The sequence below is a fragment of the Streptomyces crystallinus genome (assembly GCF_039521265.1).
GTDB lineage: Bacteria > Actinomycetota > Actinomycetes > Streptomycetales > Streptomycetaceae > Streptomyces > Streptomyces crystallinus.
Map to the genome: position 1 here is coordinate 1,034,599 of NZ_BAAACA010000014.1, position 43,578 is coordinate 1,078,176.

General features: G+C 72.7%; 37 protein-coding genes, 1 tRNA gene, 2 pseudogenes and 1 riboswitch (1 of these 41 only partly in view). Of the genes and pseudogenes, 19 read left to right on the top strand and 21 right to left on the bottom strand.

Annotated elements, in window-relative coordinates; all coding sequences use genetic code 11:
• Together ABD236_RS15215 and ABD236_RS15220 are read left to right on the top strand one after the other, a co-directional pair.
• Positions 1-402, top strand: partial view of an AraC family transcriptional regulator gene (locus ABD236_RS15215; protein WP_344074173.1) — the end only. It extends 402 nt beyond the left edge of the window; the window shows 402 of its 804 coding nt (coding positions 403-804); its start codon lies beyond the left edge, outside the window; the stop codon is at positions 400-402.
• A gap of 424 nt (positions 403-826) precedes the next feature.
• Positions 827-1,933 (top strand): nitric oxide synthase oxygenase, encoded by a 1,107-nt coding sequence (locus ABD236_RS15220; RefSeq protein WP_425543871.1) that lies wholly within the window; start codon positions 827-829, stop codon positions 1,931-1,933.
• Positions 1,934-2,310: 377 nt separating this feature from the next.
• On the opposite strand, the gene ABD236_RS15225 is transcribed toward ABD236_RS15220, so the two are convergent.
• On the bottom strand, positions 2,311-2,781 hold the full coding sequence (locus ABD236_RS15225; protein WP_344074174.1) for a MarR family winged helix-turn-helix transcriptional regulator: 471 nt from the start codon (positions 2,779-2,781) through the stop codon (positions 2,311-2,313).
• Between the two features lie 173 nt (positions 2,782-2,954).
• Here ABD236_RS15225 and ABD236_RS15230 point away from each other — a divergent pair, with 173 nt between their 5' ends.
• The 11 genes from ABD236_RS15230 to ABD236_RS15280 all read left to right on the top strand — a co-directional run bounded on the left by ABD236_RS15230 (position 2,955) and on the right by ABD236_RS15280 (position 14,071).
• Positions 2,955-4,199, top strand: coding sequence for a Glu/Leu/Phe/Val dehydrogenase dimerization domain-containing protein (locus tag ABD236_RS15230; protein WP_344074175.1), 1,245 nt, complete (start codon positions 2,955-2,957; stop codon positions 4,197-4,199).
• Positions 4,196-5,650, top strand: coding sequence for a class-II fumarase/aspartase family protein (locus ABD236_RS15235; RefSeq protein WP_344074176.1), 1,455 nt, complete (start codon positions 4,196-4,198; stop codon positions 5,648-5,650). The genes ABD236_RS15230 and ABD236_RS15235 overlap by 4 nt, the downstream gene beginning before the upstream one ends.
• On the top strand, positions 5,647-6,264 hold the full coding sequence (locus ABD236_RS15240) for an MPN domain-containing protein (protein WP_344074177.1): 618 nt from the start codon (positions 5,647-5,649) through the stop codon (positions 6,262-6,264). Before ABD236_RS15235 ends, ABD236_RS15240 begins: the two co-directional genes overlap by 4 nt.
• A 67-nt stretch (positions 6,265-6,331) precedes the next feature.
• The gene (locus ABD236_RS15245; protein WP_344074178.1) at positions 6,332-7,018 is read left to right on the top strand and encodes an FmdE family protein; all 687 of its coding nucleotides are present in this window, start codon (positions 6,332-6,334) and stop codon (positions 7,016-7,018) included.
• A gap of 44 nt (positions 7,019-7,062) precedes the next feature.
• On the top strand, positions 7,063-7,920 hold the full coding sequence (locus ABD236_RS15250) for an NAD(P)H-binding protein (protein ID WP_344074179.1): 858 nt from the start codon (positions 7,063-7,065) through the stop codon (positions 7,918-7,920).
• 4 nt (positions 7,921-7,924) lie between these two features.
• On the top strand, positions 7,925-8,800 hold the full coding sequence (locus ABD236_RS15255; protein WP_344074180.1) for an inositol monophosphatase family protein: 876 nt from the start codon (positions 7,925-7,927) through the stop codon (positions 8,798-8,800).
• Positions 8,801-9,017: 217 nt separating this feature from the next.
• Complete coding sequence (locus ABD236_RS15260) at positions 9,018-10,115, top strand: phenazine biosynthesis protein (protein ID WP_344074181.1); 1,098 nt, start codon at positions 9,018-9,020, stop codon at positions 10,113-10,115.
• Positions 10,115-11,491, top strand: a complete 1,377-nt coding sequence (locus ABD236_RS15265; protein ID WP_344074182.1) for an aldehyde dehydrogenase family protein — start codon at positions 10,115-10,117, stop codon at positions 11,489-11,491. Before ABD236_RS15260 ends, ABD236_RS15265 begins: the two co-directional genes overlap by 1 nt.
• 67 nt (positions 11,492-11,558) lie before the next feature.
• The gene (locus ABD236_RS15270; protein WP_344074183.1) at positions 11,559-12,284 is read left to right on the top strand and encodes an SDR family NAD(P)-dependent oxidoreductase; all 726 of its coding nucleotides are present in this window, start codon (positions 11,559-11,561) and stop codon (positions 12,282-12,284) included.
• Between the two features lie 61 nt (positions 12,285-12,345).
• Positions 12,346-12,708 carry an ArsR/SmtB family transcription factor gene (locus ABD236_RS15275; RefSeq protein WP_344074184.1) on the top strand — a complete coding sequence of 121 codons (363 nt, stop codon included), beginning with the start codon at positions 12,346-12,348 and terminating at the stop codon, positions 12,706-12,708.
• A gap of 112 nt (positions 12,709-12,820) precedes the next feature.
• Entirely contained in the window at positions 12,821-14,071 is a 1,251-nt protein-coding gene (locus ABD236_RS15280) for an MFS transporter (protein WP_344074185.1), read from the top strand.
• A 2-nt stretch (positions 14,072-14,073) separates the two neighbouring features.
• On the opposite strand, the gene ABD236_RS15285 is transcribed toward ABD236_RS15280, so the two are convergent.
• From ABD236_RS15285 to ABD236_RS15305, 5 genes are all read right to left on the bottom strand, one after another.
• Entirely contained in the window at positions 14,074-14,334 is a 261-nt protein-coding gene (locus tag ABD236_RS15285) for an acyl carrier protein (protein WP_344074249.1), read from the bottom strand.
• A 2,941-nt stretch (positions 14,335-17,275) separates the two neighbouring features.
• Complete coding sequence (locus ABD236_RS15290; protein WP_344074186.1) at positions 17,276-18,319, bottom strand: trypsin-like peptidase domain-containing protein; 1,044 nt, start codon at positions 18,317-18,319, stop codon at positions 17,276-17,278.
• 177 nt (positions 18,320-18,496) lie between these two features.
• The gene (locus ABD236_RS15295) at positions 18,497-20,719 is read right to left on the bottom strand and encodes an NADP-dependent isocitrate dehydrogenase (RefSeq protein ID WP_344074187.1); all 2,223 of its coding nucleotides are present in this window, start codon (positions 20,717-20,719) and stop codon (positions 18,497-18,499) included.
• Positions 20,720-20,868: 149 nt separating this feature from the next.
• Positions 20,869-20,945 (bottom strand) — tRNA-Pro (locus tag ABD236_RS15300).
• A 109-nt stretch (positions 20,946-21,054) separates the two neighbouring features.
• On the bottom strand, positions 21,055-22,239 hold the full coding sequence (locus ABD236_RS15305) for a Gfo/Idh/MocA family protein (protein ID WP_344074188.1): 1,185 nt from the start codon (positions 22,237-22,239) through the stop codon (positions 21,055-21,057).
• Positions 22,240-22,850: 611 nt separating this feature from the next.
• Between ABD236_RS15305 and ABD236_RS15310 the strand changes: the two genes are divergently transcribed.
• Positions 22,851-24,056, top strand: a complete 1,206-nt coding sequence (locus ABD236_RS15310; RefSeq protein WP_344074189.1) for an acyl-CoA dehydrogenase family protein — start codon at positions 22,851-22,853, stop codon at positions 24,054-24,056.
• Positions 24,057-24,106: 50 nt separating this feature from the next.
• On the opposite strand, the gene ABD236_RS15315 is transcribed toward ABD236_RS15310, so the two are convergent.
• From ABD236_RS15315 to ABD236_RS15345, 7 genes are all read right to left on the bottom strand, one after another.
• The gene (locus ABD236_RS15315; protein WP_344074190.1) at positions 24,107-24,676 is read right to left on the bottom strand and encodes a GAF domain-containing protein; all 570 of its coding nucleotides are present in this window, start codon (positions 24,674-24,676) and stop codon (positions 24,107-24,109) included.
• Positions 24,673-25,287 (bottom strand): GTP-binding protein, encoded by a 615-nt coding sequence (locus ABD236_RS15320; RefSeq protein WP_344074191.1) that lies wholly within the window; start codon positions 25,285-25,287, stop codon positions 24,673-24,675. The genes ABD236_RS15315 and ABD236_RS15320 overlap by 4 nt, the downstream gene beginning before the upstream one ends.
• On the bottom strand, positions 25,265-25,636 hold the full coding sequence (locus ABD236_RS15325) for a DUF742 domain-containing protein (RefSeq protein WP_067166125.1): 372 nt from the start codon (positions 25,634-25,636) through the stop codon (positions 25,265-25,267). Before ABD236_RS15325 ends, ABD236_RS15320 begins: the two co-directional genes overlap by 23 nt.
• A gap of 2 nt (positions 25,637-25,638) precedes the next feature.
• Positions 25,639-26,073, bottom strand: coding sequence for a roadblock/LC7 domain-containing protein (locus ABD236_RS15330; RefSeq protein ID WP_101391062.1), 435 nt, complete (start codon positions 26,071-26,073; stop codon positions 25,639-25,641).
• A gap of 7 nt (positions 26,074-26,080) precedes the next feature.
• Positions 26,081-27,967, bottom strand: coding sequence for a sensor histidine kinase (locus ABD236_RS15335; protein ID WP_344074192.1), 1,887 nt, complete (start codon positions 27,965-27,967; stop codon positions 26,081-26,083).
• A gap of 209 nt (positions 27,968-28,176) precedes the next feature.
• Positions 28,177-29,370 carry an MBL fold metallo-hydrolase gene (locus ABD236_RS15340; RefSeq protein ID WP_344074193.1) on the bottom strand — a complete coding sequence of 398 codons (1,194 nt, stop codon included), beginning with the start codon at positions 29,368-29,370 and terminating at the stop codon, positions 28,177-28,179.
• Between the two features lie 118 nt (positions 29,371-29,488).
• Positions 29,489-29,929 carry a PPOX class F420-dependent oxidoreductase gene (locus ABD236_RS15345; RefSeq protein ID WP_344074194.1) on the bottom strand — a complete coding sequence of 147 codons (441 nt, stop codon included), beginning with the start codon at positions 29,927-29,929 and terminating at the stop codon, positions 29,489-29,491.
• A gap of 148 nt (positions 29,930-30,077) precedes the next feature.
• Here ABD236_RS15345 and ABD236_RS15350 point away from each other — a divergent pair, with 148 nt between their 5' ends.
• The 4 genes and pseudogenes from ABD236_RS15350 (at position 30,078) to ABD236_RS15365 (ending at position 33,599) form a co-directional block, all read left to right on the top strand.
• Positions 30,078-30,257, top strand: coding sequence for a hypothetical protein (locus tag ABD236_RS15350; RefSeq protein ID WP_344074195.1), 180 nt, complete (start codon positions 30,078-30,080; stop codon positions 30,255-30,257).
• A 203-nt stretch (positions 30,258-30,460) separates the two neighbouring features.
• Positions 30,461-31,309 (top strand): annotated as a pseudogene (locus ABD236_RS15355) (pentapeptide repeat-containing protein); the annotation flags it as partial.
• A gap of 383 nt (positions 31,310-31,692) precedes the next feature.
• A complete protein-coding gene (locus tag ABD236_RS15360) occupies positions 31,693-32,490 on the top strand; it encodes a polysaccharide deacetylase family protein (RefSeq protein WP_425543872.1) in 798 nt (265 codons plus the stop codon).
• A gap of 116 nt (positions 32,491-32,606) precedes the next feature.
• A complete protein-coding gene (locus ABD236_RS15365; RefSeq protein WP_344074197.1) occupies positions 32,607-33,599 on the top strand; it encodes an NAD-dependent epimerase/dehydratase family protein in 993 nt (330 codons plus the stop codon).
• A gap of 73 nt (positions 33,600-33,672) precedes the next feature.
• Here the strand turns inward: ABD236_RS15365 and ABD236_RS15370 are convergent, their stop codons facing one another.
• The 3 genes from ABD236_RS15370 to ABD236_RS15380 form a co-directional block, all read right to left on the bottom strand.
• Positions 33,673-34,464: an SGNH/GDSL hydrolase family protein gene (locus ABD236_RS15370; RefSeq protein ID WP_344074198.1), complete on the bottom strand. Its 792-nt coding sequence runs from the start codon at positions 34,462-34,464 to the stop codon at positions 33,673-33,675.
• A 140-nt stretch (positions 34,465-34,604) separates the two neighbouring features.
• Positions 34,605-35,549, bottom strand: coding sequence for a M23 family metallopeptidase (locus tag ABD236_RS15375; RefSeq protein ID WP_344074199.1), 945 nt, complete (start codon positions 35,547-35,549; stop codon positions 34,605-34,607).
• Between the two features lie 4 nt (positions 35,550-35,553).
• Positions 35,554-35,735, bottom strand: a riboswitch (cyclic di-AMP (ydaO/yuaA leader).
• Positions 35,736-36,110: 375 nt separating this feature from the next.
• Positions 36,111-38,225, bottom strand: a complete 2,115-nt coding sequence (locus ABD236_RS15380) for an alpha-galactosidase (RefSeq protein ID WP_344074200.1) — start codon at positions 38,223-38,225, stop codon at positions 36,111-36,113.
• 196 nt (positions 38,226-38,421) lie between these two features.
• On the opposite strand from ABD236_RS15380, the gene ABD236_RS15385 reads away from it, so the two are divergent.
• Complete coding sequence (locus tag ABD236_RS15385; protein WP_344074201.1) at positions 38,422-39,237, top strand: tyrosine-protein phosphatase; 816 nt, start codon at positions 38,422-38,424, stop codon at positions 39,235-39,237.
• Positions 39,238-39,251: 14 nt separating this feature from the next.
• Here the strand turns inward: ABD236_RS15385 and ABD236_RS15390 are convergent, their stop codons facing one another.
• From ABD236_RS15390 to ABD236_RS15410, 5 genes and pseudogenes are all read right to left on the bottom strand, one after another.
• Positions 39,252-39,395, bottom strand: coding sequence for a DUF6126 family protein (locus ABD236_RS15390; protein WP_344074202.1), 144 nt, complete (start codon positions 39,393-39,395; stop codon positions 39,252-39,254).
• A gap of 10 nt (positions 39,396-39,405) precedes the next feature.
• Positions 39,406-40,014 (bottom strand): helix-turn-helix domain-containing protein, encoded by a 609-nt coding sequence (locus ABD236_RS15395; RefSeq protein ID WP_344074203.1) that lies wholly within the window; start codon positions 40,012-40,014, stop codon positions 39,406-39,408.
• A gap of 73 nt (positions 40,015-40,087) precedes the next feature.
• Positions 40,088-41,485 (bottom strand): aspartate aminotransferase family protein, encoded by a 1,398-nt coding sequence (locus ABD236_RS15400; protein WP_344074204.1) that lies wholly within the window; start codon positions 41,483-41,485, stop codon positions 40,088-40,090.
• Positions 41,482-43,389: a 1-deoxy-D-xylulose-5-phosphate synthase gene (dxs, locus tag ABD236_RS15405; RefSeq protein WP_344074205.1), complete on the bottom strand. Its 1,908-nt coding sequence runs from the start codon at positions 43,387-43,389 to the stop codon at positions 41,482-41,484. Before dxs ends, ABD236_RS15400 begins: the two co-directional genes overlap by 4 nt.
• A 44-nt stretch (positions 43,390-43,433) precedes the next feature.
• Positions 43,434-43,578 (bottom strand): annotated as a pseudogene (locus ABD236_RS15410) (flavodoxin-dependent (E)-4-hydroxy-3-methylbut-2-enyl-diphosphate synthase); the annotation flags it as partial.

Consider the following 43,578-nt stretch of genomic DNA (forward strand, 5'->3'; position numbering starts at 1 on the left):
GCTCCCGAGCAGCCACTGCACCTGCCCACCGCCCGCGACCCCCGGCTGGCGGCGCTCTGCGCGATCCTGGACGAGAACCCGGCCGACCCCCGCTCGCTGGCGGCGCTCGGCACGGCGGTGGGGGCGAGCGCGCGCACTCTGGCGCGGCTGTTCCGGGCCGAGATGGGGATGACGTTCCCGCAGTGGCGTACGCAACTGCGGCTGCACCACGCGCTGGTGCTGCTCGCGGGGGACGCGACGGTGACGTCGGTGGCCCGGCAGTGCGGGTGGTCGTCGACGAGCGCGTTCATCGACGTGTTCCGCCGGGCGTTCGGACATACGCCGGGGGCGGGCCGGGCGCTGCATTCGGGCGCGGCCCCGTTGTGGCTGAGCGCGCAGTTCCCCACGCCCCTGAGCAGTTAGGGGCGCGGGGAACGGCGCGAGAAGCGGCCACCGGCGCACGGACGGACATACGACGTTGTCGACTACCGGCCCGACGTGGCTGGTCGCGCAGTTCCCCGCGCCCCTGAAAGCCCGTGGCTGAGCAGAGCTCTCCGGCTGGGCCCAACCCCCTGAGGGGCGCGGGGAACTGCGCGAGCAACCCGCCACCCAGCCGCAGACAAAGACCGGGCACAAGAACCCCCACCCAACCAAAAACAGTCATCGCACGATCCGAACGCGCCAGTTGCCCCTCACTGCCCGGCAACGGCCGTCCGTCACCCGTGGATCGCGGGCATCATCGGCCCACCGATCGTCGTTGGGCCCGGAGGTGCGCGTGATACGGAAATTCCTCGCCAGGCCGAGGCGGTCGGCAAGCGGCGGGCCGACCCCGGCCGAGGGGACGCTGTTGCGCGAGGCCGCGGAGTTCGTCCGGCTGCACCGCGCGGAGGAGCCCGCGCTCGGCGGCCCGGAGCGCCGCCTCGCGGAGATACGGGACGAGATCCGGGCGACGGGAACGTACCGGCACACCGCGCAGGAGCTGGAGTTCGGGGCGCGGGTGGCCTGGCGCAACAGCAACCGGTGCATCGGACGGCTCTACTGGCGTTCGCTGCGCGTGCGCGATCTGCGCCACCTCACCGACGCCGAGCCGATCGCCGAGGCGTGTGCCGAGCATCTGCGCGAGGCCACCAACGGCGGCCGCGTCCGGCCGCTGATCACCGTGTTCGCCCCGGACGCGCCGGGCCGCCCCGCGCCCCGCATCTGGAACGAGCAGCTGATCCGGTACGCGGGCTACCGCCTCCCCGACGGCCGTGTGCTGGGCGATCCGCGCAACGCCGGGCTCACCGAGCTCGCGCTGCGGCTCGGCTGGCCGGGCGGGCCGCGTACCGCCTTCGACGTGCTCCCGCTGGTCGTCGAGGGCCTGCACGACAAGCCGCGCGTCTTCGAGCTGCCCGGCGACGCGGTCCTCGAAGTGCCGCTGGACCACCCCGAGGACGACTGGGGCCGCGCGTGGGGGCTGCGCTGGCACGCCGTGCCCGCGATCTCCGGGATGTGTCTGGAGATCGGCGGCATCCACTACCCGGCCGCCCCCTTCAACGGCTGGTACATGGGCACCGAGATCGGCGCCCGCAACCTCGCCGACACCGACCGGTACGACCTCCTGCCCCGCGTCGCCGAACGCCTCGGCCTGGACACCACCGACGACCGCTCCCTGTGGAAGGACCGCGCCCTGGTCGAGCTCAACCGGGCCGTGCTGCACTCCTTCGACCGCGCGGGCGTCACCATGGCCGACCACCACACCGAGTCGCGCCGCTTCGTACGCCACTTGGAGCGCGAGGAGCACAAGGGCCGCACGGTCCCCGCCGACTGGTCCTGGATCGTGCCCCCGATGTCCGGCGCCACCACCGAGGTCTTCCACCGCACCTATGACACGGCGGAGCTGCGGCCGGGGTTCGCGCACCACCCCGAGGCGGCCGCCCGGGCGCGTGGCGAATCGATTCGGCGCACGTCGTGACGGGCGTACGGGCCACTGAGGAACCGGCCCCCGGGGAAGGGGCGGACGTAGGCGGGTGCGGGGACGTGGGCGTACCGCCGTGTCCCCCGGGAGGCTGAGATTCGCTGGTACTTCTGTCCGCCGGGGCCCTCCAGCCATGGGCCCGAACCCCTTGGTGCGGCCGACCGCCGCGACCCACGACAGGGGGCGGTGCCGCTGCGGGCGCCGTACACGACGAGAACGCCCGGGCCTCCGTAGGGCGGAGGGCATGCCGACAGACCCACTGCCAGACTGGCGTAATTGCACATGATGCGCAAGAGTGACGCACCGCAATGGGTTGATGGGTCGTCAAATCATCTGTAGCAGAAGGGCCTTGGGCGAGCCCGGCACCCGGGCCGCTAGAGGCTCTGCGAGTCGTCCGCGACCGCCAGCCGTTGCAGCAGCTCACGCAGCACATCGCGCTCCGCCACCGACAGGGGCTGCAAAAAGGATTCATGGATCTTGACCATCAGATCCCCGGCATCCCGCAAGCACACGGTGCCGCGGTCGGTCAGATAGAGCGCGAAGGTTCTGCGGTCGGCGCCGCGGCGGCGCTCCAGGAGGTTCTTCCGCTCCAGGTCGTCGACGAGTCCGACGATGGTCGTCCGGTCGATACGGAGGGTCTGTCCGACCATCCGCTGGTTGATCCCGGGCTCGGAGTCCACCACGTTCAGCACCCCGAACTGACGCAGCGTGATGTCCAGATGCGCCAGCGCCTGCTCGGCCTGCTCGGTGAAACGCTGGCCGGCCTTGCGGAGAAGGAAGCCGTGCCAGCCTTGCAACCCCTGGAACAACGGCTGTGTCCCACTGTTCGGTTCCCGCTTCGCCATCACTTTTCCGGTTCACCCTCCAGTGGTGACGGCCCATCATGAGGGCTGCGCAGCAGGCCCCTTGACTGCCAAGTCACCGGTCGGCCATGCTCCCGAATCGACAGAGCACCTGATTGTCACTGTAGCAGACGATCTCTCTTGCTCCTTTTGCGCGCCGTCACTGCGCGATCTTCATGACCGACGGGGGAACCATGGTCAGCGTCATCGAGTATTCAGATCCGGTCGAGCACTGTCCCGGCTACCTTGTGTACGACGCCACGGACTGCCGCCTCGCGGCGGGCGGGTGCCGTATGCAGGCCGGGCTCACCGCCGACACCCTCCAGACCCTGGCGAGCCGCATGACGCTCAAGCAGCGCGTGCTGGGGGTCAACGTGGACGGCGCCAAGTGCGGCATCGCCTACGACCCGAACGGGCCGCACCGCGCGGAGGTGCTGCGCCGCTTCGTCGCCTTCCTGTCCGACGAGCTCTCCACCCGCTTCAGCATGGGCTGCGACATGGGCACCCGGTTCGAGGAGCTCGACAAGATGGCCGCCGCGCTCGGCGTCGGCTCCGCCAAGGCCGCCGTCCGGCGCGCCCAGCGGATCACCGAGCGGGAGTTCCGTGCCCGGATGGACCTGCTCGACACCCGCGTCGGCCTGCTCACGCTCGGCCAGCGCCGGGCCGGCCAGGCCCTCGCCCACTCCGCGCTCGCCGCCACCGCCCACACCGGCCGTCGCGACAGCCAGGTCAGCGTCGCCCTCCAGGGCTTCGGCAACCTGGGCCGGGCCGCGGCCCTCGCCCTGCTCGAAGCGGGCGTACGCATCACGGTCGTCTCCGACGAGTACGGCTGCGCGGTCGACCCGCGCGGCCTCGACATCGCCCGCATGCTCACCCTCGACCAGCGCCGCCCGGTCCAGAGCCTGCTGGCCGAACCGATGCGGCTGCCCCGCGAGGCCCTGTTCGAGCTGCCCGCGGACGTCCTGGTCCTGGCGGGCGGGGAGGACGCCGTCACGGCCGAGCGGGCGGCGGTGCTGCCGGTGCCGATCGTCGCCGTGGGCGCCAACTGCGGGCTCAGCCCCACCGCCGAGCGGCTGCTGCTCGACCGCGGGGTCGTGGTGGTCCCCGACTTCATCGGCGGGATCGGCGGCTCGGCGTCCATGGAGGCGCTGTTCGGACCGCACGCCACCCCGACGGCGCCCGAGGTGCTCGACACCATCGGCGCGATGATGCGCGAGCTCGTCGGGGACATCCTCTGCGGGGCCCGCGACCGGCGGGTCAGCCCCCGCCAGGTGGCCGAGGGCATCGCCGCCTCCGCGATCGTCTCGCCCCGCGAGAAGCCGTATGGCGCCAGTCCCTACCGCCCGGCCCGCCCCACACCCCGGGGCAGCCGGGGGCGTTCCGTCCGTACCCCGCTGAAGTCCGAGAGGCGACCGTCATGACCACCGCACCCTCGCCCGAGACCCCGGCCACCGCCCCGCAGACCACCGAGTGCGCCCACTTACGCGGCCACATCACCGACTCGCGCTTCTACGGGCACCGGTACAGCACCCAGGCCAGCCACCGCATCTTCTGCGACCGATGTCGCTATCAACGGTGGCTCGACGTCGAGGCGGCGCTCGCCCTGACCCAGGGCGAGCTGGGCATCATCCCGGAGGCGGCCGCGCGGATGATCGCGGAGGCCGCCGACGTGGACCGGCTCGACCTGCCCGCGATCCAGGCGGAGATCCGCCGCACCAGCCATTCGCTCGTCGGCTTCCTGCGCGTCTTCCAGGCCTCCTGCGAGGGCGGCGCCGGGGAGTACGTGCATTACGGCGCCACCACCCAGGACATCCAGGACACCGCGCAGGTGCTGGAGATGCGGGACGTCCTGGACGAGATGGAGCGGCTGCTGCGGGGCCTCGCCGGGCAGCTCGCGGAGCTCGCCGAGGCCAACGGGGCCACCGTGGCGCTGGGCCGCACCCACGCCCAGCCCGCCCTGCCGATGGGCTTCGGCGTCAAGGTCGCCAGCTGGCTGGACGAGATCGTCCGGCACCTGGAGCGCATCGAGCAGCTGCGGCCCCGGGTCCTCGCGGCGCAGCTCTTCGGCGGCGTCGGCACCATGGCCGGCTTCGGCGAGCAGGCGCTGCCGCTGCTCGACGCGTTCGCCGCCCGGCTGGGGCTGGCGGCGCCGGCGGTCGGCTGGCACGTGTCGCGGGACCGGGTGGTGGAGTTCGTGTCGTGCCTGGCCATGGTGGCGGGGACGATGGGGCGGATCGGGGACGAGGTGCGCGTCCTGTCCCGCCCCGAGTTCGGCGAGCTGGAGATCGGCTGGCGGCACGGCCAGGTCGGCAGCAGCACGATGCCGCACAAGCGCAACCCGGAGGCGTGCGAGCAGGCCGTCGTCATGGCCCGGCTCACCGCGGCCCAGATGGCCAACGCGCTGGCGTGCTTGGGCGGCGACCACGAGCGCGACTCGCGGTCCCTGCGCATCGAGTGGGCCTGTGTGCCCGACGCCTCGCACTACGCGCTCTCGGCGTGCGAGATCGTCACGCACCTGATCGGCGGCCTCGCGGTCCGGCCGGAGCGGCTGCGCACCAACGTCTCGGCGGTCGCCGAGCAGATCGCCACCGAGAAGCTGATGCTGGCGCTCGGCAAGCACATCGGGAAGCAGACCGCCCACGAGTACGTGTACGAGCTCGTCCAGGCGGCGCGCGAGAACGGCTCCTCGATGCGGGAGGTGACCGGCCGCGACGGGCTCGCGGGCGCACCGCTGGACGCCGCCGCGCTCGACGAGATCTTCGACCCGGCGACCTACCTCGGCCAGTCCGTGGCCCTGACCGGCCGGGCGGTCGCCGGGGCCCGCGAGGCCCTGGCACGGGCCGCGCGAGCGGAAGGCGGCGACGCGCGATGAGCGCCGCGATCGCGACCGCCGAACCCGCCACCGGGGAGATATCCGGGGCCCGCGAGATCGTCTTCCCGCGCCCGCTCTACGCCAGCCTGGTGGCCCACGCCGTACGGAAGTTCACCGGCCACTACCTGGCGGGCGAGACCGAGGAGCGCAAGGCGTTCGGAATGCTCGCGGGCCGCCCCGTCCCCGGCGGCATCCAGGTCGGCTCCGTCTTCCCGCTCATCGTCAACCTGCGCCACGACAGCGGGCACCGCGCCCGGATGGACGAGGTCGTCGAGGAGCACGCCATCCCGTCCGAGACGCCGATGGACCAGCGCGGCTGGATCGCCGACCCGCGCGAGCTGATGGCGATCGACGACGCGTGCGACGACGCCGGCTGGGTGCTGTTCGGCAACTACCACACCCACCGGGTGCCCTGGCCGCACGATCCGCTCCGGGACACCTGCACCCGTCTGGACCGGGTGCTGGCCGCCGAGTCGGGCCAGTGGACGTTCATCCTGTCCGTCGTCGATCTGCACCGCCCGGTCCTGAGGGCGTTCTTCGAGGGCGACAACGACCGCGAGGCGACCGTCCGTATCGTCCCGCCGCTGCCCGGGATGCGCGCGGCCGGGGCCTGAACCGCCCGGGCCGAGCCGCACCCGTAACCGAGCACCTTTCTCTTCCACTCCCATAAAAGGGGCCGTCATGGACCGCACCCAGGCATACAACGACGTCATCCGCTTCCACGGCCACGAATGCCCCGGCGCCGCCTTCGGCGTCCGGGTCGCCGAGGCCGCGCTCACCGCCCTCGACCTCAAGGACCCGGCCACGCCGCTGGTCCTGGTCTCCGAGACCGACGCGTGCGCGGTCGACGCGCTCCAGGTGCTCACGGGCTGTACGTACGGCAAGCGCAATCTGATCCACCAGGACGCGGGCCGCAATGTGTTCACGCTCTGGGAGCGCGACGGCTCCCACGCCGTCCGGATAAAGGCGAAGGCGGGCAGCATCGTCTTCCGCACCGAGGAGATCTGGGCGCTGGCCGGCCGGATCGACGACGGCACCGCGACCCTGGAGGACGAGCAGGCCTTCGCCCGGCTCCAGGGCGAGCGGATCACCGCGCTCCTGGACGCGGCGGACGAGGAGATCCTCTCGGTCGAGAAGGTCGAGGCCCCGGCGCCGGGCGTCAAGCACCTGGCCCGCACCGACCTCTGCGTGGACTGCGGCGAGCCGACCAGCGTGGAGACGCTGCACGACCACCGCGGCCGGATGGTCTGCCCGGCCTGCCATCTGGCCGCGCACGGCGGTGTGCTGCCCGAGGGCCACGGCGACCACGGGCACCACCCGCAGAGCCACAAGCACCACCACGGGCACCAGCACGAGCACAAGCACTGACCGATGCCGACCGAGCGCGTACCTGCGGAAGGGGCCCTGCGGCCGTGACAGTCTTCGTGATCGGCGCGGCCGGCGGGCTCGGGCAGCTGGTGGTCCGGGCGCTGCGGGAGCGCGAGGTGGAGGTGGCCGTCCTGGCCCGGGACCCCGAGCGGGTCCCGGCCGGGCCGGGTGTGCGGGTGGTGGCCGGGGACCTGTCGGACCCGGTGCCGGTCAGGGCGGCCGCCGAGGGCTGCGCGAGTCTGTTCCTGTCGGCCGCCTGCGACGTGGAGTGCCAGAGCGCGGCGGTGGACGTCGCCGCCGACGTCGGCGCGCGGCTGGTGAAGATGTCGCCGTGGCAGGCGGCGGTACGGGAGGACAGCCCGGCGGCCGGGGCCCGGCACCACTGGATCACCGAGCGGTATCTGGCCAAGCGGGACCTGCCGTACACCATCCTCTCCCCCAACTACCCGATGCAGGAGCTGATCCGGCACTACGCGCCCGAGGTGCGCCGGCGCGGGGTGCTGGTCGACCCCGCGGGCGGGCGGGGCGTGAGTGTGGTCGACGAGCACGACGTGGCCGAGGTGGCCGCGCGGGTGCTCACCGAGCCGGGCCACGAGGGCCGCACCTACGCCCTCACCGGCCCGGCGGCGCCCACCTTCGCCGAGCTCGCGGAGGTGCTGACGGGGCTGACGTCGGTGCCGGTCGCGGCGCGCGAGCTCGCCGGGCCGGAGCTGGCGGCCTGGCTGGCCCGGGAGCACCGGCCGTGGGAGGCCGAACTCGACGCGCTGTTCGGGCAGTTCCGTGAGGGCGCGGGCGAGCGGGTGACCGCGGATGTGCGCCGGGTCACCGGGCGCGACCCGCACCCGGTCGCGGACTTCCTCAAGGAGCACCTCCAGCACTTCCTGCCTCGGACGGGGGACTGAGCCGATGCCCGTGAGCCCGCGCGCCGCCGAACGGACCGTGGTCGCCGACGACTTCCTCGCCGCGGGCTTCGCGGCCCGCGCCGCGGTGGCGGCCGGGCGGCTGCTCCTCGATCTGCGGATGCAGCACGAGGACGGCCTGGCCCCCGGCGGTGTCAAGATGGCGCAGCTCGGCCGCACCTGGTCGGGGCTGCTGCTGCGCAACCGGATCCGCGCCCGCTATCCGCGCGACGGGGTGCTCACCGGCCCGGCCGACCGGCCGCCGCACGCCCTGCGCAGACGCCGGGTGTGGCTGGTCGAGCCGCTGGACTCGGCCGAGGAGTACCGCGCCGACGGGGATCCGCACTGGTCGGTGCAGCTCGCCCTGTGGGAGCGGGAGCGTGGTGTGGTGGCCGCGGCCGTCGCGGTCCCCGCGCTGTGCGAAGTGGTGTGCACGGCGGACCGGGACGCGGGGTGGCGGCGGCCTTCGCCGGTGCCCCGGCAGCGGCCGCGGGTGGTGGTCGACACCCGCGCCCCGGCCGCGTTCGCCCGTACGGTGGTGCGCCAGACCGGGGCCGAGCTGGTCCCGATGGGCTCGCCCGGCGCCAAGACCCTGGCGGTGGTCCAGGGCGACGCCGACGCCTACATCCACACCATGGGTGCCTGGGAGTGGGGCGACGAGGCGCTGTTCCGGGTGGCCGGGGCGGCCGGGTTGCGGGTGACCCGGCTCGACGCCCCGCCGCAGGGGCGCGGCCCGGCGGATCCTGCCCGGCCCGCGCCCGTGGCGGTGATCTGCCGCCCGGCGCTCACCAGGACCCTGCTGACCGCCTTCGCCCGGCACGGCGTCCGGCCGGCCGTGGCGGTTCCGGCGGCCAGGGCCCATCCGGCACCACCCGCGAGGTGAGGCCGGGGGGCCGGGCCCGGCCCCCCGGCCGAACAGGGCGCCGCCTCGCGCGCGCCCGGCTCCCCACCGGTGCGCGGGCAGTCTTGACGCCCCTTCCCGCGCTCAACATACTGCCAACAATCAGTACCTCTGACAATCAGTCACCTGTTCTACGCCCGCCGCGTGTTCAGACGCCGGGTCGCCGATAGCCACCCAGAACGGACAGGACCGCACCGAGATGGCCGACGACTTCACTTCCGTGTTCGAGCCCCCACTTGACCAGCTGCCCGATATCGACGACCTCGTCCGCGCGACCATGGAGTGGCACTTCTCGCCGCTGACCGGCAGCCCGTACTGGGTCGAGCGCGCCAAGGGCTTCTCCTTCGACCCGCGCACCGACGTCCAGTGCCTGGCGGATCTGCGCCTGTTCGCCGGCGTGCCGGTGGACTGGAGCCGCATTCCCGCCGACCAGCTCGTGCCGCGCGGCAGCGAGCCGGGTACGCGGTACGGGATCTACGAGTCGGGCGGCGCCACCGGCGCGCCCAAGCGGATCGTGGACGCCACCTCGCGGCGCCGCAACGTCCAGTGGCAGAGCCTCATGCTCGACGAGCAGGGCTTCCCCTCCGGCGAGGGCAACTGGCTGCACATCGGCCCCACCGGCCCGCATGTGATGGCCAAGAACATCAGCGCCCTGTCCGAACTGCGCGACATGCTCTGCTACTTCGTGGACCTCGACCCGCGCTGGGTGCGCCGCTGTGTCAGCGAGGGGCGCCAGGACGAGTTCCGCCGCTATGTCGACCACATCCTCGACCAGGTCAGGGACGTCCTGCGGACCCAGGACATCCGCGGCATCTCCACCACCCCGCGCATCCTGGAGTCCATCGGCGCCCGCGAGGACGTCTACGCGCTGCTGCGCGAGAGCGCGCGCGGCATCATCTGGGGCGGCACCAGCATGGACGGCGAGACCCTGCGCCTGCTGGACGAGGAGATGTTCCCGCAGGCCCGGCTGGCCGGCGCGTACGGCAACACGATGATGGGCGTGGCGCCCCAGCGCACCCCGCGCCCCGGCGACGCCGCGCCGTGCGTCTTCCGGCCCTTCTATCCGTACACCGTGGTCGAACTCGTCGACCCCGAGCGGCCGGAGCGGATCGTCGCCGACGACGAGGACGGCCGGGTCGTCATCACCGTGCTCACCCGGGACTACTTCACCCCGCCGACCCCGGAGCGGGACCTGGCCACCCGCCGGGCCTCGGCCGGGGGCTTTCCCGGCATCGAGCTGTCCGGGGTGCGCCCCTACGAGTCGGCGGGCACCTCCGTGGTCGAAGGGGTGTACTGATGGACGGGCCCAAGGACCTCCACGAGATCCCGCTGATCCGGGCGGGCCTGCCCCGGCAGTCGGCCGAGCGCGCCGAACTGGCGGGCGTCGACGGCACCCCGCTGGCGCTCGTCCACCTGGCCCCGCCGCTGCTGGCGCGGCTCACCGTCGCGGACGCGCGGGCCGGGGACGAGCGCACGCCCGAGCCCGAGCGCATCGCGGCGGCGGGCGAGCTCTTCGCGACCGCCACCCTGGGCGGGCTGACCCCGCACGCCTACTGCGAGCTCCAGTCCCGGGTGGCCGGGGTGCCCATCGCGGTGGCCCGGCACTCGCTGCACGACGTCGCCGAGACGTTCGCGAACGTGGGGGCGAAGTTCGTCGCCGAGCGGCCGGTCGGCGCCTCGGCCGCGCCCGTGCCCGGGGAGATCTCCACGGTGTGGACGCGGCGCGGGGACGTGCTCGCGGTGATCGCGCCCAGCAACAACCCCGGCACGCACACCCAGTGGCTCACCGCGCTGGCCTGCGGGTACCGCCTGGTGGTGCGGCCGGGGGCACGGGATCCGTTCACCCCGGCCCGGATGATCGCCGCACTGCTCGACGCGGGCGTCGCCCCGCACTACCTCTCCCTGCTGCCCGGCAGCCACGCCACCGGGGACGCCCTGGTGGAGGCGGCCGATCTGAGCCTGGTCTTCGGCGGGGACGCGGCGGCCCGGCGCTACGGCGCGGACCGCCGGGTCATCCTGCGCGGCCCGGGCCGCTCCAAGCTGCTGCACACCGGGGCGATCACCGAGCAGACCGTCGACGTGATCTGCCGCTCGGTCGGTTACGACGCGGGGATGCGCTGCACCAACGCGACGGCGGTGTTCACCGACGCCGACCCGGCGGCCCTGGCGGCGGCCGTGGCCGAGCGGCTCGCCCGGCTCACCCCGGCGCCGCCCCAGTCGCCCGACGCCCAGGTGCCGGTGCTTCCGCTGGCCGAGGCACGGGCGCTGCGGGAGCATCTGGCGGGACGCCTGGAGGGGGCGGTCGACGTGGCAGCGCCGCTGTATCCCGAGGGGCCGGTGGCGGACCTCGGGGACGGGTCGGCGGCGCTGCGGCCCGCCGTACTGCTCTGCGACCGCCCGGACCACCCCGGCGCCCGGATCGAGCTCTCGTTCCCGTGCGTGTGGATCCTGCCGTGGCGGCGCGAGGAGGGCTTCGGCCCGCTGCGGGACACGCTCGCGCTCACCATCCTCGGCGGCGACGAGCCGCTGGCGCGCGAGGCCCTGCGGGAGCGGTCCATCCGCAAGGTCCTGCTCGGCCCCATCCCCACCTACCAGGCGGGCCGGACCAGTCCGCACGACGGCTATCTGAGCCACGACCTGATGGAGGCCCGGGCCTTCGGCACCTCGGCCTGACCCGGACCTCCGAGCCCGTCCCGCGACCGGCCCGACCCCGCTGCAACGACCCCTGGAGTGTGTGGAGATGACTCGAACCGTCCTGGTGACCGGCGGCGGCACCGGCATCGGCAAGGCGATAGCGGCGGCCTTCCTCGCCGACGGCGACCACGTCGTCATCAGCGGCCGCCGCGAGGACGTGCTGCGGCAGGCCGCCGAGGAGCTCGACGGCCAGGTGACGGCGCTGCCCTGCGACGTCACCGACCCCGAGCAGCTGGAGGCGTTCCGCGAGCGGCTGCCCGACGTACTGCACGTGCTCGTCAACAACGCGGGCGGCAACCGCGAGTTCGACGCCCCGCCGCCGGGCGATCTGCGCACCCTCGCGGAGCGCTGGCGGGCCAACCTGGAGGCCAATCTGATCGGCGCGGTGCTGACCACGGCCGCCGTCGACAAGCAGCTCGCCTCCGGCGGCGCGGTGGTCAACATCAGCTCCTTCGCGGCCGACCGGGGCGCGGGCTCGTACGGCGCGGCCAAGGCGGCCATGAACAGCTGGAACATCTCCGTCGCCCGCCAGTTCGGGCCGCGCGGGGTGACCTGCAACGTGGTCGCGCCGGGCTACGTCGACAAGACGGAGTTCTTCCGCGACCGCCGCTCGGAGCAGTTCCACGAGGCCCGGGTCGCGGAGACCATGCTGGGCCGGGCCGGACAGCCGCAGGACATGGCGGCGGTCGTCCGGTTCCTGGCGTCGCCCGCCGCCCGGCACATCACCGGACAGGTCCTGCGCGTCGACGGCGGCGTGATCCCCACCCGATGAACGGCGAACCGGTACGGGCGGGCCGCCCGGCGGGCCCGTACCGGCCCTCTACGATGAGGACATGAGCGCGAGCAAACACCTGTCAGATGCGCACTCCCCGCACCCGCACACCACGGGCGAGGACGAGCGCCTGGACGTGGCGGTCGCCGTGCTCACCCTGCTCGCGGACCGTACCCGGCTCGCCCTGCTCAAGCAGCTCGGCGCGGGCGACGCCGACGTCACCACGCTGACCGAGGCCTGCGGCGCGGCCCGCCCCTCGGTCAGCCAGCACCTGGCCAAGCTGCGTCTGGCCGGTCTGGTGGCGACCCGCAAGGACGGCCGCCGGGTGGTCTACTCGCTGCGCCACGGCCATCTGCGCCGACTGGTCGACGAGGCCCTGAACGTCGCCGACCACCAGCTCGGTGCCCTCCCGCCGCACGACTGACCCGCCCCGCACCCGTGCACCACGGGCACCGTGGACCCAACATGTGCATAGGTACGCACTCATTGGCTACGATGGAGGTCCCAGCACCTTCTCGCGCCCCGGGACGGGTCCCATGCTGTCCGTACTGCGCAACCGCACCTACCGCCACCTGTTCACCGCCCAGGTCGTGGCGCTCCTCGGCACCGGTCTCGCCACGGTCGCGCTCGGCCTGCTGGCCTACGACATGGCGGGCGGGCGCGCCTCGGCCGTGCTGGGCACCGCGCTGGCGATCAAGATGGTGGCGTACGTGGCGATCGCCCCGCTCGTGGGAGCCTGCGCCCACCGGATCCCGCGCCGGGCCCTGCTGGTGACCAGTGACCTGACCCGCGCGGGCGTGGCGCTCACCCTGCCGTTCGTCTCGCAGGTCTGGCAGGTGTACGCCCTGATCTTCCTGCTCCAGGCCGCCTCGGCCGCCTTCACCCCGGTCTTCCAGGCGACCGTGCCCGAAGTCCTGCCCGCCGAGCGCGACTACACCCACGCGCTGTCCCTGTCCCGGCTCGCCTACGACCTGGAGAGCCTGCTGAGCCCCGCGCTCGCGGCCCTGCTGCTGACCGCGGTCTCCTACCACTGGCTCTTCGCGGGCACGACCCTGGGCTTCCTGGCCTCCGCGGCCCTGGTGGTCTCGGCCGTGCTGCCCCGGCCGGCGCCGGTGGTACGCACCGGGGGCGGGTACGCCAAGGCGGCCTCCGGGGCCCGGCTGTTCTGGGCCGAGCCGGGGCTGCGGGCGCTGCTCGCGCTCGACCTCGCGGTCGCGGCGGCGGGCGCGATGGTGTTCGTCAACACGGTCGTGGTGGTCCGGGGCCACTTCCACGAGAGCGCCGGCGCGGTCTCCCTCGCCCTCGGCGCGTACGGTGCCGGTTCCATCGCCGCCGCCCTGTGGCTCCCCCGCCTGCTGGCCCGGGCGAGCGACCGCGCGGTGATGCTCCCGGCGGCCTACGCGCTGCCCGGTGTGCTGGTCGCGGTGGCCGCCACCACCCTCGCCCCGGCCGGGAGTTGGAGCTGGGCGGGGCTGCTGGCGACCTGGGCGGCGATCGGCGCGGCGAGCTCGGCGGTGCTGACCCCGGGCGGCCGGCTGATCCGCCGCCGCGTCCCCCCGGCCGGCCTCCCGGCCGCGTTCGCCGCCCAGTTCTCCCTCTCGCACGGCTGCTGGCTGCTGACGTATCCGCTGGCGGGATGGCTGGCGGCGGGGGCGGGGGTGCCGGTGACGGCGGGGGTGCTGGGGGTGATCTCGCTGGGGGCGGCGGGAGCGGCGACGGTGGTGTGGCGGGGGGAGCGCATGCCGGAGCGCGCGCCCGCGCGTCGCACGGCGGCCGCGGTGCGCTGACCTCACCCTCCGGTGGCCGCCATGTGCTTGACGAGGTAGTTCACGGCATCCCGTACGCTCAGGACATCGACCACGTCCGCGTCGGGGATCTGGAGGCGGAAACGCTCCTCGGCCGCGACGATCACCTCGACCAGCGAGAGCGAGTCCAGGTCGAGGTCGTCGGTGAACAGCGCGCTCATCCGGACGTCTTCGACGGGGACGCCCGCGATCTCGTTGATGATCTCGGCAAGGCCGTCCAGCACCTCCCGCCGCCGCCCGGACACGCTGTCGCCGGAGCGCTCGGCCCGCTCCCCCGCCCGCGCGGCCACATCGATCAGCCGCTGGTCGGGGTGGTTGAGCAGGGACTGCACGAGGAACCAGAACCCGTCGGGATCCATCCACTGCAACTCGTCGAGTGCCGCGTCGAGCAGGGGGCTGTCCCGGCTCTCGTGCCACACCACCAGCGGCGCCAGCACCCGCGCGGGCTGGGCGGGGCTGCCGCGCAGCACCTTGCCGAGGGCTTCGAGGAGGTCGGCGAGCGAGATTCCGGGCAGCTGCTCCTGGTGCTGGTAGGCCTCGAACTCCCGGGTCAGGTCGGCCGGCGAAAGGCGACTCAACCGCTCGGTCAGGACGCCGATGCCACTGCGTCTGTTCCGCTTCTCGTAGTCCGTCTCCCAGAACCAGAGCGCCAGTTGCTCGGGCGAGCCGATGGCGCGGGCCTCGTGGTCGGCCATGGCCACACCGGCGGCGCGGCAGCAGGACTCGGCCAAGCCGAGCAGGCCCCTCGAGGCGTCGCCCGGGCCCTGCGGGGCGAAGACCCGACGCCATACAAGCCCCAGGTCGCCCCTCGCCACGGTATGGACCCCGAACCAGCTTTGCGTCCGCAGCGCCGGAAGCTGGAAGCCGCCCGGCGGCACCACCGGGGCTTGCCGGGGGTCTGCCCCCAGGACGTCCCGCTCGTACACCTGCCGCATCAGCCGCACATCGTGCTGGAGCTCCCGCGCCCGCCGCAGCCGCAGCGCCCGTACGCCCTCGCGGTAGTGGTCGGCGAGCCGTCCGGTCACCCCCGCGAACGCCTCCTCGCACCGCTCCAGCCACGGCAGTTCGGTGTACGCGGGCCCCCGGGCCGTCTCCAGGGCCGCGAGGACGGCACGGGCCAGCCGGGGATCCGGGGCGGGCTCGGCCGTCAGCCACGCCGCGTGCTCGGCGAGCGCCGGTACGCCCCCGCCGGGCGTCCCGACCAGGACGCGGGCCGCCAGCTCCAAGGTCTCGTGGCCGGGACGGGCCAGCAGCAGTCGCGCCTCCTCGGCGGCCACCGCCGGGGGCAGCCGCAGCAGGGTGCGGCGCGCCGACGCCCGTACCGTGGCGTTGCCGTCCCACACCAGCCGGTTGAGGGCCCGCAGCACCTGCGGGCCACCGGTGGTCGCGAGGCGGTCCACCTGCTCGGCGACCACACGGCGGACGAAGTCGGACTGCCGTGAGGACAGCTCGTCCACGAAGTCCCAGAACCGGACGCCGTGCGGGTCGAGCTGGAACACCAGCTGGGTGCCGATCCCCCGCCACTTCCAGTCGCGCTCCAGCATCGCCCGGATCACCGCGAGATGCGCCTCGTCGGCGGCCCGGCGGTCCTCCAGGCGCAGCACCAGGAACTCCAGGGCGCCGCGCAGCGTGGCGAACCCGGGCTCCTGCGCCATCAGGGCGAGCGCGTCCTCGGCGATCGCGGCCGGACCCTTGGCCTCCCAGCCCTGGTCGAGGTAGAGGCTCAGGGCCAGGACGTACTCGGCGAACCGGTCGTAGATGAAGACCACATTGCGGACGCCGATCTCCTCGTCGATGCTCTCCTCAAGGATGATCTCCTCGTCGATGACCCGGCTGTAGAGCGAGTCGCTGCTGTCGAGCTCGGCGGCGGTGGCGCGCAGGGTGGCCGCGACGGCGCTGCGCGGCACCGAGGTGGAGCGGCTGCCGCGCATCAACCGGGCGACCTCCAGGACGAGTTCGGCCACCGCGCCCTTCCCCTTGAGCGAGGTGGCGTAGGCGACCTGCTCGACCTTGCGCTCCCAGAACAGCTTGAAGAGGCGGAACAGCCGGAAGTCCTCGACCACGCCGATGTCGCGGTCGCGGTACGCCTCGCACAGGATGCGCAGCACCAGCGCGTGCCGGCAGCGTTCGGCCGCCTCGCCGCTCAGCCGTCCCCGGATGCCGAAGGCGGCGAAGTAGGCGGCGGCGATCTCGGGGAAGGAGTCGAGGGGGAAGAGCGGCACGTCCTCGACGCGGGTCGCGGGGGTGGCCCTCGGGCCGCTCCGCGCGGGCTCGCGCTGCCAGACGTAACTGGCCCAGAACGGGGCCCGGTAGAACTGCCAGAAGTCCGTGCGGCAGGTGACGACCACCTTCACCCCGGCGCTCTCGGCCTGCCGCAGCAGCTCGTGCAGCGCGGCCTTCATCGCTTCCGGCTTGGCCGGGGACTCGTTGATCGCGTCAAGCAGCAGCAGCGGCGGGCGGCCGGGGGCGGCGGTGCGGGCGAGGTCGGCGAAGCAGCCGGGCCAGTCGGCGCCGTAGCCCAGGCGCGCGGCGACCAGGCCGAGCAGCCCGTGCGGTTCGGAGACGGGCACGCGCGCCGACATCAGCAGGACCAGCGAGTCGTCGAGGCGGCGCTCGGCGAGCGAGCAGAGCAGATTGGTCTTGCCCCGGCCGGGCTTGGAGACCACCAGCAGACAGGTGCTGTCGTGGGCGAGGAACTCCTCGACGCGCTCGTCGAGTTCGCGATGGCGGAAGTAGAGCTCGCGCAGGTACTTGGAGCCGACCTCGGAGATCTCCCGCAGGGTGGCGTGCCGGGCCCGTTCGCGCAGTGTGGCGAACGGGGTGCCGGTGGCGGTGAGTGCGTCGAGGTCGGCGGGGTCGAGGGCGGCGACCTCGTCGGCGAGCCGGGCCAACGCCTCCTGGCGGTCCATGCCGACGAGCGCGACCGCCGCGAGCGCCCGCACGAGGTCCGCGAGCGCGCGCGGGCCGTCCCGGGCGACCAGGGTGACGACCGAGGTGAAGAAGGAGACGGTGGTGCCGGGGGCGACGTGCCGCAGCAGCTCCCCGTATCCGGCGCTCTCCAGGAGGAAGGCCCGCTGCCCGGGCTCGTTCATCCCGGGCAGCGTGGCGAAGCTCTGGATGAGTCTGCCGCGCAGCCCGGCGCGGTCGGAATCTGGCATGGCCCTCTCTCCGGGGTGCGCCGAACGGTCAGCCGAGGCGGGAGCGGACACCGGACGGGAGCTCGGCCAGGACGCGGCTCAGCAGGATGCCCTCGTTGCGGTAGTAGTAGCTGCCGGTGGCGGGCTCCTGGAGGGTGCCGCCGGCGTGGTGGACCGCGCAGACCCGCCAGTCGTCGGTGAGTACCGGGGCGCCGGAGGAGCCGGGCAGGGTGGCGGTGACGTACTGGACGACGTCGTCGTCGGCGTACTCCACGAAGTTGCTCTGCATCGCGATCTGCTTGGGCCGCCCGGCCGGGTGCTGGACGATGTTGACGCGGTCGCCCGGGCGGGGCGGCGAGCCGGCGATCGCCAGCCGGCCCCACTCGGCGCCGGGGCTGCCGGCGAGTTCGACGAGGGCGAAGTCGTGGCGCTCGTCGGCCAGATGGAGCCGCCCGGTGGCGCGCGCCTCGTGCACCGGGCGCGGTCGCCCCGCCGGGTCGTCCTCGTAGTTGAAGAGGAAGCGGGCACCGCCGAGCAGGTCCGGATGCGGCAGTACGTGGTGGTTGGTGAGGAGCAGGTCGTCGGCGACCAGGAATCCGGTGCCGGTCCAGCGTCCGGCGCCGTGCGCCACCACGATCTGGCAGACCGGCCGGGCGGCGGCGAGCGCGAGTTCCAGGAAGTGGACCGGCCGCAGGGTGTTCGCGGCGATGATCTTCTCGTGGACCTGGCCCGGGCCGCTGGCGCCCTTCCAGGCGGTGACGGCCGGGGCCGGGGAGACCGGCACCATCATGCGGTGGCGCAGCAGCAGCGCGGCGAGGAAGTCCTGCTGCTCCTTGCCGGTGAGGGTGGCGACCGTGTTGAGGAGCAGGCCCAGGGCCTCGTGGTCGTAGGAGACCCTGCCGTACGCGCAGAGGTGCGTGACGACGCGGCTGACGGCCACCAGGGTGGGGCCTTCGAGGTCGATGTGCGGGACGAGGTCGCCGAGCCCGGCCAAGGCCAGGATCTCGGCGCGTCCGGACGCGGAGCCGAGGACCGGCACGGCGGCCAGCAGGGTGACCAGCCGCTGGCGCTCCTCCATGGACAGTTCGACCATCGCTCCCCCTCGGGCACCACCGGAGTTTCCCCATGGTGCCAGCGCGGGGGCGCTTTCGCGGCCGGTCGGCCAGGATCGGCCGCGCAAACCTGTCGGAGCCTGTCCTTGAACCCGGAGGAACGGGACCGCCCCGGCCGGGCGCGGTGCCGGCCGGGGCGGTGGGGGTGCCGCTCGGGATCAGCCCAGGAGGGCGAGCGCCTGGTTGAAGGTCGCCGAGGGGCGCATGACCGCCGCGGCCTTCGCCGGGTCGGGCTGGTAGTAGCCGCCGATCTCGGCCGGGGAGCCCTGGACGGCGATCAGCTCGCCGACGATGGTCTCCTCCTGCTCGGCCAGCGTCTTGGCCAGCGGCCCGAACGCCTCGGCGAGCTGGGCGTCGTCGGTCTGCTTGGCCAGCTCCTGGGCCCAGTACAGGGCCAGGTAGAAGTGGCTGCCGCGGTTGTCGATGCCGCCGAGCTTGCGGCTCGGGGACTTGTCCTCGTTGAGGAAGGACCCGGTGGCGCGGTCGAGCGTGTCCGCCAGGACCTGGGCGCGCGCGTTGCCCTTGGTCGTGGCCAGGTGCTCGAAGCTGACCGCGAGGGCCAGGAACTCGCCCAGGCTGTCCCAGCGCAGGTAGTTCTCCTTGACCAGCTGCTGCACGTGCTTGGGGGCGGAGCCGCCGGCGCCCGTCTCGAAGAGGCCGCCGCCGTTCATCAGCGGGACCACCGAGAGCATCTTGGCGCTGGTGCCCAGCTCCAGGATCGGGAACAGGTCGGTGAGGTAGTCACGGAGCACGTTGCCGGTGACGGAGATCGTGTCCTCGCCGCGGCGGATGCGCTCCAGCGAGAACGCCGTCGCCTCGACCGGCGACATGATCTTGATCTCCAGGCCCTCGGTGTCGTGCTCCGCGAGGTACGCCTTGACCTTCTCGATCAGTACGGCGTCGTGGGCGCGCTCGGCGTCCAGCCAGAAGACGGCCGGGTTGCCGGTGGCGCGGGCGCGGGTGACGGCGAGCTTGACCCAGTCCTGGATCGGCGCGTCCTTGGTCTGGCACATCCGGAAGATGTCGCCCTCGGCGACCTGCTGCTCCAGGACGACGTCGCCCGCGACGTCGACGACGCGGACGGTGCCCGCGGCGGCGATCTCGAAGGTCTTGTCGTGGCTGCCGTACTCCTCGGCCTTCTGCGCCATCAGACCGACGTTCGGGACCGAGCCCATCGTCGCCGGGTCGAAGGCGCCGTTGGCGCGGCAGTCGTCGATGACGACCTGGTACACGCCGGAGTAGCTGCTGTCCGGCAGCACGGCGAGGGTGTCGGCCTCCTGGCCGTCCGGGCCCCACATGTGGCCGGAGGTGCGGATCATGGCCGGCATGGAGGCGTCGACGATGACGTCGCTGGGGACGTGCAGGTTGGTGATGCCCTTGTCGGAGTCGACCATGGCGAGCGCCGGGCCCTGGGCGAGCTCGGCCTCGAAGGACGCCTTGATCTCGGCGCCGAGGTGCGGCACGGAGTCCAGGCCCTTGAGGATGGCGCCGAGGCCGTCGTTCGGGGACAGACCGGCGGCGGTGAGCGCCTTGCCGTACTTCTCGAAGGTCTGCGGGAAGAACGCGCGCACCACGTGGCCGAAGACGATCGGGTCGGAGACCTTCATCATCGTGGCCTTGAGGTGCACCGAGAACAGCACGCCCTCGGCCTTGGCGCGGGCGATCTGCGCGGTCAGGAACTCGCGCAGCGCGGCGACGCGCATCACGGAGGCGTCGACGACCTCGCCGGCCAGGACCGGTACGGACTCGCGCAGCACGGTGGTGGTGCCGTCCTGGGCGACCAGCTCGATACGGAGCGAACCGGGCGCGGAGACGACCGCGGACTTCTCCGTGGAGCGGAAGTCGTTCTCGCCCATGGTGGCCACGTTCGTCTTGGACTCGGCGGTCCAGGCGCCCATGCGGTGCGGGTGGGCCTTGGCGTAGTTCTTCACCGAGGCGGGGGCGCGGCGGTCGGAGTTGCCCTCGCGCAGCACCGGGTTCACGGCGCTGCCCTTGACCTTGTCGTAGCGGGCGCGGACCTCGCGCTCCTCGTCGGTCTGCGGGTCGTCCGGGTAGGCGGGCAGCGCGTAGCCCTGCGCCTGCAGCTCCGCGACGGCGGCCTTGAGCTGCGGGATCGAGGCCGAGATGTTCGGCAGCTTGATGATGTTGGCGTCGGGCGTCTTCGCCAGCTCGCCGAGCTCGGCGAGGGCGTCGTCGATGCGCTGCCCCTCCTGGAGGTACTCCGGGAAGTGGGCGATGATCCGCCCGGCCAGCGAGATGTCCCGCGTCTCCACGGTGACCCCGGCCGTCGAGGCATACGCCTGGACCACAGGCAGGAACGAGTACGTCGCCAGCGCGGGCGCCTCGTCAGTGTGGGTGTAGATGATGGTCGAGTCAGTCACCGGGTGCTCCACTCCACGTATGCAACATTGCTCGACATCAAGATATCTCGTGACGGGCCCGGCCCGGACAGGGCCCTGCCGAGGCGGCCCGGAACACCGAAAAGCCGCCTTCTCCGATGGAGAAGACGGCTTCCGACCTGCGAAAACGCTGGTCGGGACGACAGGATTTGAACCTGCGACCCCTTGACCCCCAGTCAAGTGCGCTACCAAGCTGCGCCACGTCCCGGTGCCCGTCTGACCTGGGGTTTCCCCCGGCCGAACGTGCACGAGAACAATACCGCACTTCGACGGGTGGTCACGAACCCCTTTCGGCCGAGCGGCCCGGCGGGCCCGGTTCAGCGCAGCTGGCCCCGGGCGAAGTAGGCCGCGAGCTCGGGATCCAGCGGCTCGACCCGCCGCGGCGTCCCCCCGTCCCGCAGCGACATCGTCGCCTCGTACCCCGCCGCCACCGCCATCCGGGCCGCCACCGGCGAGGTGTCGGTCCGGCCGCCCTCGCGCACGAAGCGCAGGAACTCGTCCATCAGCAGGGGATCCGCCCCGCCGTGCCCCGAGGAGTCCGCGGCCGGCGGCACCTCGTGGACCTCGTCGGGCTCGTCGCGGAAGTGGGAGCGCCGGGCGTTCCACACCTTGACCCGGCTGCCCGGTCCGTCGCCGAAGTTCTCCAGCCGGCCCGCGTCCCCGATGACCGTGTAGTTGCGCCAGTAGTCGGGGGTGAAGTGGCACTGCTGGTAGGCGGCGAGGACGCCGTTGTCGAGGCGCATGTTCAGCAGGGAGACGTCCTCGATGTCGATCACCGGGTTGAGGGCCCGCTGGGTGTGCGGCGGCCAGTGGCCGTCCTTGGTGTACCAGTCGTCCGCCTTGGGCTCGCCCGGTGCGCGCCGGTGCGGATTGTCCCCGTAGACCATGAGGTCCCCCATCGCCTGGACGTCGCGCGCGTAGCCGCCGGCCAGCCAGTGCAGTACGTCGATGTCGTGGGCGGCCTTCTGGAGCAGCAGCCCGGTGGTGTGGGCGCGCTCGGCGTGCCAGTCCTTGAAGTACCAGTCGCCGCCGTACCCCACGAAGTGGCGGATCCAGACGGTCTTGACCGTCCCAATCGCCCCGCGCGCGACGAGGTCGCGCATCAGCCGCACCACCGGCATATGGCGCATGTTGTGGCCGACGTACAGCCGTGACCCGGTCTCGTACGCCGTGCGCAGGATCGTGTCGCAGCGCTCGACCGAGATGTCCAGCGGCTTCTCCACGAAGACCGGCTTGCCGGCGCGCAGGGCCGCGCAGGCGATGTCGGCGTGGGTGTGGTCGGGGGTGAGGACGAGCAGCGCGTCGATGTCGGGGTCCTCGACGACCTTGCGGTGCTCGCCCGTCATGGCCGCCTCGGGGAAGGCCCCGGCGGCCTCCGCGCGGGCCCGGGGGTCGGGGTCGGCGAGCGCAGTGACGACGGAGCCGCGGCCCGGGCGGTGGGCGACGCGGGCGAGGCTGCCGCGCAGGCCGAAGCCGAGGACGCCGATACGGAGGTCGGTCATGGTCAACTTCCTTACGTCCGGTCGAGCCGGCCCGGTGGGGCCGGGGTGGTCCAGACACCCGATGATGTCAGCGGCGCCCGGTCCGGTGTCGCGCGCCGGGGCGCGCGCCGACGACCGCTCTTTCGCGCCATAGCCCCCGGCCTTGGCTCCAACGCGCCGGGCCGGTACGGCACTTGACCGCTGTCCCGGGAAACGATCAGGTTCGCACAGGCGGAGGCCGTACGGTGGACGGCACACGGGCTTCCGAATGCGTTCACGCCGGGCCTGCGATCGCGTTCCGGGGTGCTCCTGGATGCCATCCCCGTGCACATCCGGGACCGAAAGCTGTCCCTCAGTGCCGTATGCCCACGAAACCTTTGCCCTTGGCATGTGGCAGGAAGAGGAGACCGGGGAATGCCAACCGAGTGGAACCGAGGAGGCCAACCTCACAGAACACACCAGTAGTCAAACGTCAACACGCCGCGTTTCAGCCAAAGTTGACAAGCGCGTTGAAGCACCACCGAATGATCAACAACATGATGGGGTCGGCCTCTTCGGGACGGGGACCACTGCCGATGCACCACCTGCTCGAACACCGTTACGAGCAGGCGTTTCGCGGAGGAGGGCTCGCCATGGACGGATACTTCAGCAGCCGCCCGCATCACCAATTACGGGAGTGTGTACGGCAGTTCGCGGAATGCGAGATCCGGCCCCGGATAGCGGCGATGGAGGCGGCACGTTCCGTCCAGTACGACCTGTCCCGGCTGATCGCCCGGCAGGGCTGGATAGGAGCCACCGTCAGTCCGTCGTACGGGGGAATGGGCGTCGGACACCTCGGAAAGACGATCATCATCGAGGAGCTGTCCCGGGTCAGCGGTGCCATGGGCGCCATGGTGCAGGCCTCCCAGCTGGGCGTGGCCAAGATAGTCCACTTCGGCAGCGAGGAGCAGAAGAAGCAGTGGCTGCCCGCCATCGCCGCCGGTGACTGTCTGCCCACGATCGCCGTGACCGAGCCCGAGTCCGGCGGCCATGTGCTGGGGATGACGGCGAGCGCGGTCCGCGACGGCGACGACTACGTCCTCAACGGCCGCAAGGTGTACGTCGGGAACAGCCATGTCGGCGATGTGCACGGCGTGGTCGTCCGCACCGGCCCCGGCTCGCGGGGGCTGACCGCCTTCCTGGTGGAGTCCGACCGGCCCGGGTTCTCGCTCGGCGCCGAGCGCGACACGATGGGGCTGCACGGCTTCAGCTTCGGCGAGCTCTCCTTCGACAACTGCCGGGTGCCGGTGGAGAGCCGGCTCGGCGAGGAGGGCGACGGCCTCGCCGTGGCGTACTCCTCCAGCGTGCTGTACGGCCGGGCCAATCTGACGGCCGTCTCGCTCGGCATCCACCGGGCGATCCTGGAGGAGACCACCCAGTTCTGCACCGAGCGGATCCGCTATGGCAAGCCCCTGTACGAACTGCCCAACATCAAGATCAAGCTGGGGCAGCTCCAGTCCCGGCTGATGACGGCGCGGCTCGCCGCGTACCACGCGGTGCACCTGCTCGACCAGGGGCTGCCGTGCGACGCGGAGCTGATGAACGCCAAGGTGGTCAATGTGGAGTCCACACTCGATTCGGCGCGCAGCGCCATGGAGATCCACGCGGCGGCCGGGCTCTTCACCGACCGCCCGATCGAGCGCTATCTGCGCGACGCGCACCATATCTTCGCCCCGGCCGGCACCACCGACGTCCAGCTGCTGCGGCTGGCCGAGGTGGCACTGGGCACGGCGAAGGGCCAGTGGTCACAGCGGCTCAGTGACGTCGTACGCATGGAGGAGTTCGCGGCGGCCCACTGAGAGCCCGGTTCGCAGACGGGCTCGGGACGCGCCGGGCCGGGGGGCGGCGGTCAGAGGCCGCCGTCCTCCCGGCGGTGGATCTGCTCGATCAGCTCCGCCGCCATCGACTTGATCGTCTCCAGGCCCGCCCGGCCCCACGGCCGCGGCTCGGTGTCGACGACGCAGATGGTGCCGAGCGCGATACCGGTCCGGTCGATCAGCGGGGCGCCCAGATAGGAGCGGATGCCGATCTCGTCGACCACCGGGTTGCCCGCGAACCGCGGATAGTCGCAGACGTCCTCCAGGACCAGGGCTTTTCGCCGCACCACCACATGCGGGCAGTAGCCGTGGTCGCGGGCCATGAACCGGCTCACCCCGCCGGAGGCGGCCACCGCGTTCAGATCGGTGTCCGCGTGCGCCCCCGCCGGGGTGTGCAGCCCGGCGAAGAACTGCTGGTTCTCGTCGATGAAGTTGACCATCGAGTAGGGCGCCGCGGTGACCTCCGCGAGTTTGTGCGCGAACTCGTCGAACGCCGGGTCGGGCTGCTCCCCCATACCGAGCTGGCGCAGCCGCTGTACGCGGACGGGCGCCTCCCGGTCGACCGGGGTGAGCAGCAGATGGCCGGTGGGGTCGTACGTCATGTGTGGGCTCCATGGCTGGTGGCGGCCGGATAGGTGGACAGCAGGTGCTGGACCAGGGTGACCAGGGTGCCGATCCCGGAGCTGCCGATACGGGCGTCGCACAGCACGACGGGAACCTCCGGCTTGAGGTCTATGGCGGAGCGGACCTCGTCCGGGGTGTAGCGGTAGGCCCCGTCGAACTCGTTGACCGCGACGAGGAAGCCGATCCCGCGCCGCTCGAAGAAGTCCACGGCGGAGAAGCAGTCCTCCAGGCGCCGGGTGTCCGCGAGGATCACCGCACCCAGCGCGCCCTCGGAGAGCTCGTCCCACATGAACCAGAACCGCTCCTGCCCGGGCGTGCCGAACAGGTACAGCACATGGTGTTCGTCGAGCGTGATGCGCCCGAAGTCCATGGCGACCGTGGTGGTGGTCTTGGACTCCACCCCTTCGAGGCTGTCGTGCGCCACGCTGACCGTGGTGAGCAGCTCCTCGGTGGAGAGCGGTTCGATCTCGCTGACCGCGCCCACGAAGGTCGTCTTGCCGACCCCGAAGCCGCCGGCGACGAGGATCTTCAGCGCGGTGGGGAAGAGATCCACGGCGGGGCTGACGTCAGAGCCGTCGTCGTAGGCCATCGAGCACTGCCTCCAGCAGAGAGCGGTCGGTCGGGGTGTGGTGGAAGCGGGGCGCGCGGGCCGTCACCGCCCCGCAGTCCACCAGGTCGGACAGCAGCACCTTGGTGACGACGGCGGGCAGCCGCAGATGGGCCGCGATCTCCGCCACCGAGGTGGGCCCCTCGCACAGCCCGAGCGCCTGCGAGTGCTCGGGGCCGAGGTGCGTCTGGGGCGGCTGCCCGGTCGCCATCACCTGGGAGAGCAGGTCCAGCGTGGCGGTCGGCCGGGTGCGGCCGTTGCTCACCGTGTACGGGCGGATCAGCCGCCCGGCCGCGTCGTCGAGCCATGGTCCGTCCTGCGGGGCCGGCACGCTCAGTGCCTCGTGCCGCTCGGTGTGCCGGCGCCTTGCCGGGCCGGCGTCACGAGGTAGGGCCGTACGCTCTTCACCAGCATCGCCATCTCGTATCCGAGCACCGCGGCGTCCGCCTCGCGCCCGGCGAGCACGGCCAGACAGGTGCCCGATCCGGCCGTGGAGACGAACAGCAGCGTCGAGTCGAGCTCCACCACCACCTGGCGGACCTCGCCGCCGTCGCCGAAGCGCGCGCCCGCGCTGCGGCCCAGCGAGTAGAGCCCGGAGGCGAGGGCCGCCATGTGGTCGGCGCTGTCGACGTCGAGACCGTGCACGGACTTCACCAGCCCGTCGGAGGAGAGCAGGACCGCGTTGCGTGTGTAGGGCACCCGCTGGACCAGTCCGCTGAGCAGCCAGTCGAGGTCCGAGACGTGTCCGGTCGGCGCATCGCTCGCCATGGTGCATCTACTCCTTGGAGTGGTCGGCGTCTGTTTCTGCCTGGGGGTGGTGCAACGGCTGTGCGGGGTGGGGCGGGTGCTGGGGTACGGCGGGGTTGTCGTGCGGGGCGGGCTGCGACTCGGCGAGGCCGATGCCCCGCTGGAACGCGGCCATCAGACCCGGGTCGTGCACGGCGTGGTCGTCCTCCCTGCGGGCGGCCGGAGCGTCCCGCAGCTGGGGCACGAGGTGCTCCTGGCTGCGGCGCCGGGGCAGATCGGGCCGCCCCGCGCCGCGCACCGTACCGTTCGCCACGGGTATCGGGGGCACCGCCGCCTCCCCGGAGCCCCGGTGGGTGCCGGGGAGGGCGGCGGCCGGGTTGGGCCGCTCCTCGTGGGCGGCGCGCACCGGCAGCGGCGCGGTGCCCTGGGTGGAGACGGTCTCGCCGTGCTGGTGCTGGCGGGGCAGCGGCGGCAGCGCGGTGCCGTGGGCGGGCGTGCGGTGCGCGGGCGGCGGCATCGGCGCGGCGGCCGGCCCGGTCACGGGGGGCGGCGGGGTCCCGGCGGGGTGCTGGGGCTGGGCCGGGAGCGGGGTGCGGGCGGCCTCGGGGACGGGCTCGCGCTCGGCCGTCTGCCCTTCCTTGGCGCTCTCGGAGTCGGCTCCCAACAGGCCCTGCGGCAGGACCAGTACGGCCTGGACGCCGCCGTAGATGTTGGTCTGGAGGCGGACCGCGATGCCGTGCCGGCGGGCCAGCGCGGAGACCACGAACAGGCCGATCCGCCCGTCCTGGAGGAGGTGGGCGACATTCACCTGATCGGGGTCGGAGAGCAGCGCGTTCATCTTGCTCTGCTCGGCGACGGGCATCCCCAGGCCCCGGTCCTCGACCTCGACGGCGAGCCCGGCCGTGACCAGCTGGGCGCGGAGCAGCACCTGGGTGTGCGGGGCGGAGAACAGCGTGGCGTTCTCGACCAGTTCGGCGAGCAGGTGGATGACGTCGGCGACGGCGTGGCCGCGCAGGGTGCCGTCGATCGGCGGCACCAGCTTGACCCGGGGGTACTGCTCGACCTCGGCGATGGAGGAGCGCAGCACCTCGGTCATGGTGACCGGGTGGGACCACTGGCGGCGGGAGATGGCGCCGCCGAGGACCGCGAGGTTCTCGGCGTGGCGGCGGATGCGGGTGGCGAGGTGGTCGACGTGGAAGAGGCCCTTGAGCAGCTCGGGGTCCTCGACCTCGTTCTCCAGCTCGTCCAGGAGCTGGATCTCGCGGTGGACGAGGGACTGGAGCCGGCGGGCGAGGTTGACGAAGACCTCGACCTTCTGCTCGTTGCCGACGCTGCTGGAGAGCTGGGAGGCCTGCACCACGGCGGCCACGGCGGCCTCGTGGGAGCGGGTCAGCTCGTGCGCCAGCAGCTCGAACTCATCCGCGTGCGGGGGGAGCTGGGTGGCGCCCCGGCGGGCGGGCGGGCCCTCGCCGCGGCGCAGCCCGTCGACCACCGTGCGCAGGTCGGCGGCCGAGCGGGCGCTGCTGCGGCGCAGGCCGTTGGCGCGCCCGAGCACGGTCCTGGCGACCCGGTCGGCGCCGAGCGCGGCGGCCGCCACGGACGCCAGGGCGAGCACCGCCGTACCGGCGAGCGCCGCCCAGAGCAGCTTCGAGGGGTGGGCGTGGGTGGAGTGGAAGGTGAAGACGACGGCGGCCACGCCGCAGAGCACGGCGGCCGTGGTGGGCAGCACCGCGGTGCGCAGCAGCTGGGGTCGTATCCGGCCCTCGGTGGACGTCCGCTGGCCGCCCGGCGGACGTCCACCGAGGGCCGGTTCGCCCGCGGGTGCGGCCGGGGGCTGCGGCCGGTGTGCCGTACGTCCGTGCCGCCCGCCCTCCCGGCGGTCGGACCGCGCGGCGGGTGCGCGAAGATGAGACATCTGCGTCCTCGGTACGTGGGGTCCCTGAGATCGTGGTCCCGGGCCCAACTCAACCGATGAGGGCCCGCGTTGATCGTCGGCCACTCACAGTAGTGGTCAACCCCTCACCCTCGGTGCGCAGTTGGAAAAGTCCCCCCTTCCGTGTGCCGCTCTGGTATGACGCCTCGTACGGCAGCGCGAAATGCCCGGCTCGTGGCGGGCGCGTCCGCCTAGGAGACGACCGGGGCCGCCTCCTGCTCCCCCGCCTTGGCGGGCTTGCGGGTGTGCGTCGGCCAGCCGCCCGCCGGGGGTGGTGCGACCGGACGCCACCAGGGCGCGGACGGCACGTTTTCCGAGGTGGGTTCGAAGGGTTCGCCCGGGATGGGCAGCGCGATGGCGGCGTCCGCGGCCACCGCGGCGGCCATCGTGCCCTCGCCGGGCTCGGCCCACGGGTGCGGGGCCAGGTTGAAGGTGCCCCAGTGGATCGGGAGCATCACGCCGTGCGCCCGGCCGCCCTGGAGGTCGAGGTGCGCGCGCATGCCTTCGGCCGGAGTCATATGGATGTCCGGCCAGAACTCGCTGTAGGCCCCGATCTGGATCATCGTGGCGTCGAACGGGCCGTGCTCGGCGCCGATGTCCTTGAAGCCCTCGAAGTAGCCCGTGTCCCCGCTGTGGTAGACCCGGTGCTCGGGACCGGCGACGGCCCAGGACGCCCACAGGGTGTGCTGCTGGTTGCGCAGGCCCCGGCCGCAGAAGTGGCGCGCGGGGGTCGCGGTGAGGGTGAGGCCGTTGACCTTCGTCGACTCGTTCCAGTCGAGCTCGTGGATCCGGTCGGCGGGGACGCCCCAGCGCTCCAGGTGGGCGCCGACGCCGAGCGGGACCGCGAACACCGTCCCCGTACCCGCGAGGGCGCGGATGGTGGGCAGGTCCAGGTGGTCGTAGTGGTCGTGCGAGATGACGATGACGTCCACCGGGCCGAGGGAGGCCAGCGGGACGGGGACCGGGTGCAGCCGCTTGGGGCCGGCGAAGGCGAATGGGGAGCAGCGCTCGCCCCACACCGGGTCGAAGAGCACCCGGCGGCCGTCGATCTCGGCGAGCACGCTGGAGTGCCCCATCCAGGTGAGCCGCAGGCCGGTGGCGGGCGGCTTGGCGAGGTCGGCGAGCGTCGTCGCGTGCACCGGGATGTTGCCCACCGGGGCGCGCAGGGCGCGCTGCTCCTTCTGGAAGTAGATCTTGGCGAACTCGACCATCGAGCCGGACGGCCGGGTGCGCGCGCCCTGCGGGTTCTGGAAGACCCCGTCAGCGAAGTTGGGCGAGCGGCGGATCCGCTCCAGGCGGTCCCCGGCCGGGTCGGCCCCGAACGCGGCGGGGCGCAGCTCGCGCAGCCGGGAGCGGAGTGGGAGCAGAGAACCAGCGCCGGTCACGGCACCTCCTGGGGCTCGGGGGTCGTTTCCATTATGTGCGGCGGGTACGACAACGCGGGAACCGCGCCGTTACGCGGCGGCGACCCGCCGGGGACGGCTCGGGCGCCCCGCCGACGGATCAGGCGCGCGGCTGTCCGTAGGCGCGCTCGACCCGCAGCCGGAGCACGAGGCGCCGGTCGCGGACCATGGCCCGCCGGTAGTCCTCCCAGTCCGGGTGCTCGCCCTGGACGTCCCGGTAGAGCTGGACCAGCTCCTCCACGGTCGCGTCGTGCGGGTCGGCGGCCACCGGGGAGAGGTCCGCCACACCCTCGGCGACGGTCCAGGCCCAGCGGTCGGCGCTGGTGACGTGGTAGCCGGCGCGCGGGTCGCGGCGCAGATTGCGCGTCTTGGCGCGGTCGTCGGTGAGGGAGACCTTGATCACGCCCTCGTCCGGGTAGTACGCGTGGTTCACGTTGGACAGCTGCGGCCGGCCGTCGCGCTTGAGGGTGGCGAGGACGCCGCCCTTCTCGTCCGCGACCAGCTTGAGCAGCGCTTCCTCGGTTGCGTCGAATGCCGTCATGGCCAGTGGAACAGCGCGCGCGCACCTCCGATTCCCGCGCCCGCGCGCGCGGGGGTGGAGGGCGTGTGGAGGAGGCTCGATGACTGTGTGATGGACCTGGCATGACTGTGCGGAGCGGATTGTCGGACCGTGCCCCTAGTCTGGAAGCATGTCCTCTTCCGCCGACCACCCTGGTTCCGTACTGCCGGACGCCGAAGCCGCCAACGCGGCGATCCGCGACCTCGTCGACAGCACGGACCCGGACGACGGCTGGCCCGCGGAGGAGTACGAGCGACTGCTCGCGCTGTGGGCGGCGGCCACCACCGCCGACCTGGACGCGGCCGCGTAGCCCCGACCGGACGGCTGCGCTCGGCTCCGGCCGAGGATCCGACGCTCTGCTCGGCTCTGCCGAGGTTGTGACGGCTCCGCTCGGCTTCGGCCGACGAGGTGTCTCGGCGGTAGGCTCGACCTGCCCTTTTGCCCGTGCGGGCCCCGGCGTGGCCGCCGGTGGCACCCGCCCGGGCCACCAGACACCGCAGGAGAGCCCCCGCCTTGTCCGAGACACCCGAGAACCGCGTAGAGGGGCCGGCGCCCGGTCCGGCGGACGACCGCTCCGCGCTGCGCGCCGACTGCGCGAACTGCTTCGGCCTGTGCTGTGTCGCGCTGGCGTTCTCGCGGTCCACGGACTTCGCCGTCGACAAGGCCGCGGGCGAGCCCTGCGGGAACCTCGGGCAGGACTTCCGCTGCGGCATCCACGACCGGCTGCGCCCCAAGGGCTTCCAGGGGTGCACGGTGTACGACTGCTTCGGCGCGGGCCAGAAAGTCTCCCAGGTCACCTTTGCCGGCCGGAACTGGCGGGAGTCGCCGGACGGCTCACGCCAGATGTTCGCGGCGCTCCCGGTGATGCGCCAGCTGCACGAGCTGCTCTGGTATCTCGCCGAGGCGCAGGCCCGTCCGGCCGCGCGTCCGGTCCACCGGCAGGTGGCGGCCGAGCGGGAGAAGATCGAGCGGCTGACGCTCAGCGACGTGGACACGCTCCTGGAGCTGGACGTGGCGGCACTGCGCGCCGAGGTGAACACGCTGCTGCTGCGTACCAGCGAGCTGGTGCGCGCCGAGCTCAAGGGCAGGAAGAAGGACCGCAGGGGCGCCGATCTGTTCGGGGCCCGGCTCCGGGGCGCCGATCTGCGCGGCGCGGACCTGCGCGGCGCGTATCTCATCGCGGCCGACCTCAGCGGCGCCGATCTGCGGCTCGCCGATGTGATCGGCGCGGACTTCCGTGACGCGGACCTGTCCGGGGCGGACCTCACCGACTGCCTCTTCCTCACCCAGACCCAGGTCAACGCGGCCCGGGGCGATGCCGCCACGGTCCTGCCGAGCGGGCTGGAGCGCCCCTCGCACTGGCGCGCGGACACGGCGGCTCCGGCTGCTTCCGCCGCCGGTGCCGGTGCGGCTCCCGGCAAGCCCGCGGCCGCCGCCCGCGGCAAGGGCAGGGGGCCCGCCAAGGGCGGCGCCTCCCGGCGCAGGGGCCCCGGCCCGGCCGGATCACGCCGCAAGTAGCCGATAGGCCTCCCCCGCTCTGGGGGACGGCTGGGGCAGCAGGGCCACGCCCAGGGGTCCCGAAGCCGGGGCCGCGCCCCCCCTGCACCCCGCTCGACGGCACCCGCTTCCCCGTGCCCGGCCCGGACCCCGCCCCCCCCACACCCCCACCCCACTATGCATCCCGTGTATACACCTCGCGTATAGTCCGAAGCATGTTCTGGCCCATGCCGAAGGGGAGTCGCCTCATGCGCAGCAGCAATTCCGAAGTCCGTCGTGCGCGGGGGCGAGCCACGGCCGCGCTGGTGGCGGTGGCCGCGCTCGGTATGACGCTGACCGGCTGCTCCGACGGCGCCGTCTCGCCGCGCTCGGCCCGCAACGACGCGCTGGACAGCAAGGCCGCGGCGGGCGCCGACGCGGGCGCCGCCTCCGGGGTGGACTGCCGCAAGGCCAAGTGCATAGCGCTGACCTTCGACGCCGGGCCGGGCCCGAAGACGCCCCAACTCCTGGACACGCTCAAGGAGAAGAAGGTGCACGCCACCTTCTTCCTGCTGGGCAGGAACCACGTCGAGAAGTACCCGGACACCGTGCGCCGCCTCGCCGCCGAGGGGCACGAGGTCGCCAACCACACCTGGTCGCACGAGCGCCTGGACAAGCTGAAGCCCGCCGAGATACGCGCCGAGCTCAACCGCACCCAGGAGGCGGTGGCCAAGCTCACCGGCCGCAAGCCGGTGCTGATGCGGCCTCCGCAGGGCCGTACCAACGAGGAGGTCACCAAGGTCACCAAGGAGCTGGGGCTCTCGCAGATCCTGTGGAGCGCGACCGCCAAGGACTACTCCACCAACGACTCCGCCCTGATCACCGAGCGGATCCTGGACCAGGCCGACCGCGACGGCATCATCCTGCTGCACGACATCTACGACGGGACCGTGCCCGCCGTGCCCGGGATCATCGACGCCCTGAAGGCGCGCGGCTTCACCTTCGTGACCGTGCCCCAGCTGCTCTCCCCCGCCGCCCCGAAGCCCGGCCAGCTGTACCGCCCCTGACAACCCGCCCTCGACGCTCCCTCGGGCCGCCCTTCGGGAGCGTCTGGATTTCGCCCTGAGCGTGGACCGGCACGGACCGGTTCTCAGGAGCCGTTCCGGCGGGCAGAGTTGCGGCCATGAAGCTGTTGATACTGGGTGGTACGGAGTTCGTCGGCCGCGCCGTGGCCGAGACCGCGCTGGCGCGCGGGCACGAGGTGACGGTCTTCCACCGGGGCCGCCACGAGCCGCCGAAGGGCGTGCGGGCCCTGCTCGGCGACCGGACGGCCGAGGACGGTCTGGCGGCGCTCGCCGACGGCCGGTGGGACGTGGTCGTGGACACCTGGTCGGGGGCGCCCTCGGCGGTGCGCGACGCCGCGCGGCTGCTCGCCGAGGGGCGGGCCGCCCGGTATGTGTACGTGTCGAGCCGCTCGGTGTACGAGCACCCGGTCCCGGTCGGGGCCGACGAGGGCGCGGAGCTGGTCGACGGCTCGCCGGACGCCGAGGGCGAGGTGGCCTACGCCCAGGCCAAGCGCGGCGGCGAGCTCGCCGCCGTCCGGGAGTTCGGCCCGGACCGCTCGCTCCTGGTGCGCGCCGGGCTGATCCTCGGCCCGTACGAGAACATCGGGCGGCTGCCCTGGTGGCTGGGCCGGATGGCGCGCGGCGGCGAGGTGCTGGCTCCGGGGCCGCGCGATCTGCCGGTGCAGTTCATCGACGTACGGGATCTGGCGGAGTGGATCGTGAGCGCCGCCGACTTCGGGCTCTGCGGCCCGTACAACCTGGTCTGCCCGCCGGACCACACCACGATGGGCGAGCTCCTGGAGGCGTGCGCGCGGGTGACCGGCGGCGGCGCGGAGCTGCGCTGGACGGACCCGGAGCCGATCCTGGCCGCCGGGGTCGAGCCGTGGAGCGACCTGCCGGTGTGGATCCCGCCGGGCGAGCTGCACGGCACGATGCACGGCTCCAACGTGTGGAAGGCGGTGCTCTCCGGGCTGCGCTGCCGTCCTGTCGCGGAGACGGCCGCCGACACCTGGGCCTGGCTCCGGTCGATCGGCGGGGAGGCGCCGCAGCGGCCGGACCGCCCCCGGGTCGGACTCGACCCGGAGACGGAGCGGAAGCTGCTGCACGGCTGAGCCGCGCACGGCGCCGCCCACATGACGGCCCGTCAGCGCGGTTGGCCCAGGGGCCAACCCACCTGATGGGCCGTCACAGAGGCAGCAGGTCGGGCCGCTTGGGCTCCACGTGGTCGCCCGAGCTCTCGCCGCGCAGCCGTCGCCCGATCCATGGCACCAGGTGCTCACGCGCCCAGTGGATGTCGTCGCGCCGCACCTCGAGGGTGCCCCGCGGCGGCATCGGGGGCCACTCCTGGTCAGGGTCGGCCGGGATCTCGAGCCCGAGCACCTGGGCGGCGCGCAGCGCGACCCGGGTGTGCCCCTCGGGCGACAGGTGCAGCCGGTCGGCGTCCCACGCCCGCCGGTCCTGGACGGACCGCAGCGACCACAGGTCGAGCACCGGGCACCCGTAGCGGTCGGCGATGGAGCGCACATGCGCGGTGTACGTCGCCACCTTGCCGCGCAGATGCTTGAAGACCGGCACCCCGCGGGTGTCGAACCCGGTGGTCACCATGACCGTCGGGATCGTGCTCTTCAGGTCGGCCACCGCGCGTTCGAAGCGCTCGGCCACGTCGTCCGGGTCGCTGCCCGGCCGGATGATGTCATTGCCCCCCGCACAGAAGCTCACCAGGTCGGGTGCGAGCTCCTTGGCCCGCGGCACCTGCTCCTCGACGATCTGGTCGAGGAGCCTGCCGCGGACCGCGAGATTGGCGTAGCGAAAGGCCCCCTCCGGTCGCTGGTCTGCCAGTAGCACGGCGAACCTGTCCGCCCAGCCGACGAATGCCCCGTCGGGACCGGGGTCGCCGACCCCTTCCGTGAAGCTGTCGCCGATCGCCGTGTACGACCCGAACGTACCGCTGTTGAATGATCTCGAATCGTCTGCCACGGGACCATATCTTTCCCTTACGCGTGTGACCTACGCGACCGTAAGGAGGGGTTGACGGTGGGTGATATAGACCACCCGGTCAGTTGTCCCCAGCGGGAATACGCCGAATACCCCCGGCGATTCGGGCGGCACGGCTTCCGTCAGAGGCTCGCGCCCTGCTGGCGGAGGTAGGCGATCGGGTCGACGTCCGAGCCGTAGTCGGGCGTGGTGCGGATCTCGAAGTGGAGGTGCGGGCCGGTGACGTTGCCGGTGGCGCCGGAGAGCCCGAGCTGCTGGCCCTCGGTCACGCTCTGCCCGGCCGAGACCGAGAGCTGCGAGAAGTGGGCGTACTGGGAGTACATGCCGTCGGCGTGCCGGATGACGACCTGGTTGCCGTACGCGCCGCCCCAGCCGGCCGAGACGACCGTGCCCGCGCCGACGGCCTTCACCACGGTGCCGGTCTCGGCCGCGAAGTCGACGCCGGTGTGGTAACCGCTGGACCACATGGATCCGGCCATGCGGTACGGGGTGCCGATGCTCACGCTGTCCAGGGGCGCGCGGAAGCCGGAGGAGGAGCCCTGGCCGGCCGAGGGGGCGGTGTCGGCCGGGGAAGCGCCGGTGGCCTGGGACGACGTCGACGTGTGGGCCTTGGCGGGGGCCGGCTTCGCGGCCGGCTTCGCGCCGGTCCCGTGCGAGCCGCTCGCCTTGGCGGAGGTGTGCGACGCACCGGCGGCCTTCGCGCCGAGGACGAGCTTCATGCCCGGCCGGATCAGCGCCGGGTCGGAGCCGACGACCTCGCGGTTGTCCTGGTACAGCCGCTGCCAGCCGCCGAGCCGGTGGTCCTCGGCGATCCGCGACAGGCAGTCGCCGCTCTTGACCTTGTACGTGGTCGGTGCGGCCTGCGGGGCGGCGGGCGCGGCGACGAAGGCGGCGGCCCGGGCGGTCTGCTGGGGCGCGGCGGCGGGGGCGGCGGTCTGCGCCGCGGCGTGCGCGCCGGTGGCGCCGAGCAGCGGGATGGCGAGTGCGGCGCCGCCCGTGCCGGCGGCGACCATGCCCCGGGATATCGGGCTGGACTTGGGACGGCGGTGCTTACCCTTCGCGGGCATGGCGGATTCCTCTCCGGCGCCTGCGAGGTGAGCTGTCGGGTTCGGGCTGGAGCTGCCCGGCCGGCACCGCTGCGTCACGGTGCTCCGGCTTCACCCCGAGCCGTGCCGGAATTCCGGACGGCGCTTACCTGGGTCCCCCGCTCCTGCCACGCGTGGATGGGTGCGGATTCCGGGCGGTGGCAGGATTCGGCGGTCCACCCGGATTGCGGTGACCGTAAGCGAGCCCGGCGCACCACGACAAGTGCCCATTCGTCATCCGCATTCCCGGCCGCGAATTCACCGGGGAATTGCGGTCACCCTGCGTGGACCGGAATTCCCAACGGGCCCGGCCGGACGGGGGAATTCATTCGGGGCCGCCACCACGGAACGTCACGGATATGACGCTCCTCACGGGCAACCTCCGTGTCACGCCCGGGAGATGGACAGGGTCCATCAAATCGCCCAATCCGGACGAAAGTTCCGCCCTGATTCACCCAGCCCGAGAGCTATCACCACACTCTGTCCCGTTTTGAGCCGCTACACCCAGATGGGCAGCTTTGTCGCGCTCGGCGGGTGAATTCCTCATCCCTCCCCCGCACCCGCCCGCCGGAAACGGAACACCGCCGCATCAAGATCACCCACAAGCCCGGTGTCCAGGCCCCGGTGCAGCAATACCGCTCCCCGGTGCACGGCCCCGGTGTCCAGGCACCGATAAGCGGCCGCCGGGTCCAGGCCGCGCAGCCGCAGGGCCGGGGGCCGCAGCCCGTGGTGCTGGGCCTGGAGGTGGGCGAGGACGACGGCGTCGTCGCCGCGTACGTACTGGACGGCGCTCAGACCGCCCTCCGGGGGCCGCAGCCGGTACTGGGCACCGAGCTGCACCACCGGCCGGATCTCCTTGTACAGCTCCACCCAGCCGCGCGCCTCGGCCAGTTCGTCCTCGCTCCAGCGGGTGAGGTCCCCGCCGACGCCGAGCACTCCGGCCATCGCGCTGACGAAGCGGAAGCGCAGACTGCTGCGGCGGCCGTTGAGCAGGGTGTTGGGGCTGTCGGTGACCCAGGCGGCCATCACCCGGGCCGGGTGCAGCTGGCTGAAGCCGTGCTGGATGGCGAGCCGGTCCAGCGGGTCGGTGTTGTCGGAGGTCCACACCTGGTCGGTGCGGGAGAGGATGCCGAGGTCGATCCGGCCGCCGCCGCCCGAGCAGGACTCGAAGTCGACCGAGGGGTGTGCGGCCCGCAGCCGGTCCAGCAGGCCGTAGAGCGCCCGTACGTGGTCGATCCAGAGCCGCTGCGGATACTCCTCGCCGGGCCAGCCCGCGTCGCTGAAGGAGCGGTTGAAGTCCCACTTCACATAGTCGACGGGCACGCTGGAGAGCAGCCCGTCCAATTGCTCCCACAGGTGCTCCTGGACGTCGGGGCGGGCGAGGTTGAGCACCAGCTGGTTGCGGAACTCGGTGCGCCGGCGGCCGCTCTGGTGCTGCACCCACTCCGGGTGCGCCCGGTACAGCGCGCTGTCGGGGTTGACCATCTCCGGCTCCACCCAGATCCCGAACCGCATGCCCAGCGCGTGCACCTCGTCCGCGAGCGGCTTCAGCCCGCCGGGGAAGCGCTCGGGGTTGGGCGTCCAGTCGCCGAGCCCGGCGGCGTCGTGGGTGCGCTCCCCGAACCAGCCGTCGTCGACGACGAACAGCTCGACGCCCAGCGCGGCCGCGCGCCCGGCCAGCGCCCGCTGCTGCTCCTCGCCGATGTCGAACCGGGTGGCCTCCCAGGAGTTGAAGAGCACAGGCCGCACCCGCCCGGCCTCCGGGACCACCCGTGCGAGCTGCCAGGCGTGCCACTCTCGGCTGGCCCCGCCGAAGCCGTCCGGGCTCCACAGCCCGGCGAAGACCGGTGTGGTGTACGCGTGGCCGGGCGCGAGCGACAACAGCCCGGAGTCGTCGTACCCGGCGCCGCCGCTGATCTGCACCCGGCCGTCGGGCAGGTGCTGTACGGCGATGCGCCAGGACCCGGACCAGCCGAGCGCGCAGCCGTACACCTCGCCGCTCTCCTCGGTGGCGGTGCCCTCGGCGTCCAGGGCCACCCAGGGCAGGTGCTGGTGGCCGGTGTGGCCGCGGCGGCTGCCCAGGACCTTGTCGCCGGGGGTGAGCGGGGACCGTACGAGCCGGGACTCGGCCGCCCAGCGGCCGTGCAGCTGGCTGAGCCGCCAGCCCTCGCGCGGCGGCAGTGTCCATACGGCCGCGTCGGCGCGGAGCAGCTCCAGGTCCGGATCGCCGGGCGCGCCCTCGTGGGCGACGGTCGCCCAGCGCTCGACGACGTCCGAGTCGTCGCGCATCCGGTAGTGCAGGGTGAGCCCGAGGCGGTGCACCGCGTCGGCGAACCGCAGCCGCAGCTCGTCGCCGTCGACGTCCGCCCCCGCGAACTCCCCTTCGGTGCCGCGCACTTCGGGCGTCCGTACGGAGAGCGCGGGGCGCGCGAAACGGGGCCCGCACTCCACCACGTACTCCTCCTGACCATCCAGTGGTGACTCGAAGGGCCGGTGGGGCGCGAGGGGCAAAAGTGCCAGGGCTTCGGCGTCGGCGAGGGTGAGCCGTGGGCCCCAGTGCAGATGCAGGAGTTCGCCGTGGTCCGTGAGGTGCAGCGCATAACCGCTGGTGCGGCCGGAGAGCAGCCATATCCGTCCGCTGTCCGCGGTCTCGATCATCCCGAACCCCCAGTTCCGCACAGGTACGCACAGGCATGAACATCAGCAACAGGATCAGGGCAGCGCGCCCGCGAGGGCAATGGGTACGCGGGGGTCGCATTTCGGTCAGACCGCCGAGATGATTGCCCCGGGAACCCATGTCGTATCGTCGGATCGAGGCGGCGTGATCTTTTTTCGAACCACATCAGGAGCCAACGTGACGCAGCAGACTCCGCAGATCCCTTCGACCGAGCCCGAGCTCGCCGGCGTGCGCAACTTCCGTGATGTGGGCGGACTGCCGACCGTGGACGGCCGGCGGCTGCGGCACGGACGGCTCTTCCGCAGCGGCCACCTGGCCCATGCGACCGAGCAGGACGCGGCCTTCCTGACCTCGCTCGGGCTGCACACCATCTTCGACTTCCGCAACGCGGCCGACCAGCGGCTGGAGGGCCCGGACGTCGAGCTGCCGGGCGTGCGGAACGTGAACATACCGCTCACCGACCCCGCCGACGGGGCCGAGTTCTGGAAGATGGTCCGCGACGGCGACATCAACCAGCTGCGCTCGGTCCTCTCCGACGGCCGCGGCGCCGACCGGATGGCCCGCTCGTACCGCACGATCATCCGCGAGCGCACGGCCGAGCACAGCCGGGTGCTGCACGCGCTCGCCGAGGACAGCGTCCCAGCGCTGATGCACTGCGCGGCGGGCAAGGACCGCGCGGGCCTGTCCATCGCGGTGTCGCTGCTGGCGGTGGGCGTGGAGCGGGACGCCATCGAGGCCGACTACCTCAAGTCCAACGACCCGCACCGGCGCTACAAGATGCACCGCAGCGACAACTCGGCGGCCGGTATGAGCGCCGAGGTCATGGAGCTGCTCAACCCCCTCTTCGACGCCCGCGCCGGCTATCTGCACGCGGCCTTCGACACCATCGAGGAGACCTGGGGAAGCACCGACCGCTATCTGAGCGAGGGCCTGGGCCTGACCGCCGAGACGCGCGAGCGGCTGCGCGACCGGCTGGTGGAGGACGCCGCCTAGCCGCGCCCTGAAGGTCACTTCCCGACGGTGAAGAGCAGATAGAGGAAGGCCGCGAAGATGTGGCCCGCGATCAGGTAGGCGAACAGCCGGACCACGAGACCCCGGGGGAACTTCGTCTCCCGGGTGTCGGCGCCGGACCGTCCCTGGTTCTGCGACATGGCGTACCTCTCAGGCGTGCGGGTGGTGCGGATGCGGGTCGGGGCTCTGGAGCAGGGTGTGCACGAACAGGAACACGGCCCCGCCGTGCGAGGCGGCGGAGATCCGGTGCGGGGTGAGCGAGTCGAAGTGCGCGCTGTCACCGGGGTCGAGCTCATGGACGTCCTCGCCCAGGGTGAGCCGCAGCCGCCCGGACAGGACGTGCAGCCACTCCTCGCCCGGGTGGACACGGACGAGCTCGCGCTGGGTGCCGTACGGGACCTCGACGCGCAGGGCCTGCATGGCCCGGCCGGGGTGCCCGGCGCGGTGATAGGTCCAGCCGTCGGCCTCGGCGGGCTCGGCACGGCCGCCCCGGATGACGGGTTCGCGCTCGGGCGGCATCTCACCGAGCAGCTCGGAGACCGTCGTACCGTAGATACGGGCGAGCGCGAGCAGCATCGGCAGCGAGGGCTGGCGGGCGCCCGTCTCCAGCCGGGACAGATGCGCCGGTGAGAGCCCGGCGCGCGGGGCGGCGGCCTCCAGGGTGAGGCCCCGGCGCCGGCGCAGGTCACGCAGGCGCGGGGCGACACCGGGGAGCGCGGGGCCGGACGGCTCCCCGGCGCTTTCGGGCGGAGTGCTCATGCACTCCATTCAGTCAGCGGATTGCCTGTGGGGCAAATTTTTTGCCTCACAGGCAAATCCCGCCCGGATACGCCTACCGGTTGGCGACCGCCTGCTTGACCAGGGTGCGGCCGAAGTCCCACATCAGCCCTCCCCCGCCGTGCGCGTCCTCCATCACGGCCGTGAACGCCTCCACGAAGCGGTCCACCTCACGCTCGCCGATCGTCAGCGGCGGGATCAGCTTGATGACTTCCAGGTGGTCCCCGGAGACCTGGGTGAGGATGCGGTGCTTCTGGAGCAGCGGCACCACCACCATCTGCGCGAAGAGGCCCTTGCGGGCGGCCTGGAGCATGGTCCAGCGCCCGCGCAGCCGGATCGAGGATGGCTTGCCGAACTCGATGCCGACCATCAGGCCGCGCCCGCGTACGTCGTGCAGCAGCTCGTAGCGGTCGACCAGCGCGGCGAGGCGGGACCTCAGAAGCTCGCCGGTGACGCGCGCGTTGGCGACGATCTCCTCGTCCTCCATCACCGAGAGCACCGCGAGACCCGCCGCCATCGCCTGGGCGTTGGAGCCGAAGCTGGCGGAGTGCACCAGGACCCGGTCCATCGACGAGTAGACCTTCTTGAAGATCCACTCCTTGCCGAGGGTCGCGCCGACGGGCACATAGCCGCCGGAGAGCGCCTTGGCGACACAGACCAGATCCGGCTCGACGCCCTTCTCGTGCTGGTACGCGTAGAAGTCGCCGGTCCTGCCGAGCCCGGTCTGCACCTCGTCCGCGATCAGCAGCGCCTTGTGCCGGTGGAGGAGCTCCTGCGCGGCGAGCAGATAGCCGGGCGGCGCCGCGTGGACGCCCTTGCCCTGGATCGGCTCGACGATCAGCGCGGCCACGTCGCCGCGCCTCAGCTCGCGTTCCAGGGCGGCGAGGTCGCCCAGCGGCACCGCCGTGTCGGGCAGCAGCGGGGCGAAGCCGTCGCGGAAGCCGGACTCGCCGTTGACCGAGAGCGAGCCGGTGGTCAGCCCGTGGAAGGCGTGGGAGCAGTACAGGACCCTGGGTCTGCCGGTGGCGTACCGGGCGAACTTCAGGGCGGTCTCCACCGCCTCCGTACCGCTGTTGCCGAAGAACACCCGGTCCAGGTGGGGACTGTGGGCGAGCAGCTTCTCGGCCAGCAGCCCGGGCAGCGGCTGGCAGTCGAAGCGGGTGAGGTCCGCGAGCGAGGCGTCCAGCACGTCGTGCAGCGCCTTGCGGACGACGGGGTGGTGGCGGCCCAGGCCCATCACCCCGAACCCGGCGAGCATGTCCAGGTAGTCCTGGCCGTCCGCGTCCCAGAAGTACGCGCCCTCGGCCCGCTCGTAGACCTTGTCGAAGCCGATGGTGTGCAGCATGCGCGGCAGCTGGTGGTTGAGGTATCTGGCGTGCAGCTCGTAGCGCTCGCCGCCGCGTTCGGCGAGGAGCCGGGCCAGGTCGAAGCCCGTGGGGCCGCCGTCGGTCATCCGTCGTTCTCCTTCTCGGCCGCCACGGCGGCGTCCTGGCGCGCCGCCAGCGCGGCGCTGATCCGTCCCGCGATCTCCACCGGGGTGAGCCCGATGTCGGCGAGCACCTCGGCGCGCTTGGCGTGCGCGAGGAACTGCTCGGGGATGCCGAAGGAGCGCAGCGGGGTGTCCACCCCGGCGTCCCGCAGCGCCTGCCCGACGGCCCAGCCGACGCCCCCCGTACGGCAGTTGTCCTCCACGACCGCCACCAGCGCGTGCCGCTCGGCCAGCGGCGCCAGCTGCTCGTCGACGGGCTTGACCCAGCGGGGGTCCACCACCGTGCACCGGATGCCGCGCCCGGCGAGCAGGTCGGCGGCCTGGAGGCAGACCGGCGCGAGCACCCCGACCGCCACCAGCAGCACCTCGGCGTCCTCGTCGCGGCGCAGCACGTCCATCGCGCCGACCCGGTCCAGGGCGGGGATGTCCGGGCCGACCGACTCCTTGGGGAAGCGCAGCACCGTGGGGGCGTCGTCGACGTCGACGGCCTCGCGCAGCTGGGCGCGCAGCTGGGCCGCGTCGCGCGGCGCGGCGATCCGCAGACCGGGCACGACCTGGAGGACGGAGAGGTCCCACATGCCGTTGTGGGAGGCGCCGTCGACGCCCGTGACCCCGGCCCGGTCCAGGACGAACGTCACTCCGCACCGGTGCAGGGCGACGTCCATCAGGACCTGGTCGAAGGCGCGGTTGAGGAAGGTGGCGTAGACGGCGACGACCGGGTGCAGCCCGCCGGTGGCGAGCCCGGCCGCCGAGACGGCCGCGTGCTGCTCGGCGATGCCGACGTCCCAGACCCGGTCGGGGAAGCGCGCGGCGAACTCGGTGAGCCCGGTGGGGTGGAGCATCGCGGCGGTGATCGCCACGACGTCCTCGCGCTCCGCGCCGAGCGCCGCCAGCTCCGCGCCGAACACCGAGGTCCACGAGGGGCCGCCGGCGGGGGCGAGGGGTAGGCAGGTCAGCGGGTCCATCGCGCCCACGGCGTGGAAGCGGTCGGCCTCGTCGTCCAGGGCCGGCTGGTAGCCGCGCCCCTTCTCGGTGAGGCAGTGCACCAGGACGGGCCCGTGGAAGCGCTTGGCGCGGCGCAGCGCCGACTCGACGGCCTCGATGTCGTGCCCGTCGATGGGCCCCACGTACTTCAGGCCCAGGTCCTCGAACATCCCCTGCGGGGCGAAGGCGTCCTTGAAGCCCTTCTTGGCGCCGTGCAGCGACTCGTACAGCGGCCGCCCCACCACCGGCGTCTGCTGGAGGACCTGCTTGCCCCAGGCCAGGAACCGCTCATAGCCGTCGGTGGTGCGCAGGGTGGCCAGATGGTCGGCGAGGCCGCCGATGGTGGGGCCGTAGGAGCGCTCGTTGTCGTTGACCACGATGATCAGGGGCCGGTCGCGGGCGGCGGCGATGTTGTTCAGCGCCTCCCAGGCCATGCCGCCGGTGAGGGCGCCGTCGCCGATGACCGCGACGACGTGGTCCGGCCTGCCCCGTACCTGGTTGGCCTTGGCGAGCCCGTCGGCCCAGCCGAGCACGGTCGAGGCGTGCGAGTTCTCGATGACGTCGTGCGCGGACTCGGCGCGCGAGGGGTAGCCGGAGAGCCCGCCCTTGGAGCGCAGCTTCGAGAAGTCCTGCCGCCCGGTGAGCAGTTTGTGTACGTAGCTCTGGTGCCCGGTGTCCCACAGGATGCGGTCGGCGGGTGAGTCGAAGGTCCGGTGCAGGGCGATGGAGAGCTCCACCACCCCCAGGTTGGGCCCGAGATGGCCCCCGGTCCGCGCCACCGCCTGGATCAGGAATTCCCTGATTTCCTGGGACAGCAGGGTGAGTTCGGCGCTCTGGAGCGCCTTCAGGTCGTGCGGCCCCCGAACATTCTCCAAGATCGTCACGCTGGAGCCCCCTTCGGATCCCGTTCTGCTCTCGGTGGTTCCGGTCAGCCCCGCGCGGTGACGCTCGGGACGCCGGAGGCGACGCCCTCCCCCTCCATCTCCTGGGCGATCTTCATCGCCTCTTCGATCAGCGTCTCGACGATCTTCGACTCGGGCACCGTCTTGATGACCTCGCCCTTCACGAAGATC

Excerpts from the sequence above, each read along its gene's own strand:
- ABD236_RS15225 (WP_344074174.1), bottom strand. The coding sequence starts at position 2,781 with ATGGCGAAGCGGGAACCGAACAGTGGGACACAGCCGTTGTTCCAGGGG.
- ABD236_RS15230 (WP_344074175.1), top strand. The coding sequence starts at position 2,955 with ATGACCGACGGGGGAACCATGGTCAGCGTCATCGAGTATTCAGATCCG.
- ABD236_RS15235 (WP_344074176.1), top strand. The coding sequence starts at position 4,196 with ATGACCACCGCACCCTCGCCCGAGACCCCGGCCACCGCCCCGCAGACC.
- ABD236_RS15240 (WP_344074177.1), top strand. The coding sequence starts at position 5,647 with ATGAGCGCCGCGATCGCGACCGCCGAACCCGCCACCGGGGAGATATCC.
- ABD236_RS15245 (WP_344074178.1), top strand. The coding sequence starts at position 6,332 with ATGGACCGCACCCAGGCATACAACGACGTCATCCGCTTCCACGGCCAC.
- ABD236_RS15255 (WP_344074180.1), top strand. The coding sequence starts at position 7,925 with ATGCCCGTGAGCCCGCGCGCCGCCGAACGGACCGTGGTCGCCGACGAC.
- ABD236_RS15260 (WP_344074181.1), top strand. The coding sequence starts at position 9,018 with ATGGCCGACGACTTCACTTCCGTGTTCGAGCCCCCACTTGACCAGCTG.
- ABD236_RS15265 (WP_344074182.1), top strand. The coding sequence starts at position 10,115 with ATGGACGGGCCCAAGGACCTCCACGAGATCCCGCTGATCCGGGCGGGC.
- ABD236_RS15270 (WP_344074183.1), top strand. The coding sequence starts at position 11,559 with ATGACTCGAACCGTCCTGGTGACCGGCGGCGGCACCGGCATCGGCAAG.
- ABD236_RS15275 (WP_344074184.1), top strand. The coding sequence starts at position 12,346 with ATGAGCGCGAGCAAACACCTGTCAGATGCGCACTCCCCGCACCCGCAC.
- ABD236_RS15280 (WP_344074185.1), top strand. The coding sequence starts at position 12,821 with ATGCTGTCCGTACTGCGCAACCGCACCTACCGCCACCTGTTCACCGCC.
- ABD236_RS15290 (WP_344074186.1), bottom strand. The coding sequence starts at position 18,319 with ATGGTCGAACTGTCCATGGAGGAGCGCCAGCGGCTGGTCACCCTGCTG.
- ABD236_RS15305 (WP_344074188.1), bottom strand. The coding sequence starts at position 22,239 with ATGACCGACCTCCGTATCGGCGTCCTCGGCTTCGGCCTGCGCGGCAGC.
- ABD236_RS15310 (WP_344074189.1), top strand. The coding sequence starts at position 22,851 with ATGGACGGATACTTCAGCAGCCGCCCGCATCACCAATTACGGGAGTGT.
- ABD236_RS15315 (WP_344074190.1), bottom strand. The coding sequence starts at position 24,676 with ATGACGTACGACCCCACCGGCCATCTGCTGCTCACCCCGGTCGACCGG.
- ABD236_RS15320 (WP_344074191.1), bottom strand. The coding sequence starts at position 25,287 with ATGGCCTACGACGACGGCTCTGACGTCAGCCCCGCCGTGGATCTCTTC.
- ABD236_RS15330 (WP_101391062.1), bottom strand. The coding sequence starts at position 26,073 with ATGGCGAGCGATGCGCCGACCGGACACGTCTCGGACCTCGACTGGCTG.
- ABD236_RS15335 (WP_344074192.1), bottom strand. The coding sequence starts at position 27,967 with ATGTCTCATCTTCGCGCACCCGCCGCGCGGTCCGACCGCCGGGAGGGC.
- ABD236_RS15345 (WP_344074194.1), bottom strand. The coding sequence starts at position 29,929 with ATGACGGCATTCGACGCAACCGAGGAAGCGCTGCTCAAGCTGGTCGCG.
- ABD236_RS15350 (WP_344074195.1), top strand. The coding sequence starts at position 30,078 with ATGTCCTCTTCCGCCGACCACCCTGGTTCCGTACTGCCGGACGCCGAA.
- ABD236_RS15360 (WP_425543872.1), top strand. The coding sequence starts at position 31,693 with ATGCGCAGCAGCAATTCCGAAGTCCGTCGTGCGCGGGGGCGAGCCACG.
- ABD236_RS15365 (WP_344074197.1), top strand. The coding sequence starts at position 32,607 with ATGAAGCTGTTGATACTGGGTGGTACGGAGTTCGTCGGCCGCGCCGTG.
- ABD236_RS15375 (WP_344074199.1), bottom strand. The coding sequence starts at position 35,549 with ATGCCCGCGAAGGGTAAGCACCGCCGTCCCAAGTCCAGCCCGATATCC.
- ABD236_RS15380 (WP_344074200.1), bottom strand. The coding sequence starts at position 38,225 with ATGATCGAGACCGCGGACAGCGGACGGATATGGCTGCTCTCCGGCCGC.
- ABD236_RS15390 (WP_344074202.1), bottom strand. The coding sequence starts at position 39,395 with ATGTCGCAGAACCAGGGACGGTCCGGCGCCGACACCCGGGAGACGAAG.
- ABD236_RS15395 (WP_344074203.1), bottom strand. The coding sequence starts at position 40,014 with ATGAGCACTCCGCCCGAAAGCGCCGGGGAGCCGTCCGGCCCCGCGCTC.
- ABD236_RS15400 (WP_344074204.1), bottom strand. The coding sequence starts at position 41,485 with ATGACCGACGGCGGCCCCACGGGCTTCGACCTGGCCCGGCTCCTCGCC.